The sequence below is a fragment of the Cupriavidus sp. SS-3 genome (assembly GCF_035818815.1).
GTDB classification, from domain to species: domain Bacteria; phylum Pseudomonadota; class Gammaproteobacteria; order Burkholderiales; family Burkholderiaceae; genus Cupriavidus; species Cupriavidus taiwanensis_C.
Genome location: NZ_JAYLVT010000003.1, coordinates 57016 through 113435, shown reverse-complemented (window position 1 = coordinate 113435; position 56420 = coordinate 57016). Strand labels below are relative to the sequence as shown.

Below are 56420 nucleotides of genomic sequence, written 5' to 3'. Positions count from 1 at the left end.
GGGCCCGGTGCCGCCGCCGATCATGGTGGTGACGCCGCTCATCAGCGCCTCGTCGATCTGCTGCGGGCAGATAAAGTGGATATGGCTGTCGATGCCGCCGGCGGTGACGATCATGCCCTCGGCCGCGATCACCTCGGTACCGGGCCCGACCACGATGGTGACGCCGGGCTGGATGTCGGGATTGCCGGCCTTGCCGATCGCCGCGATGCGCCCGTGCTTGAGCCCGATATCGGCCTTGACGATGCCCCAGTGGTCGACGATCAGCGCATTGGTGATCACGGTGTCCACGCAGTCCCCGGCCATGCGCTGGCTCTGCCCCATGCCGTCGCGGATCACCTTGCCGCCGCCGAACTTCACTTCCTCGCCATAGACGGTGAAGTCCTTCTCGACTTCGATGATCAGGCCGGTATCGGCCAGCCGCAGGCGGTCGCCGGTGGTGGGGCCGAACATCTCGGCATAGGCCTGCCTGGAGATCGATGCCATCACAGCGCTCCCATGATCTTGCCGTTGAAGCCGTAGACGATGCGGTCGCCCGTCAGCGCCACCAGTTCCACGGTGCGCGTCTGCCCGGGCTCGAACCGCACCGCGGTGCCCGCGGCGATGTTCAGGCGGAAGCCGCGCGCGGCCTCGCGCTCGAACGCGAGCGCGGCATTGGTTTCGTAGAAGTGGAAATGCGAGCCGACCTGGATCGGCCGGTCGCCGGTATTGGCCACCGTCACGCTCACGGTGGCGCGGCCGACGTTGAGTGCGATCTCGCCGTCGGCGGGCATCAGTTCACCGGGGATCATGGCGGTCCTCCTCAGGCCACCAGCAGGCCGGCGCCGTACAGCGCCACGCCGGCTCCGGCTGCGCGCGCCAGCCAACCGGCGCGGCGGCGCAGCAGCGTGCCGGCGCCGAGGCCCAGCAGGTGCAGCGCCATGGTGGCCGCGGCAAACCCGCCCACATAGGCCAGCACCGCCGGCAGCGCGCCGGCGCTGGCGGGCAATTCCGCCCCATGCGCATAGCCGTGGAACACGGCAAAGCCGCCCACCAGCAGCGTGCCGGCCCACGCCGGCAGACTGGCGCGCAGCGCCAGCAGCAGCCCGATCACCAGCAGCGAAGCCGCGATCATCGGCTCCACCGCGGGCAGTGCCATGCCGCCGAGCCCGAGCGCGGCGCCCACCAGCATCAAGCCCACGAAGGCCAGCGGCAGACGCAGCGTATCGGCGGCGGAGCGCGCCACCAGTGCGCTCCATACGCCCACCGCGGCCATCGCCAGCAGGTGGTCGGCCCCGGTGAACGGATGCGCCAGGCCGGCCCACAGGCTGGCGCCGACGGTGGCGGCATCGTGGCCGGGGTGCGCCAGCGCGGCGGTGGCGGCAACGGTCAGGGTGGCGCCAAGGGCAAGGCGCAGGCAGGCGATACGGGTCATGTCGGCTCTCGGTTGCATAAGTTGTTCGAAGCGTTGGTCGCGGCGAAGGCTCAGACGATGGGATGGTGCACGGTCACCAGCTTGGTGCCGTCGGGAAACGTCGCTTCCACCTGGATTTCCGGGATCATCTCGGCGATACCGTCCATCACGTCGTCGCGCGTCAGTACCGTAGTGCCTTCGTGCATCAACTCCGCCACGGTGCGGCCGTCGCGCGCGCCTTCCATGATGGCGGCGGTGATCAGCGCCACCGCTTCCGGGTAGTTCAGCTTCAGGCCGCGGGCCTTGCGCCGCTCGGCCAGCAGCGCGGCGGTGAAGATCAGCAGCTTGTCTTTCTCGCGCGGCGTCAGTTCCATCTCTCGTTCCTGTTTCGTGTTCGATTGCGTGCTGGCCGATTACGTCGCCCACAGCCGCAGCGGGCGCGCCGCGACGCCATGGATCGGCAGGCGCAGCGCCTGCCAGGCCTCGGTCATGACGTGGCGCACCGCTTCCATGTGCCGCCCCAGCACGCGCAGCAGCAGCATCGACTGGCCGTTGGCGGCGAGGCAGGTCACGCCGGCGCGCACCGCCGGCGTATAAGGCAGCCGCTCGGCCAGCGTTTCGGCAAGGTCTTGCGTGGCGCCTGCCCCAACGGCCCACAGCGTGCCCAGCACGTTCAGCCCGTCCAGCGCGGGCACCGCCTGGCGCAGTGGCGATGCCGCCTCGATCTGCGATTGTTCGATCCACAACGCACGCTCGCCGGCGCCGATGCGGGTATCCAGCCACAGCGCGCCGCGCGCCCACTGCTCGCCCGATGCTTGCCTGCCGAGCACCACGGCATCCCAGCCGATCGCGCTGCCGCCCGGCGCGACGTCAAGCACGGTGGATATCCGCGCGCGCGCGTCGTCGAAGACGATGTTCTCCTGCGGCAGCCAGTCCAGCCGCGCGCCCTCGCCCACCGCCAGCCGCACCCGCTGGGCCGCGTCGCGGCCGAGCGACTTGTACCACTTGGTGGCGCCCGGCGTGGCCAGCACCGCATGCGCGCCAGCCTCCACCGCCACGTCGATCTCCAGGCTGTCGCCGCCGGCCACGCCGGCCGGGGGATGCAGGATCACCGCGTGGCAGATGCCCCCTTCCGGGTACAGCGCCTTCTGCACCAGCAGCGGGCCGCGGTGCCGCCGCCCGGTCAGCACGGTGCGCTCGCCGCGCCGCGCAAAGCGCAGCTGCAGCGTGGCCTGCCAGGCCGCCGGCATGGCGAGGGACGAAGGGAAATCGGGGTGGCGCATCGCGGGCGAATGACCTGGCAAACTTGCGCGCGCCCTACACGGCGATCAGCTCGCGCACGCCGTCGCGCTCCATGCTGGCGCCGGCGCCGCGTGCCACCACTTCGCCGCGGCTCATCACCACATAGTGGTCGGCAAGGTGCCGCGCGAACTCGTAGTACTGCTCGACCAGCAGCACCGTCATGCCGAATTCGTCGACCAGCAGCCGCAGCGCGCGGCCGATGTCCTGGATGATCGATGGCTGGATGCCTTCGGTCGGTTCGTCCAGGATCAGCAGGCCCGGCTCGCTCATCAGCGCGCGACCGATCGCCAGTTGCTGCTGCTGCCCGCCGGACAAGTCGCCGCCGCGGCGCAGGCGCATGGTGCGCAGCACCGGAAACAACTGGTAGATGCGCTCCGGCACGCCCGCCGGCCGCGCGCGGCTGGCGGCGCCGATCAGCAGGTTCTCTTCGACCGTCAGCCGCGGGAAGATCTCGCGCCCCTGCGGCACATAGGCCAGGCCGGCGGCGACGCGCTCGTACGGCGCCTTCTTTTCCAGCGCCTTGCCGTCCCACTGGATGCTGCCGCTGCGCGTCGGCACCACGCCCATCAGGCATTTCAGCAGCGTGCTCTTGCCGACGCCGTTGCGGCCGAGCAGCGTGGTCAGCTTGCCCGCCGGCACCTCGAAGGAAACGTTGCGCAGGATATGGCTGCCGCCGTAGAACTGGTTCAGTGCGTTGACCTGCAGCATGCCTATCTCCCCAGGTAGGATTCGATCACGCGTTCGTCGCGCTTGACGCTGTCGAGCGTGCCTTCGGCCAGTACGCTGCCCTCGGCCAGCACCGTGACCTTGCCGGCGGCGCCCGCCAGCGCGGCGACGAACTCCATGTCGTGCTCCACCACCATCATCGAGCAGCTGCCGCGCAGGCCGTTGAGCAGGCTGGCGAGCTGCATGGTTTCTTCATCGGTCATGCCGGCCACGGGTTCGTCGAGCAGCAACAGCTGCGGCTGCTGCATCAGCAGCATGCCGATCTCCAGCCGCTGCTTCTGCCCGTGCGACAGCAGGCCCGCGGGCCGGTACGCCTCGTCCTCCAGGCCGGTCAGCGCAAGCGTCTCCTCGATGCGGCGATGCCCCTCGCCGGTCAGCCGCGCTCGCAGCGACGACCACCACCGCTTGTCGGCCTTCATCGCCAGTTCCAGGTTCTCCCACACCGCGTGCTGTTCGAACACGGTCGGCTTCTGGAACTTGCGGCCGATGCCGACCTGCGCGATGCGCGGCTCGGTCATGCGCATCAGGTCGATGGTCTGCCCGAGGAACACGCGCCCGCTGACATTGGCGTTGCGCGGCCCGGTCTTGCCGGTGATGACATCCATCATCGTGGTCTTGCCCGCGCCGTTGGGGCCGATCACGCAGCGCAGTTCGCCATGGTCGATCGACAGGTTCAGCTGGTTGAGGGCGCGGAAGCCGTCGAACCGCACGGTGACGTCTTCCAGGTACAGGATCGGCCCGTGCGACACATCGATGGTGCCTGGCTCCAGCACACGGCCGAGCCCGGTGGCATCGCCGCTTTCGGCCTGGCCGTGTCCGAGTGCGGCGTTCATGCTTCACCTCCGGTGCGGCCCGCTACCGCGGGCGTGGAAACGGGTTCCGGCGCGGTCGGCGCCACTGCCGGCGTACGGCGCTCGCGCAGGCGCTTCCACAAGCCGGTCACGCCATCAGGCAGGTACAGCGTCACCAGCACGAACATCGCGCCCAGCAGGAACAGCCAGTATTCGGCGAAGTGCGCGGTGAACAGCGTCTTGGCGCCATTGACCAGGAACGCGCCGATCACCGGCCCGACCAGCGTGCCGCGCCCGCCCACGGCAACCCACACCGCCATTTCGATCGAGTTGCCGGGCGACATCTCGCCCGGGTTGATGATGCCGACCTGCGGCACGTACAGCGCGCCGGCGATGCCGCACAGCACCGCCGAGAAGGTCCACACGAACAGCTTGTAGCCGAGCGGGTTGTAGCCGGAGAACATCACGCGCATCTCGGCATCGCGCACCGCCGTGACCACGCGGCCGAGCTTGGACGTGACGATGTAGCGGCAGGCGATGAAGCCGGCCAGCAACGCCAGGAAGGTCAGCACGAACAACGCGGTGCGCGTCTGCGGCGCGGCGATGGCAAAGCCGGCGATGCGCTTGAAGTCGGTGAAGCCGTTGTTGCCGCCAAAGCCGGTCTCGTTGCGGAAGAACAGCAGCATCGCCGCATATGTCATCGCCTGCGTGATGATGGACAGGTACACGCCCTTGATGCGCGAGCGGAAGGCAAAGAAGCCGAACAGCCACGCCAGCACGCCCGGCACCAGCACCACCAGCAGCAGCGCATAGCCTAGGTGGTCGGTGCCGTGCCAGAACCACGGCAGTTCCTTCCAGTCGAGGAACACCATGAAGTCCGGCAGGTCGCTCTGGTACACGCCTTCGCGCCCGATCGAACGCATCAGGTACATGCCCATGGCATAGCCGCCCAGCGCGAAGAACAGGCCATGGCCGAGACTGAGGATGCCGCAGTAGCCCCACACCAGGTCGAGCGCGATCGCCGCCAGCGCAAAGCACATGATCTTGCCGACCAGCGTCAGCGCATACGCCGACAGGTGCAGCGGGTGGCCCTCCGGCACGAGCAGCGCGCACACCGGCACGCCGATGCCGACGATCACGGTCAGCGCCGCCAGCGCCATCCAGCCGCGCGGCGAGAACAGCGACTGGCGTTCCGGCACGGCCAGCCGGAACGGTGCGGCGGAAGAATCAGGTTGGTATCGCTGCATCATGCCTCCGCGCTGCGCCCCTTGAGCGCGAACAGTCCCTGCGGCCGCTTCTGGATAAACAGCACGATCAGCACCAGGACCAGGATCTTGGCCAGTACCGCGCCATAGAAGGGTTCGATGAACTTGTTGAGGATGCCCAGCCCGAAGGCGCCGACGATGGTGCCGGCCAGCTGCCCCACGCCGCCCAGCACCACCACCATGAACGAATCGATGATGTAGGCCTGGCCCAGGTCTGGACCGACATTGCCGATCTGCGACAGCGCGCAGCCGCCCAGCCCGGCAATGCCGGCGCCGAAGGCAAAGGCGTAGCTGTCGACCTTCCAGGTGCGCACGCCGACGCACGCGGCCATGGTCCGGTTCTGCGTGGTGGCGCGCACGAACAGCCCCAGCCGCGTGCGGTTGAGCACCGCCCACGCCACCGCCACCACCGCCAGCGCGAACAGGATGATGACCACGCGGTTGTACGGGATCACCAGCCCCGGCAGCCATTCGAAGCCGCCGCTCATCCAGGCGGGATTGGACACTTCGACGTTCTGCGCGCCGAACAGCGTGCGCACCGCCTGCATCAGCAGCAGGCTCACGCCGAAGGTGGCCAGCAGCGTTTCCAGCGGGCGCCCGTACAGGTGGCGCAGCACCAGCCGTTCCAGCACGAAGCCCACCACCGCGGCTGCCAGGAACGAAGCCGGCAGCGCCGCGGGCAGATACCAGTCCAGCGCGCCCGGCGCGTAGGCGCGGAACAGCGACTGCACCACATAGGTGGCATAGGCGCCGATCATCAGGAATTCGCCGTGCGCCATGTTGATCACGCCGATCAGGCCATAGGTGATGGCCAGGCCAAGCGCGGCCAGCAGCAGCACGCTGCCCAGGCTCAGGCCGGCGAACAGGTTGCCGATCACTTCGGCGCGGCGCTGGTCGCCCTGCAGCGTGTCCAGCGCCTGCTGCGCGGCCAGCCGCACGCCGCCGTCGGGCTCGCGGTAGCGGCCGGCGCTGTCGCGTTCCACCAGCGGCGCCAGCTTCTGGCGGCTCTGCGGGTTGCTGTCGCGGCCCAGGATGCGGATGGCTTCGAGGCGCGCGTCGCGCGCGGCGGGCCCGGGCGTGGCGGCCATCACCAGGTTGGCCCAGATCACGTCCAGGCTGGCGCGCAGGCCGGCATCGGCCTCGGTCTTGCGCGCGGCTTCGACCGCCGCCAGCGACGCGCTTTCCGGCTGGTCACGCAGGGTGGCCACCGCCTGGGCGCGCACGGCAATGTCCGGCGACTGCAGCAGCAGGCTGCTGGCGGCGCTGTCGACCAGTGCGCGCAGGCTGTTGTTCAGCGTCAGCGACTCGAGCTCGTCGGCCTTGACCGTGACCGGCTTGCCGGTGATCGCATCGACCAGCTTGTCGCCATCCTGGCGCACCATGCCGGCCGACGGCGCGTATTGCAGGGCGTCGTCCTGCAAGGCCTTCAAAATCGGTCCGGCCTCATCGGGCGATGCGTTGGCCAGCGCGGACAGCGCGGCGGTCTTGGCGTCGAAGTCGTCTTCGGCCAGCGGCTTCAGGTCGGCCTGCGTCAGCGCGGCGGCCCACGGTGCCGAGGCCAGCAGCAGCGCTGCCAGCAGGGCGCGCAGCCACGGCTTGGCGGGAAAGGATATCGAATGGCACATGAGGGCTGGCAAGTGACGATGGTGGATAACCAGGCTGGGGGTGCGCTCCCCTCTCCCGCAAGCGGGAGAGGGGAGCAAACCAGCGGTAGGCGACCGCTCCTTACATCACCTTGTCCGGCTTGCCTTCATTGCCCGCGATGAACGGGCTCCACGGCTGCGCGCGCACCGCCTTCGGCGTCTTCCACACCACCGCGAACTGGCCGTCGCCCTTGACCTCGCCGATCATCACCGGCTTGTACAGGTGGTGGTTCTCGCCCATGGTCAGGGTGAAGCCGTCCGGCGCCTTGAAGGTCTGGCCGTACATCGCGGCGCGCACCTTGTTGGTGTCGGTGCTGCCGGCCTTCTTCACCGCCTGCGCCCACATGTGGATGCCCACGTAGGTGGCTTCCATCGGGTCGTTGGTCACGCGCTTGTCGCCGCCGGGCAGGTTGTTGGCCTTGACCCAGGCGGCCCACTGCTTGCGGAAGGCGTCGTTCTCGGGGTTCTTGACCGACATGAAGTAGTTCCACGCGGCCAGGTGGCCCACCAGCGGCTTGGTGTCGATGCCGCGCAGTTCCTCTTCGCCGACCGAGAACGCCACCACCGGCACGTCCTTGGCCTTGAGCCCGGCGTTGCCCAGCTCCTTGTAGAACGGCACGTTGGAATCGCCGTTGATGGTGGAGATCACCGCGGTCTTGCCGCCCTGCGAGAACTTCTTGATATTGGCGACGATGGTCTGGTAGTCGCTGTGGCCGAACGGGGTGTAGACCTCTTCGATGTCCTTGTCGGCCACGCCCTTGCTCTTCAGGAAGGCGCGCAGGATCTTGTTGGTGGTGCGCGGGTAGACATAGTCGGTGCCGAGCAGGAAGAACCGTTTGGCGCCGCCGCCCTCCTTGCTCATCAGGTATTCCACCGCGGGAATGGCCTGCTGGTTGGGCGCCGCGCCGGTGTAGAAGACGTTCTTCGACATCTCTTCGCCTTCATACTGCACCGGGTAGAACAGCAGGGAGTTGAGCTCTTCGTAGACCGGCAGCACCGACTTGCGCGACACCGAGGTCCAGCAGCCGAAGGTCACCGCGACCTTGTCCTTGCTGACCAGCTGGCGCGCCTTCTCGGCGAACAGCGGCCAGTTGGAGGCCGGGTCCACCACCACCGGTTCCAGCTTGCGCCCGAGCACGCCGCCGCTCTTGTTGATCTCGTCGATGGTCATCAGCGCCACGTCCTTCAGCGACGTTTCGGAGATCGCCATGGTGCCGGACAGCGAATGCAGGATGCCGACCTTGATCGGCTCCTTGGACTGCGCCAGCGCCAGCGGGCTGGTACCGATCATCGCCGCGGCGGCTATCGCCGACAGCTTCAGCATGTCACGTCGTTGCATTTGCAGCTCCCGTTTGTGGTGTTGGTCAGGGACTACGCTCCCCGGGGTGATGCATCTGCAACTAGCGTGCCACGGCGATATCGCCCGCGCGGCGCGGCCACAGGCGGTGCGGGGGCCCAGGCACCGCCCGCCTGGCGCGTCCGCACCATCACCGTGCAGCGAATCAGCGCACTGCGACAGTGCGTGCCGGCCGGCGCGGCCGATCCCGGTGCATGGCGCACATTGCCGGAACCGGCTTGCGCCACCGTGGCGCCATTGGCAAGGGCCGGCGTGCCAGCGCACTCGCCGGCGTCGATTAAGCGGGCGCTTAAACCCGGATTCGAATGCATGTAAATCCGTACATTCAATGATTAAGGCCGGCGCGCCGCGGCACTACGGTGAAAGATGGCCGCGGTCCCGCCTGACGACCCGGCCGTGGCATTTCCCGGACCCACATAAAAGGAAGGAGAAACCATGCCGTACGCTGCCGACCCCCACGCATCCCCCGCCGAGCCGCAGCCGCAGCCGCGCGCCACCCCGTACTGGCGCCCGCGTCGCGGCAAGCTGGCCCTGGCGGCGCTGGCGCTGACCCTGGGCGCCTGCGGCGGCGGCGACGATCCCCCGCCTCCGCCCCCGCCACCGCCGGTCACGCCCACTGCCGGCTGCGAACTCGATGGCAGTACCGGCGGCCAGGCGGTAGTGCTGCCGGGCGACCCCAACGCGCCGGAGCAGGCGACCGGCTATGCGCCCAAGGTCACGGTCTACAGCAAGACCTATATGGCGGTGACCAACAACCCGGTCTCGACCAAGGCGGCGTGCGACGTGCTGAAGGCCGGCGGCACCGCGATCGACGCCGCGGTGGCGGCGCAGATGGTGCTGAACCTGGTCGAGCCGCAATCGTCCGGCATCGGCGGCGGTGCCTTCATCCTGCATTACGACGCGACGACCCGGCAGCTCACCGCCTACGACGGCCGCGAGACCGCGCCGGCCGCCGCCGACGAGAACTACCTGCGCTGGAAGTCCGCGGCCGACCCGACCACGCCCCTGCCCAATGCCCAGCGCAGCGGCCGCTCGATCGGCACCCCGGGCACGCTGCGCGTGCTCGAGCTGGCCCACCGCGACTACGGCAAGACTGCCTGGAAGGAACTGTTCGCGCCGGCGATCAAGCTGGCCACCGACGGTTTCGCGATCCCGCCGCGCATGGCCGCCGCGATCTCCGACAGCGCCACCGTCGCCAATATCAAGCGCGATCCGGAGATGGCTGCCTACTTCCTGAATCCCGACGGCACCCCGCGCGCGGTCAACACCGTGCTGCGCAACCCCGCGCTGGCGGCGGTCTTCAGCGCCGTCGCCGCGGACGGCGCCGACGCCTTCTACAAGAACGGGCCGATCGCGCAGGCCATCGTCGCCAAGATCCAGACCACCTACGACGGCAACACCACGCCGGGCGTTACCACGCTGGACGACCTGGCCAACTACCAGGCCAAGAAGCGCACGCCGGTGTGCACCACCTACCGCCAGTACGAGGTATGCGGCATGCCGCCGCCGTCGTCGGGCGGGATCGCGGTGGCGCAGATCCTGGGCATCGTCGAGAACTTCGACATGGCGGCGCACAAGCCCACGCTGGTCGACCAGAACGGCGGCCGGCCCAGCGTGCTGGGCGCCCACCTGATGGGCGAAGCCGGCCACCTGGCCTATGCCGACCGCAACAAGTACGTGGCCGACACCGACTTCATCCCGTTGCCCGGCGGCACCCCGGACACCATGCTGAACAAGCCCTACCTGAGCCAGCGCGCCAGCCTGATCAGCACCACCGGCTCGATGGTCACGCCGGTGGCGGCGGGCAACCTCGGCGACGTGCCGCTGGCGCCGTCGATGGTGGAGGAGCGCGGCACCACGCACCTGTCGCTGCATGACAAGTACGGCAACGTGGTGGCGATGACCACCACCATCGAGGCCGGCCTGGGCTCGTACCACATGACCAACGGCTTCCTGCTCAACAACGAGCTGACCGACTTCAATGCCGATCCGGCGCCGGGGGGCGTGCGGGTGGCCAACCGGCTGCAGCCCGGCAAGCGCCCGCGCAGCTCGATGGCGCCCACGGTGGTGTTCCAGCGCAACAGCGACGGCTCGCGCGGCGACTTCTACATGACCACCGGCTCGCCGGGCGGCGCCACCATCATTCAGTTCGTGGCCAAGACCCTGGTGGCTTCGCTGGACTGGGGGCTGGATGCGCAGCAGGCGGTGTCGATGATCGACTTCGGCGGCAATAACGCGAGCGCGGGCTCGCCCATGATCGTCGGCGGCGAGCATCCCAACGTCGACACCAGCACGCCGGCCGGCGGCCTGCCGGGCGACAACGACCCGCTGGTCAGGGGCCTGCGCAACCTGGGCCACACCGTCAATACGGCGGCGCAGTCCAGCGGGCTGAGCGCCATCATCCGCACCACCATCGGCGGCTCGGCGGTGCTGGTCGGCGGCGCCGACCCGCGGCGCGAGGGCGTGGTGCTGGGGGACACGTTCAAGCCCTGACGAAGCCGCGACCAAAGAAAAAGGGGCCCCGCGGGGCCCCTTTTTTTCGATGCCAGGACGCCGGTCCTTACATCACCATCATGTTGGCGTTCAGGTTGTGCATGATCCACAGCGAACCCGCCACCACGATCACCAGGATCAGCGCCGTGAACAGCAGCGCGATCACGTTGCTGCGCTGCTCGGACGACGAGTCCAGGTGCAGGAAATACTTCAGGTGCACGATCATCTGGACCACGGCCATGCCCAGGATGGTCCACAGGATGGTGCCCTTGTCCATGGTGCCGTCCATCACGATCTTGAACGGGATCACCGTCAGGATCACGGCGAGGATGAAGCCGATTGCGTAGCCCTTGAAGCTGGCGTGGCCGCCAGCGTGGCTGTCATGCGCGTGTGAGTCGTGGGCGCCGTGCGCCGCCGGTGCGTTGTGTTGTGCCATCACAGATGTCCCATCAGGTAGACCACGGTAAACACGCCGATCCAGACCACGTCCAGGAAGTGCCAGAACAGCGACAGGCACATCAGGCGCTTGCTCAGCGTCGGGGTGATGCCCTTCTTGCCCAGCTGCCACATCAGCACGATCATCCACAGCATGCCGCTGGCGACGTGCAGACCGTGGGTGCCGACCAGCGTGAAGAACGACGACAGGAACGCGCTGCGGCCGGGGCCCGCGCCTTCGGCGATCAGGTGGTGGAATTCGTTGATTTCCATCGCCATGAACGCCAGCCCCAGCAGGAAGGTGATGCCAAGCCAGGTCTGCACGTGCTTGAGGCTGCGGTTCTGCAGCGAGATCATCGCCATGCCGTACGTGATCGAGGAGAACAGCAGGATGAAGGTCTCCACCAGCACGTAGTTGAGCTCGAACAGCTCCTTCGCCGACGGGCCGCCTGCCAGTTCGCCGCGCAGCACGGCGAAGGCCGCGAACAGTCCGGCGAAGATGATGCAGTCGCTCATCAGGTAGATCCAGAAGCCATACACCGTATTGGCACTGGTATCGTGGTGCGCATGGTCATGGCCATGCGCGTCGGCTTTGGCCGGTGCGCCGGCCTGCGCGGGGATGCGGTCTAGGACTTGAGTCGACATGGTTCTCAGGCTTGCGAAGCAATGCGCTGCAGATGGCGCGTTTCGATCTGCTCGACCTCGGTGGCCGGCACGTAGTAGTCGATATGGTCGTCGTTGCTGCGGTGGATGAACGCCCACACCATGCCCACCAGGCCAACGATGGCCATCCACCAGATATGCCAGGTCAGGGCAAAGCCGAACACCAGGCTGAAGGCACCGATGATGAAGCCCGCGCCCGTGTTCTTGGGCATGTGGATCTTCTCGTAGCCTTCGGTCGGCAGGGTCTCGCCACGCGCCTTCATGTCGGCGAACGCGTCCAGGTCACGCACCACCGGGGTGTGCGCGAAGTTGTAGAACGGCGGCGGCGACGAGGTGGCCCACTCGAGCGTGCGGCCGCCCCACGGGTCGCCGGTCACGTCGGCCAGCTTCTTGCGGTCGCGGATCGACACCACGATCTGCAGCACCTGGAAGAAGATGCCCAGCGCGACGAACACCACGCCCACCACGGCCAGGTACAGCCACGGCGTCCAGGCCGGGTTGTCGGTATGGTTCAGGCGGCGGGTCATGCCCATCAGGCCCAGCACGTACAGCGGCATGAAGGCGAAGTAGAAGCCCACCAGCCAGCACCAGAACGAAGCCTTGCCCAGGCGCTCGTTCAGCTTGAAGCCGAACGCCTTCGGCCACCAGTAGGTGATGCCGGCCAGGTAGCCGAACAGCACGCCGCCGATGATCACGTTGTGGAAGTGGGCGATCAGGAACAGGCTGTTGTGCAGCACGAAGTCGGCCGCCGGCACGGCCATCAGCACGCCGGTCATGCCACCGATCACGAAGGTGATCATGAAGCCCAGCGTCCACAGCACCGGCGAGGTCATCTGCACGCGGCCGCGGTACATGGTGAACAGCCAGTTGAAGATCTTCACCCCGGTCGGGATGGAGATGATCATGGTGGTGATGCCGAAGAACGCGTTGACGTTGGCGCCCGAGCCCATCGTGAAGAAGTGGTGCAGCCACACGATGAACGACAGCACCATGATCGCGGCGGTCGCGTACACCATGCCCTTGTAGCCGAACAGCTTCTTGCCCGAGAACGTGGCGATGACTTCAGAGAAGATGCCGAACGCCGGCAGGATCAGGATGTACACCTCGGGGTGGCCCCAGATCCAGATCAGGTTCACGTACATCATGGCGTTGCCGCCACCGTCGTTCGTGAAGAAATGCATGCCGAGGTAGCGGTCCAGGCCCAGCAGCGCCAGGGTCACGGTCAGCACCGGGAAGGCGGCAACGATCAGCACGTTGGTGCACAGCGCGGTCCAGGTGAACACCGGCATGCGCATCAGCGTCATGCCAGGCGCGCGCATGCGCAGGATCGTCACCAGGAAGTTCACGCCGGTCAGCAAGGTGCCCAGGCCTGAGATCTGCAAGCTCCAGAGGTAATAGTCCACCCCTACGCCCGGGCTGTAGTCCAGCCCCGACAGCGGCGGATAGGCCAGCCAGCCGGTCTTGGCGAATTCACCGACGCCCAGCGAGATGTTGACCAGCATGGCGCCCGCCACGAACAGCCAGAACGACAGCGTGTTCAGGAACGGGAAGGCCACGTCGCGCGCGCCGATCTGCAGCGGCACGACCAGGTTCATCAGGCCGGTCATCAGCGGCATGGCCACGAAGAAGATCATGATCACGCCATGGGCGGTGAAGATCTGGTCGTAGTGCTCGGGCGGCAGCACGCCGGTGGCGCCATTGGTGGCCAGCGCCAGCTGGGTGCGCATCATGACCGCGTCGGCAAAGCCGCGCAGCAGCATGATCAGCGCCACCAGGCAGTACATCACGCCGATCTTCTTGTGATCGACCGAGGTGAACCACTCGTTCCAGAGATAGCCCCACTTCTTGAAATAGGTGATCGCGCCCAGCAGCGCGGCACCGCCCAGGGCGACACCGGCCAGCACGACCATGATGATCGGCTCATGAAACGGAATCGCCGACAAACTCAACTTGCCAAACATCATTGCTCCCAGGATTACGCGCCCGCCGGCAGCGCAGCCGGCGTGGTCAAGGACAGCTGCTCTTCACCGAGGGTGTTGCGCGACGTGCAGATCGGGCCGCCCTTGAACCCGTCGGCGGCCAGTGCGGCGCCGCCGTGGCCCATGTACTTGTGCAGGATGTTGTGGAAGAGCTGGTCTTCCACCTTGCCGTAGTACGTGACCGGCTCCTTCTCGCTGGGTTGTGCCAGCGTCTTGTAGCCTTCGACGCCCAGTTCGGTCGACGAAGCGCGAACCTTGGCCACCCACTGGTCGAACTCGTAGTTCGACATGGCGTCGGCCTTGAACTTCATGCCCGAGAAGCCGCCGCCGCTGTAGTTGGCGGACACGCCGTCATACGAGCCGGCATGGTTGGCGATCAGGTGCAGCTTGGTCTCCATCCCCGCCATGGCGTACACCTGGCTGCCCAGTTGCGGGATGAAGAACGAATTCATGATCGAATCCGAGGTGATCTTGAAGTTCACCGGGGTGTCGACCGGGAACGCGATCTGGTTGACGGTGGCGATCTTCAGTTCCGGATAAATGAACAGCCACTTCCAGTTCAGCGCGACCACCTCGATGGTGACCGGCTTCTTGTTCGATTCCAGCGGCTTGTACGGGTCCAGGTCGTGCGAGGACTTCCAGGTGATGATGCCCAGCGCGATGATGATCAGGCACGGGATCAGCCACACCACCACTTCGATCGCGGTCGAGTGCGACCAGTCCGGCTCGTAGCGCGCCTTGGTATTGGACGCGCGGTACTTCCAGGCGAACACCAGCGTGAGCACGATCACCGGCACCACCACCAGCAGCATGAGCCAGGTGGCGATCAGGATGATGTTCTTGATGTCGACGCCGACCTGCCCTTTCGGGTCGAGCAGCGTCATGTTGCAGCCGGCCAGCAGGAGCAGGCCGAGGCAGGGCAGGAACCGCGTCCAACGCGGCAGTATGGGTTTCTTCATGTCACGACTGGTTTGGTTACACCGCGCTTTGGGCAAAAGCGTGGCTAAACCGCCTGATGCTCGCGCAAGAGGCGTGGGGCTATGGGAAAACCGGAAGGACGTGTCCTTAGCTGGCGTTGCGGTCGGGCGGCGGATCTAACGCCGGAGGACCATGCGGCCTTGCAACGCCATGAACACGGAAGGACAACTGACTGCGCGCGCTGCAGGCCCTGTGGGACCTTGCCGGCGCTGCGGCACCTGGTGGCCGAAACCGCGAACGGTCCCGGCTCAGTACAGCGGCCGGGTAGCGTTGGAATACGAGGCTTTTGCGCCTCCCGACGGACCTGCCGTCAGGGCAGGCGCGGTTTTCGGCCGGGGGGCGCAACACGTAAAACATCGTGGGCGCGACTGTACCGCAACGCAACATTGAGGGTAAACCCAACGCCACAGAACACACTGTTCATTAAAACGGACAATCTGCACATTGGTGCACCGCGTTGTCCTTGATCCACGTCAACACCACAAAAACGCAGGTAAATATGCAGAAAGCCGCGCTTCAGGCGGCTCTCCGGGATGCGACACTGCGCTGTGGCATATTGTCGCAGTGCCGCATGCGACGCCGCGGCTCAGCCGTAGCGGCGCGTGATGGACTCGGCGATGCACACCGGCCGCTCGCTGCCTTCGCGCTCCACGGTGACCTCCCAGGTGGATTGGGCGCCGACCAGTTCCGGCGACTTGGGCAGGGGGTCCAGGCGCTCGACCTTCAGCAGCTTGATGCGCGCGCGCAGCTTGCTGCCGACCGGCACCGGTGCGGTAAAGCGCACCCTGTTCAGCCCGTAGTTGACGCCGATCTTGGACGGCATGCTGAGCGCGTTGTGCATGAACCTGGGCAGCAGCGACAGCGTCAGGAAGCCGTGCGCGATCGGGCCGCCATAGGGCGATTCCTTTTTCGCGCGCTCCACGTCGATGTGGATCCACTGGTGGTCGCCGGTGGCCTCGGCAAACTGGTTGACCTGTTGCTGGGTTACCTCGATCCAGTCGCTGACCGCGACTTCCTGGCCCTGCAGCCCTTCCAGTTCTTCCAGCGTTGCGATGGTACGCATGTCGATCGTCTCCTCGTGACGGTTAAGTGTGGTTAGGCGGGCCGGCGGCCGTACATGCCCATGCCCTTGACGGTGCACACCAGCTCGCCGCGCTGGTTGGTGGCCTCCCACTGGGTATGGACCACGCCGCGGTCCGGCTTGGACTGCGACGGCCGGCTGTCCAGCACGTTCAGCACCACCGTCAGCGTGTCGCCGGCATAGACCGGCTTGAGCCAGCGGATCTCGTCGACGCCGGGCGAGCCCATGCTGGCCGACTTGCCGGTGGTGCTCAGCACCAGCAGGCGCATCATGATCGAGCACGTCATCCAGCCGCTCGAGATCAGCCCGCCGTAGATGCTGTTGGCGGCGGCTTCCTTGTCGATATGGAACGGCTGCGGATCGTACTGGCGCGCGAAGTTCAGGATCTCTTCCTCGGTGACGAGGTAGGAGCCCAGCTCGCGGCGGCTGCCGACTTCAAAATCCTCGAAATACAGCATGGGGTGTCTCCGTTGTGAATGCGGTTGACTTGTCCGCACGATGATCGCATGGCAGGCCGGCGCGCGCGTCCGTATTTGCCGAACCCGCCCCTAACAGCGCGCAAAGAAAAAAACCGCGCCTGGACTGCAGCGCGGTTTTGACTGGGCCGACGGGATCAGGCAGCTTCCTGGAACCCCGGCTGGGCGGCAAACCTGCCCAGGTGATGATCCACGTCGCCGAAGGTGGTGTTGATCATGGTCAGCCGCTTGAACATGTGCGCGGCCGGCAGTTCGTTGGTCACGCCCATGCCGCCGTGGATCTGCACCGCCTCCTGGCCCACCGTGCGGGCGGCCTGCCCCACGCGCGCCTTGGCGGCGGACACGTAGCGGCGGCGCTGTTCCGGCGTCGCCTCCTCGAAGCGCGCCGCGGCCAGCAGCGTGATCGAGCGCGACTGCTCGGCGTGGATGAACATCTCGACCATGCGGTGCTGCAGCGCCTGGAAGCGCGCGATCGGCTGGCCGAACTGCTGGCGCGTCTTGGCGTATTCCAGCGTCGCGGCGTTGAGCGTGTCCATCACGCCTACTGCCTCGGCGCACAGCAGCACTGCGGCGTAGTCGGCCACCTGCTCGACCAGCGCGAAGCCCTTGCCGGCTTCGCCCAGCAATTGCGCGGGCGCATCCTGGAAGGTGATATCGGCGGCGCGCAGGTTGTCGATGGTGCGGTAGTCCCGGATGCTGACGCCCGCGCCCTTCGCATCGACCAGGAACAGCGAGATGCCATCCTGGTCGGCCTCGGCGCCGCTGCTGCGCGCCGACACGACCAGCCGGTCGGCCTGGCCGCCGTGCACCACCACGGTCTTGCGGCCGTTGAGCTTGCCGTCGCGGGCGGTGACGCGCACGTGGTTCAGCTCATAGCGCGCCTGCGGCTCGTTGAACGCCACCGCCAGCTTCAGCTCGCCGCCCGCCACCTGCTCCAGCAGCGCGTCCTGGCCGCCGGCCAGGCCCAGCGCGTAGGCGCCCGCCACGGTCGCCAGGTAGGGCTCGACGATCAGGCCGCGGCCCAGTTCCTGCTGCACCACCATCATGTCCAGGGCCTTGCCGGCAAAGCCGCCCTGCGCTTCCGGCACCGGCAGCGCGGTCAGGCCCAGTTCGGCCAGCGCGCCCCATGCGGTCTCGCCGTAGCCGGCGGTGCTCTCATAGTGCTTCTTGCGCTCTTCGAAACCGTAGTCCTTGTCGATGAAACGGCGCACGGCGTCGGCCAGCTGCTTCTGTTCGTCGCTGAGATTGAAGTTCATGATGCGTGTCTCCTCACAGCCCCAGAATCATCTGGCTGATGATGTTCTTCTGAATTTCGTTGGACCCGCCGTAGATGGAGGTCTTGCGATAGTTGAAGTAGTACGCGGCCAGCGGCGCGGCGTCGTCGTAGCCGGTCACGGCGTGCTCGGTCTCGCACTCCAGGTAGGCGGTGTCGAACGGCTGCGCGTACGGGCCGACGGCCTCGACCATCAGCTCGGTCAGCAACTGCTGGATCTCGGTGCCCTTGATCTTCAGCATCGAGGCCTCGGGGCCGGGGCCCTTGCCCGCGGCTTCGCTCGACACCACGCGCAGCACGGTGATCTCCAGTGCCATCAGCTCGATCTCGAGCGCGGCGACCTTGGCGCCGAACACCGGATCTTCCAGCAGCGGCTTGCCGTTCTTCTGCTGCTGGCGCGCCACGCGCTTCAGGAAGCCCAGCTCGCGCTTGGAATTGCCGACGCGGGCGATGCCGGTGCGCTCATGGCCGAGCAGGTACTTGGCGTAGGTCCAGCCCTTGTTTTCTTCGCCGACGCGGTTCTCGACCGGCACCTTGACGTTGTCGAAGAAGACTTCGTTCACCTCGTGCTCTTCGTCGAGCATGATGATCGGGCGCACGGTGATGCCCGGGGTCTTCATGTCGATCAGCAGGAACGAGATGCCCTCCTGCTTCTTGGCCTCGGGATCGGTGCGGACCAGGCAGAAGATCATGTCGGCGTGCTGGCCGAGCGTGGTCCAGGTCTTCTGGCCGTTGACGATGTAGTGCTTGCCGTCGGACGTCAGTTCCGCGCGGGTCTTCAGCGAGGCCAGGTCCGAACCCGAGCCCGGCTCCGAATAGCCCTGGCACCACCAGTCGGTGCAGTCCAGGATGCGCGGCAGGTAGTACGACTTCTGCTGCTCGTTGCCGTACTTCATGATCACCGGCGCGACCATGGCCACGCCGAACGGCAGCACGCCGGGCGCACCGACGCGGGCATTCTCCTCGTCCCAGATATGGCGCTGGGTGGCGTTCCAGCCGGTGCCGCCGTACTGCACCGGCCAGTGCGGCGCCGACCAGCCCTTGCCGGCGAGCAGCTTGTGCCAGCGCACCAGGTCATCGCGGTTCGGACGGCGGTGGTTGAGAATCTTGCTGCGGATGTCCGCCGGCAAGTTGGCTTCGAGCCAGCTACGCACTTCCTCGCGGAAGGCATCGTCGGACGCCGAGTAGTTGAGATCCATGCCCGTCTCCAGTGGTGCCGGCATGGCGCGGGCCGCCGGCGGTTTGTTCTGCCTGCGCGTCATGCGCCGACAGCAACGGGCACAGGACGCAATTCAGTGAGCCGTCTGCTTCAGCGCATCCGGCACCACGAGCGGAAAAGTCTCGATGCCCTCGTCGGCCAGCGCCTGCACCTCCTCCGGCGAGGCCGAACCGCGGATGCCGCGTTCCGGCGCCTCGTCATAGTGCATGCGCCTTGCCTCCTCGGCAAAGCGATCGCCAACGTCCTCGGTCTGCGCCAGCACCTGCTTCACTGCCTTCATATAGAGCGCTTGCAGTGTCACCGGTGCGGCAGCCGGCGGCGCCGGCCTGGCCTTGCCCTCGCGCGCGGTCGCGCCCGACAGGTTCAGGCGCGGCGCGCTGGGCAGCCGGGTCACGGCGTGGTCGCCACAGACCGGGCATTGGACGAGGTCACGCGAAATTTGCGACTGCGCCTCTTCCTCCGAGGCAAACCAGCCCTCGAAACGATGGTCATGCGCGCAGCGCAGGTCGAGCACCTTCATGATCTTTCCAGCCCGTCAAAAGCTATATTATCCGCGAATCCAAATTTTGTGAACGGTCGTGCTAAATTTTTTAGAACGACCGTTCGGAACTACGCTGCGGCGCCTCGCCGCGCCGGTCACCGTTGTGCCGAGCCGTACACCGGCATGGGCTGTTCGCCTGGCTGCCACGCGCCAGAGATCACTTTTTCGAGCCAGAACGCCCCGATGATGGTCTTTACGTCGGTGATGCGGCCGCTGCGCACCCAGTCTATAACCTGGCTGGCAGGCGCGATGAAGGTTTCCAGGAATTCGCCGTCATCGAGTTGCGCCTCGCCATGCGTCAGGTCGCGCGCGAGCAGGATGTCGATGAACTCGGTCGAATACGAAATGACGGGATGGATGCGCGTCAGGTAGTCCCAGCGCGCGGCGCGATAGCCGGTTTCCTCCAGCAGTTCGCGTTCGCCGCAGCGCTGCGCGCCCTCTTCGGGGTCGAGCTTGCCCGCGGGAAATTCCAGCATCACCTCGCCCACCGGGTAGCGGAACTGGCGTTCCATCAGCACGCTGCCGTCATCGAACAGCGGGATCATCATGACCGCGCCGGGATGGACCACGTACTCGCGCCCGGTCTGCTTGCCGTCGGGCAGCCTGACGATGTCCTGCTTGAGGGTAAGGAACTTGCCGCGATGGACCGTGGCCGACGCCACGCACACTTCCTTCAGTGCGTCGTCGCTCTCGTGGTTCGCGGACAGGCCGGCGGGAAGTGGGGTGCCGCGTTGGATCTTGTCGGTCATGGACGCTCCGGATCAGGCAGGGCCCGGCGCCGACAAGACCGGCTTCAGGCCGTGCGGTGTTTGACGAGGTATTGCCAGGTGAAGCCCGGGAAGGCAAACACCAGCATCATGCAGGCGGTGACGGCGTAGAACTGCCAGCCCTGCGTAAAAGTGCCGCCGAGGTTGGCTTCCACCGCGAAGCCGGCGGCACCCGCCACCCCGAACCAGACAATCAGTTCCAGCAGGCGCAGCCACAGCGGCTTGCGCGCCTGCCGCAGCGGGATCACCACGAACAGGCGCTGGTTCACGAACGGCAGGTTCGCACAGACCAGTGCCAGCAGGATGACAAACCAGCCGCTTGCGGAGGCGCTCATGTTGCGTGGCGGGTCAGGAGCCCAGGGTCGAGCGGATGGCCTGGTAGCACAGGTTCATCAGCGCGGCCGGGAACAGGCCCAGCAGGATCACCGCGGCGCCATTCACGCTCAGCATCGAGCGCAGGCCAAAGGTGGCTTCCAGTTGCTCTTCGCCGGCAGGGGCATCGAAGTACATCAGCTTGACGATGCGCAGGTAGTAGAACGCGCCGATCAGCGAGAACAGCACCGCCACCACCGCCAGCCAGGTCATGCCGGCCTTGACCACCGCGTCGAGCACGGCCAGCTTGGCATAGAAGCCCACCGTCGGCGGGATGCCCGCCAGCGAGAACATCATCACCAGCATCAGGAAGGCAAACCACGGGTTGCGGCGCGACATGCCCTTCAGGTCTTCCAGCGTCTCGGCCTCGAAGCCCTTGCTGGTGCGCAGCAGGATGATGCCGAAGGTGCCCAGCGTGGTCAGCAGGTAGGTCACCGAGTAGAACATGGCCGAGCTGTAGGCATCGGCGGCACCGTCGGCCTTGTTGGCGACCACGCCCGAGAGCAGGCCGAGCAGCACGAAGCCCATGTGCGAGATGGTCGAGTACGCCAGCATCCGCTTCAGGTTGCTCTGCACGATCGCGGTCAGGTTGCCGATCGCCAGCGAGATGATCGACAGCACCACCAGCATCATCTGCCAGTCGCTGGCCAGCGGCAGCAGGCCTTCCACCAGCACGCGGATGAACAGCGCGAACGCCGCCACCTTCGGGCCGCCGGCGATCAGCAGCGTCACCGCGGTCGGCGAGCCCTGGTAGATGTCCGGAATCCACATGTGGAACGGCGCGGCGCCCAGCTTGAACGACAGGCCGGCGACGATGAAGACCACGCCGAAGGCCAGCATGGTGGTGTTGATGCGGCCGGACTCGACCGCGCGGAACACCTCGCCCAGGTTCAGCGAACCGGTGGCGCCGTACATCATCGAGATGCCATACAGCAGGAAGCCCGAAGCCAGCGCGCCCAGCACGAAGTACTTCATGGCGGACTCGGAGGTCACGCGCGACTCGCGGCGCAGGGCCACCAGCGCGTACGACGACAGCGACAGCAGCTCCAGGCCCAGGTACAGGGTCAGGAAGTTGTTGCCGGTGATCATCACGATCTGGCCGCCCAGCGTGAACAGCGCCAGCATGTAGAACTCGCCGGCGAACATGTCGCGCTCGGCCAGGTAGCGGCGCGTATAGACCAGCGTGACGAACAGGCCGGCGGCGCAGAACGCCGACAGCACGTTGGCCATCGGGTCGATCACGACCAGGTTGGCGAACGCATAGTGCGTCTCGCCGGTGGCGGCGTTCATGCCGAACCAGGCGGTCAGCACCAGCGTGGTCAGCAGCGACAGCGGATAGGCCACGCTCTGCTTGCCCTTGCCGCGGGCCAGGTCGATCCAGTTGATCGCGGCGATGGCGATCGCCAGGAAGATGATCGGCGCCACGGGGGCGAGTGTCGAGGACGGTTGCATGTTGATATCTCTCCCCGATTACAGCTTCGACTGCGCCGCGTGCTGCAGCAGGTTGACCACGGACGGGTGCATCACGTCGGTAAAGGGCTTCGGGTGCAGGCCCATGTACAGCGTCATGATGGCCAGCAGGCCGAGCATGACGAACTCACGCTTGTTCAGGTCGACCAGCTCGCGCACGTGCTGGTGCACGACGTCGCCGAAGATCACGCGCTTGACCATCCACAGCGAATAGGCAGCGCCGAAGATCAGGGCGGTAGCAGCCAGCAGGCCGATCCAGAAGTTGAACTTGACGGCACCCAGGATCACCATGAATTCACCGACGAAGCCCGAGGTGGCCGGCAGGCCGCAGTTGGCCATCGCGAAGAACACCGACAGCGCGGCGAACTTGGGCATGGTGTTGACCACGCCGCCGTAGTCGGCGATCTGGCGCGAGTGCACGCGGTCATACAGCACGCCGATGCAAAGGAACATGGCGCCCGAGATAAAGCCGTGCGAGATCATCTGGATGATGCCGCCTTCGACGCCGATGTCGCTGAAGATGAAGAAGCCCAGCGTGACGAAGCCCATGTGGGCGATCGACGAGTACGCCACCAGCTTCTTCATGTCGGCCTGCACCAGCGCCACCAGGCCGATGTAGATCACCGCGATCAGCGAGATCGTGATGATAAACGGGGCCAGGTAGTGGCTCGCGTCAGGCGCGATCGGCAGCGAGAAGCGCAGGAAGCCGTAGGCACCCAGCTTCAGCATGATGGCGGCCAGCACCACCGACCCGCCGGTCGGCGCTTCCACGTGGGCGTCGGGCAGCCAGGTATGCACCGGCCACATCGGCACCTTGACCGCAAAGGCGACGAAGAAGGCAATGAAGATCGCGATCTGCTCGTTCATCGACAACTTGGCCTGGTGCCACTGCAGGATGTCGAACGTGCCGGTCTTGTTGTACAGGTACAGCAGCGCGACCAGCGTCAGCAGCGAGCCCAGCAGCGTGTACAGGAAGAACTTGAAGGCCGCATACACACGGTTCGGACCGCCCCAGACGCCGATGATGATGTACATCGGGATCAGCGTGGCTTCGAAGAACACGTAGAACAGCATGCCGTCGAGCGCGCAGAACACGCCGACCATCAGGCCCGACAGGATCAGGAACGAGGCCATGTACTCGGCGACCCGCTCGGTGATCACTTCCCAGGCGGAGATCACCACGATCACCGTGATGAAGGCGGTCAGCACCACGAACCACATCGACAGGCCGTCGACGCCCAGCAGGTAGTGGATGTTGAAGCGTTCGATCCAGCTCGCCTTTTCGACGAACTGCATCGCCGCGGTGGCGCGGTCGAAGTTGAACACCAGCGGCAGCGTGACGACGAAGCTGGCGATCGAGCCGAACAGCGACATCCACCGCACGAAGCCGGGGCTGCGGTCCGAGCCGAAGGCGAGGATCAGCAGGCCGAAAAAGACAGGCAGCCAGATTGAGAAAGACAGAACCATTTCTATGTTTTCCTTACTTGGTGCCTATCACTTGGTGCCGATCACGCCCGTGATCGTCAGCGTCAGCAGCACCAGCATGCCGACGATCATCGCAAATGCGTAGTGGTAGATATAGCCCGACTGCAGGTAGCGGCTGGCCGAAGCAAACGATGCCACCACGCGCGCCGCGCCGTTGACGAACAGGCCGTCGATCAGGCTCTGGTCGCCGCCCTTCCACAGGCCGGTACCAAGCAGGCGTGCGCCGCGGGCGAATACGGCCTGGTTGATGGCGTCCATGTAGTACTTGTTGTCCAGCAGCTTGTACAGGCCCGAGAAGCGATTGGCGATGGCTTCGGGAATATCCGGGCGCTTCATGTAGAAGAACCAGGACAGCACCACGCCGGCGATGGCCAGCCACAGCACGGGCGTGGTCAGCGAGTGCTGCGCCATCGCCACCCAGCCGTGGAACGCTTCCTTCAGCTCGGCCATGGCGTGGTGGTTCTCGCCGACGAAGATCACTTCCTTGAAGGCGATGCCGTTCTTGAAGAAGTTGCCGAACAGCATCGGCTCGATCGCGATGGCGCCGATGATCACCGACGGGATCGCCAGCAGCACCAGCGGCAGCGTCACCACCCACGGCGACTCGTGCGGTTTCTCGCCGGCAGCCAGGCCATGGTGATGGTCGTGCGAGACTTCCTCGTCCTCGTGGTCGCCCTCATGGTGCTGGTGCGCATGGTTCTGGCCCCAGCGCTCCTTGCCGTGGAAGACCAGGAAGTACATGCGGAACGAGTAGAACGCGGTCACGAACACGCCGGCCAGCACGGCGAAGTAGGCAAAGCCCGAACCGGCGATGTGCGACTCGGCCACGGCCTCGATGATCGAGTCCTTGGAGTAGAAGCCCGCGAAGAACGGCGTGCCGATCAGCGCCAGCGAACCCACCAGCGAGGTGATCCAGGTGATCGGCATGTACTTGCGCAGGCCGCCCATGTTGCGGATGTCCTGGTCGTGGTGCATGCCGATGATGACCGAGCCCGCGCCCAGGAACAGCAGTGCCTTGAAGAAGGCGTGCGTCATCAGGTGGAACACCGCCACCGAGTAGGCCGAGGCGCCCAGCGCGACGGTCATGTAGCCCAGCTGCGACAGCGTCGAGTACGCGACCACGCGCTTGATGTCGTTCTGGATGATGCCCAGGAAGCCCATGAACAGCGCGGTGATGGCGCCAATCACCAGCACGAACGACAGCGCGGCGTCCGACAGCTCGAACAGCGGCGACATGCGCGCGACCATGAAGATGCCGGCCGTCACCATCGTTGCCGCGTGGATCAGTGCAGAAATCGGGGTCGGGCCTTCCATCGAATCAGGCAGCCAGACGTGCAGCGGGAACTGCGCCGACTTGCCCATCGCGCCGATGAACAGGCAGATGCACGCGACCGTGATCATCATCCAGTCGGTGCCCGGGAAAACCACGGTAGCCAGCTGGTCGCGCGCGGCGAATACTTCGGTGTAGTTCATGCTGCCGCTGTAGGCCAGCAGCAGGCCGATGCCCAGGATAAAGCCGAAGTCACCGACACGGTTGACCAGGAACGCCTTCAGGTTGGCGAAGATCGCGGTCGGGCGCGTGTACCAGAAGCCGATCAGCAGGTACGACACCAGGCCCACCGCTTCCCAGCCGAAGAACAGCTGCAGGAAGTTGTTGCTCATCACCAGCATCAGCATCGAGAAGGTGAACAGCGAGATGTAGGCAAAGAAGCGGTTGTAGCCGGGATCCCCGTCCATGTAGCCGACGGTGTAGATATGCACCATCAGCGAGACGAAGGTCACCACGACCATCATCATCGCGGTCAGCGAGTCGACCAGGAAGCCGACCTCCATCTTCAGGTCGCCGATGGCCATCCACTCGTACACGGTGCCGTTGTAGCCGGCGCCGTTCATCACGTCGAGCAGCACCATCACCGACAGCCCGAAGGAAATGGCCACGCCCAGGATGGTCGAGGTGTGGGCCACGATCCGGCCGCCGCGCGACTCCGAGGAAAACAGGCCAAAAAACTTGGTACCGAACAGGCCGGCGATCGCTGAGCCGGCTAGCGGCGCCAGCGCAATCGCGAGCAGCAGGTTGGGGTTGAGCGTGGTTGCCATAGGACGCTTAGTGGTGTGCGGTCGGAGAGTCTTGGTTATCTGCGTAGTACGGCACGGATCAGTACTTCAGGGTGTCCATGTCGTCCACGTTGATCGTATCCAGGTTGCGGAACAGCACCACCAGGATTGCCAGACCGATTGCCGACTCGGCGGCGGCCACCGTAAGGATGAAGAAAACGAAAACCTGACCAGCCAGGTCGCCCAGGTAATGCGAGAAGGCGACGAAGTTGATGTTCACCGCGAGCAGCATCAGTTCGATCGCCATCAGCAGCACGATCACGTTCTTGCGGTTCAGGAAGATGCCGACGATGCTGATCGCAAACAGGATCGCACCGAGCACGAGGAAGTGGGCGAGAGAGAGCACAGCGTTTCTCCGGGCTTTAGTTCTTATTGGCGGCAGCCGCGGCTTCCGTCTGCGGGTTCTGGGCTTCGGCCTGCATCGGCACCAGGCGCACGCGTTCGTCGCGGCGCGTACGCAGCTGCGCCGACACGTCCTGGGCCTTGGTGTCCTTGCGGCGGCGCAGGGTCAGCGCGACCGCGGCGATGATCGCCACCAGCAGGATGATGCCGGCCACTTCAAAGGCGTAGATGTAGTCGGTGTAGATCAGCTTGCCGAGCGCGGCGGTGTTCGAGTACCCCGGTTCCTGCGAACCGCTGGCCACCACCGGCGCGGTGGTGCCGATGAAGTTGCGCACCAGCACGATCGCCATCTCGGCGATGATCAGCGCACCCACGATCGAGGCCATCGGCACGTAGGTCCAGAAGTCGCGGCGCAGGTGCTCGATGTCGATATCGATCATCATCACCACGAACAGGAACAGCACCATCACCGCGCCGACATAGACCAGCACCAGCAGGATGGCGAGGAATTCCGCCTTGAGCAGCATCCAGATCGCGGCGGCCGTGAAGAACGACAGCACGAGGAACAGTGCGGAATGCACCGGGTTCTTCGCAGTGATGACTTTCAGTGCGGAGAGCACCAGCACCAGCGCAAAGACATAGAAGATGGTGGTCGTGAGTTCCATGGTTCCTATCGGATCCTCTCAGGGCCGTCCGGCACAGGCCTTCCCCTTCGGGTGGCCCGCTCCCGCGGCATCCTTGCTTTGGCCCCTCGCATTGAAGGGACCGTATTCAAATTCGGTGGCAGAAGCGGCCAGGTGAGTTACGGGTGGCCGCCCTGCCGTTTGGCGCGTGCGCCGGTCAGCGATACTTGGCGTCGGCAGCCTTGGCCGCCGCGATCTGCGGCTCGTAGCGGTCGCCCACTGCCAGCAGCATGTCCTTGGTGAAGTACAGGTCGCCGCGCTTCTCGCCGTGGTATTCCAGGATCTGCGTTTCCACGATGGCGTCGACCGGGCAGGCCTCTTCGCAGAAACCGCAGAAGATGCACTTGGTCAGGTCGATGTCGTAGCGGGTGGTACGGCGCGTGCCGTCGTTGCGCACGTCCGACTCGATGGTGATGGCCAGCGCCGGGCACACCGCCTCGCACAGCTTGCAGGCAATGCAGCGCTCTTCGCCATTCGGATAGCGGCGCAGCGCGTGCAGGCCACGGAAGCGCGGCGAGATCGGCGTTTTCTCTTCCGGGAACTGGACGGTGACCTTGCGCGCGAAGAGATAGCGGCCGGTCAGCGCCATGCCCTTGAAGAGTTCCTTCAGGAGCAGGCTGTTGAAGAAGTCCTTGATGGCGAGCAGCATGACGATTGCTTCCTAGTATTTCCGCGCGGTGCGCGCTGCCGCATTGCAGCGCCGCACCGTCGCTTGGCTGTTCAGTGCCAGATGTTCCACGGCGACTTGATCCAGATCGCCACGATGATCAGCCACACCACGGTCAGCGGAATGAACACCTTCCAGCCCAGGCGCATGATCTGGTCATAGCGGTAGCGCGGGAACGAGGCACGGATCCAGATAAAGACCGACAGCAGCAGGAAAACCTTGACCAGCAGCCAGAAGAAGCCGGGGACCGCGTTGGTGACCACGCTCGAGAACGGAGGCGCCCAGCCGCCCAGGAACATCAGCGCGGTCATGGCCGAGATGATGATCATGTTGATGTACTCGGCCAGGAAGAACAGCGCGAAGCCCATGCCCGAATACTCGATCATGTGGCCGGCCACGATTTCCGATTCGCCTTCCACCACGTCGAACGGGTGGCGGTTGGTTTCGGCCACGCCCGAGATGAAGTAGACGCCGAACATCGGCAGCAGCGGCAGCCAGTTCCACGACAGGATGTTGATGCCCATGTCGGCGAAGTAGCCCGTGTTCTGGCCGTTGACGATGGCCGACAGGTTCAGGCTGCCGGCAACCATCAGCACCGTCACCAGCGCAAAGCCCATGGCGATTTCATACGACACCATCTGTGCCGCGGCACGCATGGCGCCGATAAAGGCGTACTTGGAGTTCGAGGCCCAGCCGGCCAGGATCACGCCGTAGACGCCGACCGAGCTGATCGCCATCACGTACAGCAGGCCGGCGTTGACGTCCGCCATCACCACTTCGGCCTGGAACGGAATCACGGCCCAGACCGCAACGGCAGGCATCAGCACCATCAGCGGCGCGATCAGGTACATGCCGCGGCTGACCTGCGTCGGCATCATGACTTCCTTGAGCAGCAGCTTCAGCACGTCGGCGATCGGCTGCAGCAGGCCCAGCGGGCCGACGCGGTTCGGGCCCAGACGCACGTGCATCCAGCCGATCAGCTTGCGCTCCCACAGGATCAGGTAAGCCACGCACAGCAGCAGCGGCACCACGATCAGCACGGCGCGGATCAGGATCCACAGCGGCGTCCAGTACGCGCCCAGTACGCCCTGCCCTTGCGAGGTAATCCAGTCAATCATGTCTTCTTCTCGCTCTTGTTCTTACGCCGTGACGGCGGCGCCGGTGTTGGCCGGAGCCAGGTCGATGGCCTTCTCTACGGTGACCGTGCCGAACATGCCGCCCAGGCCGATGGCCGCCGGCGTTGCCGCCGGCACGCGCACGGTGTTGGCCGGCAGCGTGGCTTCGAGCACGGCCGGCAGCACCACGCTGCCCTGCCCTTGCGTGACGCGGACCGGGTCGCCCGACTGGATGCCCAAGCGGGCAAACAGCTCGGCCGGCAGCGCGATCTGCATGGCGCGGCGCGCGGCGGCGGTCAGCTGCAGCGAGTCGGCGCGGCGCACGATCGGGTCGGCGTGGTAGATCGGCACGTCGGCGATGCGTTCGATGCCGTTGGCGGCAGCGGCGGCAACGCGGATAGGCGCCTCGGTGGCGTTATCCAGCTGTCCCTCGACCGGGGCCGACAGCGCTTCGGCACGGACCGACTCGGCGGTTTCGTAGTCGAATCCGGCGACGTCCAGCAGGTTGCCCAGCACGCGCAGCACCTTCCAGCCCGGGCGCGACTCACCCAGTGCGCGAACCACGCCGTTGAAGCTCTGTGCCTTGCCTTCGCAGTTGACGAAGGTGCCCGAAGTTTCGGTGAACGGCGCTACCGGCAGGATCACGTCGGCGTACTGCATGGCAGCTTCCGAACGGAACGGCGACAGCACCACCACCGTGTTGGCCTGCGACAGCGCAGCCAGGGCCTTGCCCGGATCGGCGGTGTCGAATTCCGGCTCGGTGTTCAGCAGGATGTAGGCCTTGCGCGGCGTGTCCAGCATTGCCTGCGCGTTGGCGCCGCCTTGCTTCGGCAGCGCGCCGGCGATGTAGCCGCCGACGGTGTTGGCCGCTTCGGTCAGGAAGCCCAGCGTCGCGCCGGTCTCGGTGGCGATCCACTGTGCCAGCGCATGCAGCGCCGAGAACTGCGGATGACGCACCGCCTCGTTGCCGAGGAACACGGCACGGCGCTCGCCTTGCAGCAGCGCTTCTGCCGTCTTGGCGGCAACCTCGCCACCATCGAAGCCATCGGTGCCGGCCGGCGCGGCAATGCCCTTGGCGGCGGCCACGGCACGGGCCACGCCGGCGAGTGCGGCGGTCCAGCCGGACGGCGCCACGTCGATGCGGGTCGCGGGCATCAGCAGGTCTTCACCGCCAGCACCCAGCACGGCCACGCGGGCGCCCTTCTTGGTCGCCTGGCGCAGGCGCGAGGCCAGCAGCGGATGGTCCTTGCGCAGCGACGAGCCGATCACCAGCACGCGCTGCAGCGCGGTGACGTCGGCCACCGGCAGGCCCAGCCACGGCGCGCCCTTCAGCGCGCCCGAGAAGTCTGACTGGCGCAGGCGGAAGTCGACGTTGTCGCTGCCCAGGCCGCGCACCAGCTTGCCCAGCAGGAACAGTTCTTCCAGCGTGCTGTGCGGGCTGGCCAGCGCGGCGATCTGGTCGGCGCCATGCTCGCGCTTGATGCCGGCCAGGCCATTGGCCACGTATTCCAGCGCGGTCTGCCAGTCGGTTTCCATCCATTCGCCGCCTTGCTTGAGCAACGGGCGGGTCAGGCGGTCGGCGCTGTTCAGGCCTTCATACGAGAAGCGGTCCTTGTCGGAGATCCAGCACTCGTTGATGTCTTCGTTTTCCAGCGGCAGCACGCGCATCACGCGCTGGTTCTTGGTCTGGACCACCAGGTTCGCGCCCAGGCCGTCGTGCGGCGACACCGACTTGCGGCGGGCCAGTTCCCAGGTCCGGGCCGAGTAGCGGAACGGCTTGCTGGTCAGCGCCCCGACCGGACACAGGTCGATCATGTTGCCCGACAGTTCCGAGTCGACGGTCTTGCCAACGAAGGTGGTGATTTCCGAGTGCTCGCCGCGGCCCAGCATGCCCAGCTCCATCACGCCGGCCACTTCCTGGCCGAAGCGCACGCAGCGGGTGCAATGGATGCAACGGGTCATCTCCTCCATGGAGATCAGCGGGCCCACGTTCTTGTGGAACACCACGCGCTTCTCTTCCTTGTAGCGCGACTCCGAGGCACCGTAGCCCACGGCCAGGTCCTGCAGCTGGCACTCGCCGCCCTGATCGCAGATCGGGCAATCCAGCGGGTGGTTGATCAGCAGGAATTCCATCACGGACTTCTGCGCCTTGACCGCCTTCTCCGAATTGGTGAAGACCTTCATGCCGGGGGTCACCGGCGTGGCGCAGGCAGGCAGCGCCTTCGGGGCCTTCTCGACCTCGACCAGGCACATGCGGCAGTTGGCCGCGATGGACAATTTGCGGTGGTAGCAGAAGTGCGGGATGTAGGTGCCCAGCTTGCGGGCCGCTTCCATCACCAGGCTGCCCTCAGCAACCTCAACCTTCTTGCCGTCGATCTCTAGTTCAACCATGTTCTGCCACGCTTAGATGTAGGCCGGAACCATGCACTGCTTGTGTTCGACGTGATATTCGAACTCTTTCCAGTAGTGCTTGAGCATGCCGCGGACCGGCATCGCCGCGGCATCGCCGAGCGCGCAGATGGTGCGGCCCATGATGTTTTCCGCGACGTTGTTGAGCAGGTCCAGGTCTTCCTGGCGCCCTTCTCCGTGTTCGATGCGATTGACCATGCGGTACAGCCAGCCGGTGCCTTCGCGGCACGGCGTGCACTGCCCGCACGATTCCTCAAAGTAGAAGTACGACAGGCGCAGCAGCGAGCGGACCATGCAGCGCGTCTCGTCCATCACGATCACCGCGCCCGAGCCCAGCATCGAGCCGGCCTTGGCGATCGAGTCGTAGTCCATGTCGGATGCCATCATCAGGTCGCCCGGCACCACCGGCGCGGACGACCCCCCCGGGATCACCGCCTTGATGCGCTTGCCGCCGCGCATGCCGCCAGCCAGTTCCAGCAGCTTGGCGAACGGCGTGCCCAGCGGGATCTCGTAGTTGCCGGGGCGCTCGACGTCGCCCGAGATCGAGAAGATCTTGGTGCCGCCGTTGTTCGGCTTGCCCATCTTCAGATAGTTCTCGGGGCCGACGGCCAGCAGGAACGGCACCGCGGCGAAGGTCTCGGTGTTGTTGATGGTGGTCGGCTTGCCGTACAGGCCGAAGCTGGCCGGGAACGGCGGCTTGAAGCGCGGCTGGCCCTTCTTGCCTTCCAGCGATTCCAGCAGCGCGGTTTCCTCGCCGCAGATGTAGGCGCCGTAGCCGTGGTGGGCGTGCAGCTGGAAGCTGAAGCCCGAGCCCAGGATGTTGTCGCCCAGGAAGCCGGCCGCACGCGCCTCTTCGAGGGCTTCCTCGAAGATCTTGTACTCGTTCCAGATCTCGCCGTGGATGTAGTTGTAGCCCACGGTGATGCCCATCGCGTACGCGCCGATGGCCATGCCCTCGATCAGCGAATGCGGGTTGTAGCGAATGATGTCGCGGTCCTTGAACGTGCCGGGCTCGCCTTCATCGGTATTGCAGACCAGGTATTTCTGACCCGGGAACGTGCGCGGCATGAAGCTCCACTTCAGGCCGGTCGGGAAGCCCGCGCCGCCGCGGCCACGCAGGCCCGAGGCCTTGACGTCGGCGATCACCTGCTCGGGCGGGATCTTCTCGGTCAGGATGCGCTTCAGTTGCTGGTAGCCGCCACGCTTGACGTAGTCTTCCAGGTGCCAATTCTTGCCGTCCAGGCCGGCCAGGATCAGCGGCTGGATATGGCGGTCGTGCAGACTGGTCATGTTACTTGCCCCCCTTGGCCGCTTCGCTCTTGAGCTCGTCGACAAGCGCGTCGAGCTTGTCGTCGCTCATGAAGCTGCACATGCGGGTGTTGTTGACGATCATCACCGGCGCATCGCCGCAAGCGCCCATGCACTCGCCCTCTTTCAGGGTGAAGCAGCCGTCAGCGGTGGTCTCGTTGTAGTCGATCCCGAGCTTGCGCTTCAGGTACTCGCCAGCCCGCTCGCCGCCCGACAGGGCGCACGGCAGGTTGGTGCAGACGGCGAGCTTGAATTTGCCCACCGGCTTGGTGTCGTACATGTTGTAGAAGGTCGCCACCTCTTCCACCCACACGGGCGGCATCTCGAGGTAGCTGGCGACGAACTGCATGACTTCGGGGGAAACCCAGCCCACCTCGCCCTGTGCCACGGCAAGCGCCGCCATCACGGCCGACTGCTTCTGGTCGGCCGGATACTTCGCGATCGCGCGATCGATTTCCTTGAGAGCTTCTGCTGATAGCATGGTCATTGCAGTAAAACGGCGGAGGCAGCGCCACTGGGCGTCCATCCGCAGGTTTGCAGCCGTCGCTGCCGTTCCGCCGGCGGGCCTTAGGCCTTGCCGGTCCGCCGCGGGTCTTCCGGGCCGCTCCGCTCGGCAGAGCACCTCGGAAAGCGCCCGGATCGTCGTCCGGGCCGGCGGTCCGTGATTAGCGGTCGATCTCGCCGAAGACGATGTCTTGCGTGCCGATGATCGTTACCGCGTCAGCAATCATGTGTCCCTTGGCCATTTCGTCCAGCGCGGCCAGGTGCGGGAAGCCAGGCGCACGGATCTTCAGGCGGTACGGCTTGTTCGCGCCGTCCGAGATCGCGTAGATGCCAAACTCGCCCTTCGGGTGTTCCACCGCTGCATACGCTTCGCCTTCGGGCACGTGCATGCCTTCGGTGAACAGCTTGAAGTGGTGGATCAGTTCTTCCATGTTGGACTTCATGTCCACGCGCGAGGGCGGCGCCACCTTGTGGTTATCGGTGATCACCGGGCCCGGATTGCGGCGCAGCCATTCGATGCACTGCCTGATGATGCGGTTGGACTGGCGCATCTCTTCCACGCGCACCAGGTAACGCGCGTAGCAATCGCCGCCCACGCCCACCGGGATGTCGAAGTCCAGCTTGTCGTACACCTCGTACGGCTGCTTCTTGCGCAAGTCCCACTCGATGCCCGAGCCGCGCAGCATCGGGCCGGTAAAGCCCATCTGCAGCGCGCGTTCCGGACTGACCACGCCGATGTCCACCAGGCGCTGCTTCCAGATCCGATTGTCGGTCAGCAGCGTCTCGTACTCGTCGACGTACTTCGGGAAGCGGTTGGTGAAGTCCTCGATGAAGTCCAGCAGCGAGCCCGAACGCGCTTCGTTCATGGCCTTGATGGCACGCTCGTTGTGGATCTTCGAGGCGCGATATTGCGGCATCGTGTCAGGCAGGTCGCGGTAGACGCCGCCCGGACGATAGTAGGCCGCGTGCATGCGCGCGCCCGACACCGCCTCGTACATGTCGAACAGGTCTTCGCGCTCGCGGAAGGCGTACAGGAACACCGCCATCGCGCCCACGTCGAGAGCGTGCGCACCGATCCACATCAGGTGGTTCATGATGCGGGTGATCTCGTCGAACATCACGCGGATGTACTGCGCGCGGACCGGCACTTCGACGTCCAGCAGGCGCTCGATCGCCATCACGTAGGCGTGCTCGTTGACCATCATCGACACGTAGTCGAGACGGTCCATGTAGGGCACGCTCTGGATCCAGGACTTCTGTTCGGCCAGCTTCTCGGTGGCACGGTGCAGCAGGCCGATATGCGGGTCGGCGCGCTGGATGACTTCGCCGTCCAGTTCCAGCACCAGGCGCAGCACGCCGTGCGCGGCCGGATGCTGCGGGCCGAAGTTCAGGGTGTAATTCTTGATGTCTGCCATGGCGCGTTCTCAGTGCTCCAAACCGCCGTACTTGTCCTCGCGGATCACGCGCGGCGTGATTTCGCGCGGCTCGATCGTGACCGGCTGGTAGATGACCCGCTTCTGTTCGGGGTCGTAGCGCATCTCGACGTAGCCGGAGACCGGGAAATCCTTGCGGAACGGATGGCCGACGAAACCGTAGTCGGTCAGGATGCGGCGCAGGTCCGGATGGCCGTCAAACACGATGCCGTAGAAATCGAAGGCTTCGCGCTCGAACCAGTTCACCGAGTTCCACACGTCGATCAGGCTGGCCACCACCGGGAAATCATCTTCCGGAGCGAACACGCGCAGGCGCAGGCGCCAGTTGTGGGTAACCGACAGCAGATGCGAGACGGCGGCAAAGCGCGGGCCGTCCCAGGCGCCGTCGCCGAATTCGGAATAGTCGACGCCGCACAGGTCGATCAGCTGCTCGAAGCGCAGCGAGGGATCGTCGCGCAGGATTCGGGCGGCTTCCAGGTAGTCGCCGGCCTTGACGATCAGCGTCAGTTCGCCGGTCGCCTCGATCAGTTTCTGCACGCGCTTGCCGAGAGCCTTCTCGAGCGCGGCCTTCAGGATGTCGAGCTTCGCCATTTCAGCCCTTGCGCGCGATGGTGTTGGTACGCTTGATCTTGTTCTGCAGCTGGATCACGCCGTAGATCAGCGCCTCGGCCGTCGGCGGGCAGCCCGGCACGTAGATATCCACCGGCACGATACGGTCGCAGCCACGCACCACCGAGTACGAATAGTGGTAGTAGCCGCCACCGTTGGCGCACGAGCCCATCGAGATCACCCAGCGCGGTTCCGCCATCTGGTCGTAGACCTTGCGCAGCGCGGGGGCCATCTTGTTGCACAGCGTGCCGGCCACGATCATCACGTCCGACTGGCGCGGCGACGGGCGGAACACCACGCCGAAGCGGTCCAGGTCGTAGCGCGCGGCGCCGGCATGCATCATTTCCACGGCACAGCAGGCCAGGCCGAAGGTCATCGGCCACAGCGACCCGGTGCGGGTCCAATTGATCAGCTTGTCAGCGGTAGTCGTGACGAAGCCTTCGTTGAGAACGCCTTCGATTGCCATTTCACATCACTCCCAATCGAGCGCGCCCTTTTTCCAGATGTAGACGAAGCCCACGATGAATTCCAGCAGAAACACGCCCATGGCGATGAAACCCGGCCAGCCGATATCCCTCAGGGCAACACCCCACGGAAACAGGAAGGCGGTTTCGAGATCGAACAGGATAAACAGGATGGCGATGAGGTAGTAGCGCACGTCGAACTTCATGCGCGCGTCCTCGAACGCTTCGAAGCCGCACTCGTACGGAGACAGCTTCGCGGGATCGGGCTTGTTCGGACCGAGGATCCGACCGATCGACATCAGTGCCACGCCAAGCACGACACCGAAGATGATGAAGATGAGAACGGGGAAGTAGGCTTCGAGATTCAAGGTACGGCCAGCCTTATCTGGAATGTTGTCAACAGCACCAGCTGAAGCGGCGTCCTGTTGCCCACCCCAGGCGCTAAGCCATGAGAATCACGGCGCGCCGCCTTGCGGACTGCCGGAGCCCCATGCGCGGGTGCATTGCCCGGCCAGGGACTCCGATCAAGTTGTTTGGTGCCGACGGCGAGACTCGAACTCGCACAGCTTTCGCCACTACCCCCTCAAGATAGCGTGTCTACCAATTTCACCACGTCGGCTGGGGGAGAAACAATATTGCCTGGCGCCGGGTTTTGAGGCCCTTCAGGTCCGTTACAAAGGCTTTCGTCTTTGCGCGGAACCCATCGCTGGGGAATCGTTTCAAGCCTTGCATTCTAACCCAAATTTCTTGCTTTGTTCAACGCACAACTGCAAAAAAACTCAGGAATCCGCCGCAAGGCAAACGGATTATTTCGGTACAGCGGGGGCTGCGGGCGCAGAAGCGTCTGCAGCAGCAGCCGGGGCTGCGGCCGGGGCCGATGCGCCTGCCGTGGCGGGCGCCGAGGCCGGGGCGGCGCCCATCACACCCAGCGACGCAGCGGGCTTGTAGTTGCCCAGCAGCGTCAGCGCCAGCGTGCAGACGAAGAACAGCGTGGCCAGCACGGCGGTGGTGCGCGACAGGAAGTTTGCCGAGCCGGTGGCGCCGAACAGGCTGCCGGAGGCGCCCGAGCCGAAGGCCGCGCCCACATCGGCGCCCTTGCCATGCTGGATCAGCACCAGGCCGATTACGCCCAGCGCCGACAACACCTGCAGCACCACCAACAAAGTCTTGAAGATTGCCATTTGATTTAAATAAGCTTACTTGCCTGATCGGTCGATCGGAACGGCCGGCATTCAGGCGTTGCCGATCGCGAGAAAATCTTCCGACTTGAGCGAGGCGCCGCCGATCAGGCCCCCGTCGATATCGGTCATCGAAAACAGTTCGGCCGCATTGTCGGGCTTGACGCTGCCGCCGTACAAGATTGCCATGCGCCCGGCCACGCCCGCATCGCGCGCGGCAACCTGGCCGCGCAGGAAGGCATGCACCGCCTGCGCCTGCGCGCTGGTGGCGGTCTTGCCGGTGCCGATGGCCCACACCGGCTCATAGGCCAGCACCACGCGGCCCAGCTGTTCCACAGTCAGCGCTTCGAGCACCGCCTGCAGCTGCCGGCCGACCACGGCCTCGGTCTCGCCCGCTTCGCGCTGTGCCAGGGTCTCGCCCACGCAAACCACCGGGACGATGCCGAACTCGAGCGCCCGCAGCGCCTTGGCCGCGACGGCCTGGTCGGTCTCGCCATGGTAGGTGCGGCGCTCGGAGTGACCCACCAGCACGTAGCTGCAGCCGAACTCGCCCAGCATGGACGCCGCCACTTCGCCGGTGAAGGCGCCGCGCGCCTCCGCCGACACGTCCTGTGCACCCCAGGCCACCTTGGAGCCATTCAGCAACGCCTGGCATTGTGCAAGATAGGGGAACGGCGCGCAGACCGCCAGCGTCGCGCCGGTCACACCAGCGCCAGCCTGGATGGCTTCCAGCAGTGCCGCGTTGGCAGCCAGGCTGCCGTGCATCTTCCAATTGCCGATGACGAGCTTTTGTCTCACGAGGTGCCCCTCCCAAATCAAACCCGCTATTGTAGCGTGTGGCAGGGGCAAGGCGCTATGCCCGCCGATTTACCAGGTCAGCACGATCTTGCCGATATGTTCGCTCGACTCCATCAGGCGGTGCGCGTCGGCGGCTTGCGCGGCCGGGAACACCTGGTGGATCACCGGCTTGATCTTGCCGCCGGCCAGCAGCGGCCACACCTGCTCGTGCAGTGCTGCGGCGATCTTGCCCTTGAACGACGCCGGGCGCGGACGCAGCGTCGAGCCAGTCACGGTGATGCGCCGGCGCAAGATGTCGCCCAGCGGAATCTCGGCCTTGGCGCCGCCCAGCAGCGCGATGATGACGATGCGGCCGTCGTCGGCAATGCACTTGAGCTCGCGCGCCAGGTAGGGGCCGGCAACCATGTCGAGGATCACGTCGACGCCCTTGCCGCCGGTCAGCGCGGCCACCTCGGCAACAAAGTCCTGGGTCTTGTAGTTGATGGCGCGATCGGCGCCGAGGTCTTCGCAGGCCTTGCACTTTTCGTCGGTGCCGGCGGTGACGAATACCTTGAAGCCCAGCGCCTTGGCGATCTGGATCGCGGTGGTGCCGATGCCGCTGGAGCCGCCCTGGATCAGCAGCGTTTCATCCTTGCCGCGCGGACCCTGGCCCAGGTAGCCGCGATCGAACACATTGCTCCACACCGTGAAGAAGGTTTCCGGCAGCGCCGCAGCCTCGATGTCGCTCAGGCCATCCGGGGCCGGCAAGACCTGCGCCAGCGGCGCGGTGCACAGCTGTGCGTAGCCGCCGCCCTGCACCAGCGCGCAGACGCGGTCGCCCAGCTTGAGGCCGAAGCGGTTGTCGGCATGCGCCAGGTCGCCGCCGACCACCACGCCCGCCACTTCCAGGCCGGGCAGGTCCGAGGCACCCGGCGGCACCGGATAGTTGCCGGTGCGCTGGAATACATCCGGGCGATTCACGCCGGCGGCCGCCACGCGGATCAACACCTCGCCCGCGGCGGGCACCGGATCGGGCCGCTCGGTCAGCTGGAGGACTTCGGGGGCACCGTATTCGCGGATCTCGATGGCTTGCATGCTGCTTTGCTCCTTGTCATTTGCTCGGTGTGAGCCTTGGCTCGATGGGTTGCCGCAGTGTAAACAAAAAAACGGCCGGGCATCGCCCGGCCGTTTTTGCGCGCCGCCGCCTTCCGGCAGCGCCGCCGGGACACGCTGTCCCGCTTATTGCTGCTGCTCCGAGCCACCGGCCGGTGCCGCCGGGGCAGCGCCTTCGCCAGCGTTGATCGGGCTGATGCTGCTACCCTCTTCCGCCAGCGCGGCCTTCAGCGACAGGCGCAGGCGGCCCTTCTCGTCGGCCTGGATCAGCTTGACGCGGACCTGCTGGCCTTCCTTCAGCCAGTCCTTGATGTCCTTCACACGCTCGTTGACGATTTCCGAGATGTGCAGCAGGCCATCCTTGCCCGGCAGGATGTTGACGATGGCGCCGAAGTCCAGCAGCTTCAGCACGGTGCCGGCGTAGATCTTGCCCACTTCGGCTTCCGCGGTGATGCCCTCGATGCGGCGCTTGGCTTCGGCCATGCCTTCGGTCGAGGTCGAGGCGATGGTGATGGTGCCGTCTTCCTGGATGTCGATGGTGGTGCCGGTTTCCTTGGTCAGCGCCTGGATGGTCGAGCCGCCCTTGCCGATTACTTCGCGGATCTTGTCCGGATGGATCTTCATGGTGATCATGCGCGGGGCGTGCGCCGACAGCTCGGTGCGGGCGTGGCCCATGGCTTCCTGCATGTTCGACAGGATATGCAGGCGGCCTTCCTTGGCCTGCGCCAGCGCGACCTGCATGATCTCCTTGGTGATGCCCTGGACCTTGATGTCCATCTGCAGCGCGGTGATGCCGTTGTCGGTACCCGCCACCTTGAAGTCCATGTCGCCCAGGTGATCTTCATCGCCCAGGATGTCGGTCAGCACGGCGAACTTGTTGCCTTCCAGGATCAGGCCCATGGCCACGCCGGCCACGTGCGCCTTGACCGGAACGCCGGCGTCCATCAGCGCCAGGCAGCCGCCGCAGACCGAAGCCATCGACGACGAACCATTGGATTCGGTGATTTCCGACACCAGGCGGATGGTGTACGCGAACTCATCGTCCTTCGGCAGCACCGGGATCAGTGCGCGCTTGGCCAGGCGGCCATGGCCGATTTCGCGGCGCTTGGGGCTGCCCACGCGGCCGGTTTCACCGGTGGCGAACGGGGGCATGTTGTAGTGGAGCATGAAGCGGTCGCGGTACTCGCCGGCGAGCGCGTCGATGATCTGCTCGTCGCTCTTGGTGCCCAGCGTGGCCACCACCAGCGCCTGGGTCTCGCCGCGGGTGAACAGCGCCGAGCCGTGCGCGCGCGGCAGCACCGACGAACGGATCTCGATCGGGCGCACGGTGCGGGTGTCGCGGCCGTCGATGCGCGGCTCGCCGTTCAGGATCTGGCCGCGCACGATCTTGGCTTCCAGGTCGAACATGATGTTGCCGACTTCCACCTTGTCGGCTTCGACGCCGGCCTCGGCCAGCGCGGCGGCCACGTTGGCCGACACTTCCTTCAGCTTCTGGCTGCGGGCCGACTTCTGGCGCAGCTGGTAGGCTTCCTGCAGCAGCGGCAGCGCGACTTCGGTGACCTTGGCGATCAGCGGCTCGTTCTTGGCCGCCGGGGCCCAGTCCCACTCGGGCTTGCCGCCTTCGCGCACCAGTTCATGGATGGCGTTGATGGCGGTCTGCATCTGCTCGTGGCCATAGACCACGGCGCCCAGCATCACGTCTTCGGACAGCTGGTTGGCTTCCGATTCGACCATCAGCACGGCGCGCTCGGTACCGGCGACCACCAGGTCCAGGTCCGAGGTGGCGATCTGCGAGCGGGTCGGGTTCAGCAGGTACTGGCCATCCTTGTAGCCCACGCGCGCGGCGCCCACCGGGCCGCTGAACGGGATGCCCGACACGGCCAGCGCAGCCGACGCGCCGATCAGCGCGGGGATGTCGGCCGGCACTTCCGGGTTCAGCGACACCACGTGCACCACCACCTGCACTTCGTTGTAGAAGCCTTCGGGGAACAGCGGACGCAGCGGACGATCGATCAGGCGCGAGGTCAGGGTCTCGTTTTCCGACGGACGGCCTTCACGCTTGAAGAAGCCGCCGGGGATCTTGCCGGCGGCGTAGGTCTTCTCGATGTAGTCAACGGTCAGCGGGAAGAAGTCCTGGCCCGGCTTCGGGTTCTTGGCGGCGACCACGGTCGCCAGCACCACGGTGTCTTCCACATCGACCAGCACGGCACCGCCGGCCTGGCGGGCGATTTCGCCGGTTTCCATGCGGACCGTGTGCTGGCCCCACTGGAATTCCTTGACGACCTTGTTGAACATGGACATATGCATTCCTTGACTTGCGTGCTGGCCGCGCGATCTACGCAATGACACGCGCGCGGCCGGCGACGCCTGCGTTCTCAGCCGCAGGCAAACTGCCGGGTTGCCGGTCGCGGTCGCAGGGAAGTGCTATGCCATTCCAGCGCGGCACCAGCGTTGCCGATGCCGTGCTGGAATGACACAAAGCCCTGTTTCCTTGCCCGATCCGGGTGTTGGATAAAAAGAACAACTTACTCCGTTGCGCGGCTTGCCGCAACGGCGCCCGCGCCATCGACATGGCCGGACGGCGTGAAGCGAAAATCACTCCATTCACAGCCTGCACTCCGGCGGCACGGATTTGCCCCGCCAGAAATGCAAAATGCCTGCTCAGCAATGCTGAAGCAGGCATCGAGGCCTCACGCGAAACCGTGCAAACCCTGGAATCGCGCTGCCATCGGACGCAACCTTACTTGCGCAGACCCAGCTTTTCGATCAGGGCGCGGTAACGGTCGGCGTCGTTGGACTTGAGGTAGTCCAGCAGGCGGCGACGGCGGCTCACCATGCGCAGCAGGCCGCGGCGGCTGTGGTGGTCCTTCATGTTGGCCTTGAAGTGCGGGGTCAGTTCGTTGATGCGGGTGGTCAGCAGGGCCACTTGCACTTCGGGGCTGCCAGTGTCGTTGGCGCCACGGGCGAACTGCTTGATGACTTCGGACTTGTTGATATCGGCGACTGCCATGATGATTTCCTTTCACTTGCGAACGCTACAGCGCGGGATGCGCCGCATGCGTCGTGCCATACATTTGACTGGCTGCTGCCGCCACCGGACCGGGGCCAGGTAACGACAGCCGCGGATTATAGCCGAAAAGCCGGCGCAGGAGTACCCGGCGCCCCGCCGCTCACGGCCGCTCCATCCTGCAGGTGGTCGGCAGCGTGGTCTGCGCGGCCTTGAGCTTGCGCACGGTGCGGAAGCCATAGCCCGAGCCCTCGTTGTCGAAGCGCACCGCTCCGCCCTGGCGCTCCATCACCGACACGTACAGCGGCTGCAGCACCTGGTGGTCGTCGGCCCGCACCGTGGCCTCGTGGAAGTCGTTGACGTAGCGCATGTGCTCGAGCGCGCGCGCCACCTTGACCGCGTCGGTGGAGCCGGCCTGCGCGATCGCGCGCGCCAGCATCTCGACCATCATCTGCATGCGCAGGTGGACGTAGTCGTCCTTCGGTTCCGGATAGCGCGCGCGGAATTCCTGGTAGAACGCGTCGGACGCCGCCCCGCCCACGTTGGGATGCCACTCCGCCACCGCCAGCACGCGCCCCACCCCGGCATCGCCCATGGCCGCCGGCGCGCCCAGTCCGTTGCCGTAGAAGGTATAGAACTTGGCCCGCAGCCCGCCCTCGCGCGCGGCCTTGACCATCAGCGTCAGGTCGTTGCCCCAGTTGCCGGTAATGACGGCGTCCGCTCCGCTGGCCTTGATCTTGGCGATATAGGGCGCGAAATCCTTGATCTTGCCGATCGGGTGGAACTCGTCGCCGACGATCTGGATATCGGGCCGGCGCGCCGCCAGCATTTCGCGCGCCGAACGCGCCACCTGATGGCCGAAGCTATAGTCCTGGTCGATCAGGTACACGCGGCGCACCGCCTGGTCCTGGCGGATGACCTCGGTCAGTGCCTGCATGCGCATGTCGGCACTGGCATCGAAGCGAAAATGCCAGAAGCTGCAGTTCTCGTTGGTCAGGCTGGGATCGACCGCCGAATAGTTCAGGAACAGCACGCGCGCGTCGGGCTGGCGCGCGTTATGGCGGTTGATGGCCGACACCAGCGCCCCCGCCACCGCCGAGCTGTTGCCCTGCAGCACGAACGGGATGCGCTTGTCGGTCAGCGCGCGCAGCTGGATCAGGCTTTCATCGACATTGCCCTTGCTGTCGAAGGTGACCAGCTCGAGCGGCCGCACGCCCTCTGCGGTCTTGACGCCGCCACGCGCGTTGATGCGCTCGATCGCCAGGCGCAGGTTGCGCGCCACCGCTTCGCCGGCATTGGCGAACGGGCCGGACAGTCCATCGATCATCCCCAGCCGGATCGGCTCCTGCGCCGAGGCGCCCGCCGCTGCCGCCAGCAACAACCCGCCCAGCCATCCCCGCCACCGCGCCGCAACCGTCATTCGTCTCTCCTGGAAAGCGCAGGATAGTAAGGCAGCGTCCGGTTGCGGGCAAATACCGGCGCGGACCGCACCCACACCGCCAGTTCCATGGTGAACCGGCCGCGTTATCGGCTGATCCGCACAAAAGCAGCGCCGAACGCACACACTGGGCGCCGCCGCACTACACTGGCGGTATCCACACCCCATACATCGATCGAGGTCCAGCCATGCATTCCATCATCGCCAAGGGTGGGCGCCGTCTCGTGCTGGCGCTGGGCGTCGCCATGCTGTCGGCCTGTGCCACGCTGATGCCGGTGCAGGAAGGCAGCCGGCTGGTGGGCCAGCCCCAGGCTGCGGTGCAGGCCATGTTCGGGCCGCCCACCGATGTGTTCCCGCTGCACGACGGCACCACGCGCTGGATCTACTCGAAGCAGCCGATGGGCCAGTATGCCTACGGCGCCGACTTCGACCGCAACGGCAACCTGACCGTGTTCCGCAACATGCTGTCGACGCCCGAGCTGTACAAGGCGCAGGTCAACACCTGGACCAAGCGCGACGTGGCCGAGCACTTTGGCGTGACGCGGCTGCCGGTCAGCTACTACCCGCGCATGCGCAACGAGGTCTGGTCCTACCGCTTCCTCCACGAAGACGTCTGGCCGTCGCTGTTCCACTTCTATTTCGACGATGCCGGCGTGCTGCGCCGGACCCAGATCACGCCCGATCCGCTCTACGACCCCGACGAGCGCCGCTTTTTCTGATGCGCACGCGGGGTAGCCCGCTGCGTGCCCATGAAAAAGCCCGCCGTCCCCGGGTCGGGAATGGCGGGCCTGGTCCGTACGTTCAGGCCGGGTAGGCCTTCCGCCGTCTGCGCAGGAGTCAGGGTCAGATCTGCGGGTTGATCTTCTGCACGGCCTTGTCGTGCAGCTTGTTCAGTGCGGCCAGGTAGGCCTTGGCCGAGGCCGCGACGATATCCGGGTCGGTACCCACGCCGTTGACGATGCGGCCGGCCTTGGACAGGCGCACCGTGACTTCGCCCTGGGCCTCGGTGCCGCCGGTGATGGCGTTCACCGAATACAGCACCATCTCGGCGCCGCTGGCCACGCGCGATTCGATCGCATGCAGGGTGGCGTCGACCGGGCCGTTGCCCTCGCCTTCTCCGCTCTGCTCCTGGCCGTCCATGCTGAACACCACGCGCGCATGCGGACGCTCGCCGGTCTCGGAGCGCTGCGACAGCGAGATAAAGCGGAAGTGTTCGTTGGCGTCATGCTGGGCCTCGTTCGAGACGATGGCGACGATGTCCTCGTCGAAGATCTCGGCCTTCTGGTCGGCCAGCTCCTTGAAACGCGTGAAGGCGGCATTGACCTCGCTCTCGCTGTCGAGCTCGATGCCCAGTTCCTGCAGGCGCTGCTTGAAGGCATTGCGGCCCGACAGCTTGCCCAGCACGATCTTGTTGGCGGTCCAGCCCACGTCTTCGGCGCGCATGATCTCGTAGGTGTCGCGCGCCTTGAGCACGCCGTCCTGGTGGATGCCCGAGGCATGCGCGAAGGCGTTGGCGCCGACCACGGCCTTGTTCGGCTGCACCGCGAAGCCGGTGATCTGCGACACCAGCTTGGACGCCGGCACGATCTGCGTGGTGTCGATGCCGAGGTCCAGGTTGAAGTAGTCGCGGCGCGTCTTCACCGCCATCACCACTTCTTCCAGGCTAGTGTTGCCGGCGCGCTCGCCGAGGCCGTTGATGGTGCATTCGATCTGGCGCGCGCCGGCCATCTTGACCGCCGCCAGCGAATTGGCCACGGCCATGCCGAGGTCGTTATGGCAGTGCACCGACCACACCGCCTTGTCCGAGTTGGGAATGCGCTCGCGCACCGAGCGGATCAGCCCGGCATAGCCTTCCGGCACGGCGTAGCCCACCGTATCGGGCAGGTTGATGGTGGTGGCGCCCTCGGCGATCACGCCTTCGAGCACGCGGCAAAGGAAATCCATGTCCGAGCGGCTGCCGTCTTCCGGCGAGAACTCGATATCGTCGGTGAACTGGCGCGCAAAGCGCACCGCCAGGCGCGCCTGCTCGTACACCTGGTCCGGCGTCATGCGCAGCTTCTTCTCCATGTGCAGCGCGGAGGTGGCGATGAAGGTGTGGATACGGAACGAGTTGGCCGGCTTCAGCGCCTCGGCGGCACGGGCGATGTCCTTGTCGTTGGCGCGGGCCAGCGAGCAGATGGTGGAGTCCTTGACCACCTGCGCGATCGAGCGGATCGCCTCGAAGTCGCCGTTGGAGCTCGCGGCGAAACCGGCCTCGATCACATCGACCTTCAGGCGCTCCAGCTGGCGCGCGATGCGGATCTTTTCCTCGCGCGTCATCGATGCGCCGGGCGACTGCTCGCCGTCACGCAAGGTGGTGTCGAAAATGATGAGTTTGTCAGACATGGTGTGGAGCTCCTGATTGCTTATGGTGTGCTGTCCCCGGCATGCTGCGTCCGGGGCTTTACCGCCTGTTCCGCGCTCCACGGCTGTGGAATGCAAAACGCCCCGGCGTGCATGGAGCAGGCCGGGGCGTTGGAAAATTCCTTGCGGATTCCGCGCTAAGGGGTAAGTCCGTCCTTAGCGCGCGCGCGTCCCGACCTGATGGCCTAGTAGGCCACCTAGGGTGGTGCGGGCGATTAGGACTTGGCGCGAAATCATGGCAGCGACTATAGCCGACTTGGCGCGCACGCGCAACACAGGGTTTTGCCGCACGCGCCGCCGGCGACGGCTTCAGCCCTTGGGCGGGATGCGCAGCTTCTGGCCCGGATAGATCTTGTCCGGGTGGCTCAGCATCGGCTTGTTGGCCTCGAAGATCTTGTTGTACTCGGCGCCGTTGCCGTAGGCGGCCTGCGCGATCGCCCACAGCGTGTCGCCCTTGACCACGGTATGCCATTGCGACTCGGCCGACTCGACGTTGACCGACATCTTGTCCTCGACCTTGTCGACGCCCTCGACATTGCCGGCGCACAGGATGATCTTCTCGCGCGTGGCCTGGTCGGGCGCCACGCCGAACACCGTGACGAGACCCTGCGAGCCGTCGACCTGCACCATCAGCCCGGTCGCGTCCAGCCCCATCTTCCTGATATAGGCCTCGATCGCGTCGCCCGCGGCGCGATTGGCGGCGTCGACCTTCCCCGCCGATGCATCCGCCGCGGCCGCTGCCTGCGCGGCCTTGGCCTCGCCGGTGCCGAACAGCTTTTCTCCCGCTTCCTTGATGAAGTCGAACATGCCCATGACATCCTCCTGACGGTGGGTGGAAAACACTGCAGAGTGCCACGCCCGGATGGCCGCGGCATGAAAACAATTGTGAATCCCGCAAAGCATGAAGGGCGCCTGAGCGCCCTTCTGCGATTTATTCCCGCGGCTTCTTCTCGATCGCCGGCTTGCCATGCATGGCCCGCCAGGCCCACAGCACATAGCCCGAAATCGCGTAGGCCACGAACAGCCCGAACAGCGCCACCGGCGGATCGGTCGAGACCACCACGAACAGCACCAGGACCAGCACCATCATGCCGAACGGCACGCGGTAGCGCACGTCGAGGGCCTTGCCGCTGTAGAACGGCGCGTTGGACACCATCGACAGCCCCGCGTACAGCGTGATGCCGAACGCCACCCACGGCATCCACAGCTCCTTGACCGGCAGCTTGTTGTCGATCACCAGCCAGACGAAGCCGGCCACCAGCGCCGCCGCGGCCGGGCTCGGCAAACCCTGGAAGAAGCGCTTGTCGATGACGCCGATATTGGCATTGAAACGCGCCAGGCGCAGTGCCGCACAGGTGCAGTAGACAAAGGCTGCTATCCAGCCCCACTTGCCCAGGTCATGCAGGATCCATTCGTACATCACCAGCGCCGGCGCGACGCCGAACGAGGTCATGTCCGAGAGCGAGTCATACTGCTCGCCGAACGCGCTTTGCGTATTGGTGATGCGCGCCACGCGCCCGTCCATGCCATCGAGTACCATGGCCGCGAAGATGGCGATGGCGGCAGCGTCGAAGCGCATGTTCATCGCCTGCACGATGGCGAAGAAGCCGGCGAACAGCGCCGCCGTGGTGAAGGCGTTGGGCAGCAGGTAGATGCCGCGCCGGCGCGGGCGCTGGTAGGCGATATCGTGGTCGTCGACGGCTTCGTCGTCGAAGTCGTCGTCGGCGCCGCGCAGCTGGTTGTGGCGGAACGGCCGCAGGTGGGTCACGTTGCCGCTGCCGCTGCGCTTGTTACGTCGATGGAAGGCAACCATCACTGTCCTCCGGTCAGGCCGCCGCTCACTGCACGTCGAGTTCGGCAAGGATGGTCGACGAGGCCGACACCTTCTCGCCGATGGTCACGCGCGGGCGTGCGTCGAGCGGCAGGTACACGTCGACGCGCGAGCCGAAGCGGATAAAGCCGTAGCGCTGGCCGCGCGAGAGGTTGTCGCCGGCCTTGGTGTAGCACAGGATGCGGCGCGCCACCAGGCCCGCCACCTGCACCAGCGTCACCAGCTGGCCGTCGGCCGCGCGCCGGATCAGCACCGCGTTGCGTTCATTTTCGGTCGAGGCCTTGTCGAGGTCGGCATTGACGAACTTGCCGGGAAAGTACTCGACCTTCTCCACCGCGCCGTCGACCGAGACGCGGTTCGAGTGCACGTTGAAGACGTTCATGAAGACGCTGATCTTCAGCGCCTCGCGCTTGGCGTACGGGTCCATGGCCTTTTCGACCACGACGATGCGGCCGTCGGCCGGGGCCAGCACGGCGTTGGGCTGCGACGGGATCGGACGCGGCGGGTCGCGGAAGAACTGCAGCACGAACACCGTGATGATCCACAGCGGCAGCGCCCACCAGAAGCCCGCGCTGGCATGTACCAGCAGCGAGATGACAAAGGCGCCGGCCAGGAATGGCCAGCCTTCACGGGCGATCAGCGGATGAGGATAGTTCATGCAGTACGTGTTTCGGTGGATACAGGCCAGAGCAAGGCGGCCTGGCCGCGGCACGCACGTGCCGCGCCCCCTGCCGGCCGCCGCGGGGAGCAGCATCCGGCACGCCTTGCCCGAAAAGTTCGACAAGGATAACAAAAAGCCGTTCAGGTCCCGGCAATCCCCTTCCGATGATAGAAGGGCAAGGCACGGAACGCTGAACGGCTTCGGCCCGCCGCCGTGCGGCGCGGGCCATCAGGCAGCGCTGGCGATCAGTTCTTCGACTGGTCGACCATCTTGTTCTTGGCGATCCACGGCATCATCGCGCGCAGCTTCTCGCCCACCACTTCGATTTCGTGCTCGGCGTTCAGGCGGCGGCGCGAGATCAGCGTCGGCGCGCCGGCCTTGTTCTCCAGCAGGAAGCTCTTGGCGTATTCGCCGGTCTGGATGTCCTTCAGGCACTGCTTCATCGCCTTCTTGGTCTCCTCGGTCACCACGCGCGGACCGGTGACGTATTCACCATATTCGGCGTTGTTGGAGATCGAGTAGTTCATGTTGGCGATGCCGCCTTCGTAGATCAGGTCGACGATCAGCTTCAGTTCGTGCAGGCACTCGAAGTAGGCCATTTCCGGCGCGTAGCCGGCTTCCACCAGGGTCTCGAAGCCAGCCTTGATCAGCTCGACGGTGCCGCCGCACAGCACGGCCTGCTCGCCGAACAGGTCGGTTTCGGTTTCTTCGCGGAAGTTGGTCTCGATGATGCCGGCACGGCCGCCGCCGTTGGCGGTGGCGTACGACAGCGCGATGTCACGGGCGGCGCCGGACTTGTTCTGGTGCACGGCGATCAGGTGCGGCACGCCGCCGCCTTGCGTGTACGTGGCGCGCACGGTGTGGCCCGGGGCCTTCGGCGCGATCATGATCACGTCCAGGTCGGCGCGCGGGATCACGGCACCGTAGTGCACGTTGAAGCCATGGGCGAAGGCCAGCGCGGCGCCTTCCTTGATGTTGTCGTGCACTTCATTCTTGTACACGTCGGCGATCTGCTCGTCCGGCAGCAGGATCATGACCACGTCGGCGTTCTTGACGGCCTCGGCCACTTCCTTGACCTGCAGGCCGGCGTTGGCGGCCTTGTTCCACGACGCGCCGCTCTTGCGCAGGCCGACGGTCACGTTGACGCCGGAATCCTTCAGGTTCAGCGCGTGGGCATGGCCCTGCGAGCCGTAGCCGATGACGGTGACGTTCTTGCCCTTGATCAGCGAGAGGTCGGCGTCCTTGTCGTAAAACACTTTCATGATAAATCCTTCAATCTCTGTCTTTTATATGAGGGGGGCGGCATCCTCGCGCGCATTGTGTGCGCACGGATCGCGCCGCCCGGGGATACTGCTTGAACCTGTGCGCTCGGCGCCGGATCAGACCTTCAGGATGCGCTCGCCGCGGCCGATGCCCGAGCCGCCGGTGCGGACGGTCTCGAGGATGGCGGTACGGTCGATCGCGTCCAGGAACGCATCGAGCTTGACGCCGTTGCCGGTCAGCTCGATGGTGTAGGTCTTCTCGGTAACATCGATGATGCGGCCGCGGAATATGTCGGCGGTGCGCTTCATTTCCTCGCGCTCCTTGCCGACCGCGCGCACCTTGACGAGCATCAGCTCGCGCTCGATGTGCGCGCCTTCGGTCAGGTCGACCACCTTGACCACTTCGACCAGGCGGTTCAGGTGCTTGGTGATCTGCTCGATCACGTCATCCGAACCAGTGGTGACGATGGTCATGCGCGACAGCGAGGAGTCCTCGGTCGGCGCCACGGTCAGCGTCTCGATGTTGTAGCCGCGGGCCGAGAACAGGCCCACCACGCGCGACAGCGCACCAGCTTCGTTTTCCAGCAGGACCGAAATGATGTGTCGCATTTACAGGTCCTCCGCGCCGAGCAGCATTTCGGAAATGCCCTTGCCGGCCTGGACCATCGGCCAGACGTTTTCGGTGGGATCGGTCTGGAAGTCCAGGAACACGGTACGGTCCTTCAGGCGGAACGCCTCGCGCAGCGCCGGCTCGACGTCGGAGCTCTTTTCGACGCGCATGCCGACGTGGCCATAGGCCTCGGCCAGCTTGACGAAATCAGGCAGCGCATCCATGTAGGAATGCGAGTAGCGGTTGTCGTACTCGATCTCCTGCCACTGGCGCACCATGCCGAGGTAGCCGTTGTTGAGCGAGCAGATCTTCACCGGGGTGTCGTACTGCAGGCAGGTCGACAGTTCCTGGATGCACATCTGGATCGAGCCTTCACCGGTGATGGTGACGACTTCCTTCTCCGGGAACGCCTTCTTGATGCCCATCGCGTACGGCAGGCCCACGCCCATCGTGCCCAGGCCGCCGGAGTTGATCCAGCGGCGCGGCTCGTTGAACTTGTAGAACTGCGCCGCCCACATCTGGTGCTGGCCGACATCGGAGCAGATGAAGGCGTCGCCGTGGGTCAGTTCCCAGATCTTTTCCACCACGTATTGCGGCTTGATGATCTCGGAGCTGCGGTCGTACTTCAGGCAGTCGACCGAGCGCCATTGCTCGATCTGCTCCCACCACCTGGCGAGCGCCTCGCGCTTGGGCTTGACGTCGCTGGCCTTGATCTGGGCGATCAGTTCCTGCAGCACGTCCTTGACGTTGCCGACGATGGGGATATCGACCTTGACGCGCTTGGAAATCGACGACGGATCGATGTCGATATGGATGATCTTGCGCGCCTGCGAGGTGAAGTGCGAAGGATTGCCGATCACGCGGTCGTCGAAGCGGGCCCCGATGGCGATCAGCACGTCGCAGTTCTGCATGGCCATGTTGGCTTCATACGTGCCGTGCATGCCGAGCATGCCGACGAACTGCTTGTGGGTGCCGGGGAACGCGCCCAGGCCCATCAGCGTGTTGGTCACCGGGTGGCCGGTCAGCGCCGCGAGCTGGCGCAGCTCGTCGCTGGCATTGGCCAGCACCACGCCGCCACCGCTGTAGATGTACGGACGCTCGGCGTTCTGCAGCAGCGCCACGGCCTTGCGGATCTGGCCCGAGTGACCCTTGTTGACGGGGTTGTACGAGCGCATGTCGATCGACTTCGGGTACTCGTACTTGCAGGCATTGCGCGAGACATCCTTGGGGATGTCGACCACCACCGGGCCGGGACGGCCGGTCGAGGCAATGAAGAACGCCTTCTTGATGGTCGCGGCGAGGTCGCGCACGTCCTTCACCAGGAAGTTGTGCTTGACGATCGGACGGGTGATGCCGACGGTGTCGCACTCCTGGAAGGCGTCCTGGCCGATGGCGTGGGTCGGCACGTTGCCGGTGATCACCACCATCGGGATCGAATCGAGGTACGCGGTGGCGATGCCGGTGACGGCATTGGTCACGCCGGGACCGGAGGTCACCAGGGCGACGCCCACCTTGCCGGTTGCGCGTGCGTAGCCATCCGCGGCATGGACCGCGGCCTGCTCGTGGCGCACCAGGATGTGCTCGAACTTGGTTTGCTTGTGGAGCTCGTCGTAGATATACAGCACTGCGCCGCCGGGGTAGCCCCAGACGTACTCGACGCCTTCTTCGGCAAGTGCGTGAACGAGGATTTCCGCCCCGATCATTTCGGGTGCGGCAGATGAATTGCTATCGGCGTGGGAGAATTCCGCGCTGGGCATGTTCATTTCAGTCCTTTGCAATTTTCGGCAAAAAATTGTTTGGATGCTCTCTGCCGAACTTGTGGCTCGGGTTCAAGCGGTGCGCGTCTGCATGGAAGACCGCCTCATAAGCGGCCGGATGAGACAACCACTGATGTCGTGTGAACCGTCGATGATACTGCAATGCACCAGCGCGGTCTACGGTTGTTTACACCGCCGCATCGGCAAGTTCCCCGGATTTGCAAAAACTTTTGACCAGCGCCATGTCTGCCCCGCCATACAAAACGGTACAGCGCGGCCAAATTTTGCTAGCATCCCAGCACCTCGGGGCGCTGCGCGCCCTCGGCAGCACATTCACCAGAACCGGGCCCGGGTCCCGGCGCAACAAGCCCCAACCGCCTGAATGGCCACCGACCAGGAACTGTCCGCCTTTCTTGCCAGCGTCGAGCGGCGCGCCTTCAAGCAGGCCGTATTCGCCGTCCGCGACGACGAGGCGGCGCTGGACATCGTCCAGGACGCCATGATCAAGCTGGCCGAAAAATATGGCGACAAGAGCGCCGCGGAACTCGCACCGCTGTTCCAGCGCATCCTGCAGAACACCATCCATGACTGGTTCCGGCGCCAGAAGGTGCGCAATACCTGGGTCTCGCTGTTTTCCAGCCTGCGCGACGACCGCGACGGCGGCGACGACAGCGACCTGCTGGAGACGCTCGAGGCGCAGGTCGGCTCGGAATCGGCCGAAAGCAGCGCCGACAAGGTCGAGCGCGCCCAGGTCATGCACATCATCGAGCAGGAGATCCAGCGCCTGCCCACGCGTCAACGCCAGGCATTCCTGATGCGTTACTGGGAAGATATGGACGTCGCCGAAACCGCGGCCGTGATGGGCTGTTCCGAAGGCAGCGTCAAGACGCACTGTTCCCGTGCCACGCATACACTTGCGCAGGCCCTGCGCGCACGGGGGGTCCGACTATGAGCAGAAACGACAAAGAAATCCGCGAGCGCCGGTTTGCGCATGAGGTTCGCGCGGCACTCGACGCCGGCGCCGACGCCTTGCCGGCCGACATTTCCGAACGGCTCGCCGCCGCGCGCCGGATGGCGGTCGCCCGCAAAAAGGCCGAGGCGCCCGTGCTGGTGCCGCAGCTTGCCATGCCGGGCGCGCACGCGCCGCTGTTCGACGACGACGCCTCGCCGCTGCATCGCGCCGGCGCCTGGCTGCGCCGGCTGGGGCTGGTCTGGACGCTGGTCGCGCTGGGCGCCGGCCTGGTGGGCATCTACCACTGGCAGGAGCAGAAGCGCATCGAGGAACTGGCCGATATCGACGCCGCCATGCTGCTCGACGACCTGCCGCCCACGGCCTATGCCGACGAGGGCTTCCACGTGTTCCTGAAGCACGGGCAATAGCATGGCGCCCCCGCTTCCCCGCCCCGACGCCCTGCGCCGCCGGCTGGCCGCCCTGCTGGCCGGCGCCGGCGCGGCCGCGTGTTGGGGGCTGCTTCCCGCGCCGGCCCAGGCACAGGGCGCTTCCGCGGCAGTCGGAGCCACCGCCCCCCACCCGGCCCAGCCGGTCGGCGCCAAGCCCGCCTGGGCCGACCTGAGCCCCGTCAACCAGCGCATCCTGGCGCCGCTGCAGCCGCTGTGGGACAGCCTGCCGGAGCTGAACCGCCACAAGTGGCTGCGCATCGCCGCGCGCTATCCGAAATATTCGCCGGCCGAGCAGGCCCGGCTGCAGGCGCGCATGGCGGAGTGGGTCAGGATGACTCCGCAGCAACGCCGGCTGGCGCGCGAAAACTACCAGATCACCCGCTCGCTGCCGACCGAGAAGAAGGCCGAGGCCTGGGACAAGTACCAGCAGTTGCCTGAAGAGCAGAAGAAGAAGCTGGCCGCCGCCGACCACGTGCCGCGCCGCCCCGGCGCCGTCAGCGCGCTGCCCAGCGGCAAGCGCCTGCCCAGCGACACCAGCCGCCAGCTGCGCCATGAACACAAGGCGGGGGCGGGCCACGCTGCCCACCCGGCCAGCGAGGGTGCGGCGCTGCCCGCAGCCGCGGCAACTGCCGTGGCCGCGGCGTCCGCCCCCGCCGCTGCCACTCCGGCAACGCCCGCAAGCGCCGCGCTTCCCGCGGCCAGCGCGCCGGCCACCGCGGCAGTCCAGGCCACCACCGAAGCGACGGCCGCGGCGTCCGACGCGACCGTGCGCCAGTAATTCGCAGGCCATTTGGCATAATGGCCGTTTGAGGCCGGCCAGCGCACGCGGGCCAGCTTCGCCAGGCCCGCACCGGCACCCGCTTGCCGCGCGCCAGCGCCCTGTTCAGACCGCCACCGATGCCCGCTGCCACCCTCGACCCCGTCCCCCCCGCCGCGTCCGCGCCGGCCGCTCCGCCGCTGCGCCGCCGCATCGCCTGCATGCTTTATGAAGGCGCGCTGCTGTTCGGCGTGCTGAGCGCCTCGACCGCCGCCTACCTGCTGGTACGGCCGCTGCTGCAGAAGCTGGGCGCGGACGGGCCGCTGGTGATCCAGCTGTGGAGCTTCCTGGTGATGGGGCTGTATTTCACCTGGTTCTGGCAGCGCAACGGCCAGACCCTGGCGATGCAGACCTGGCGCATGCGCGTCGAAAACGCCGCCGGGTCGCCGCCGCGCTGGCCGCAGGCGGCGCTGCGCTACGTGCTGGCGTGGCTGTGGCTGCCGCCGTCGGCTGCCGTCGGCCATCTGCTCGGGCTGGTCAAGGGCCCGTTCGTCGGCGTGCTGTGCGCCGGCCTGCTGGTCTGGATCCTGCTGGCCTGGCTGGATCCGCGCCGCCAGTTCCTGCACGACCGCCTGGCCGGCACGCGCCTGACCGACCTGCGCACCAGGCCATGAGCCTCGGCGCCGCCGGCATCCGCCGCGTCGCCGTGACCGCGCAGGCGGCCGCGGCGCTGGGCATTGCCGCGGCGCTGGTTCGCACCGCCGCCTGGCCGTGGCCCGGTGCGCTCGCCGCCGGCGCGGGGCTGATCCTGGGCGGCTTCGCCTCCGGCATTGCCATCGCCTTCGCGCTGAGCGGGCGCGGCCTGTGGGTCGCACGCGGCGACCACCCGCCCGCGCCGCCCGCCGAACTTGCCGCCACCCGCCGGCCGCTGCGGCCGGCGGAGGCGTTGCGCTGCTACGCAACCGAATGCCTGGCGGTGCTGCGCATGTTCGACTGGCTGCAGCCCTTCCGCGCACGGGCACCGTTTGCGCCGGCCGATCCTGCCCGGCCCGGCCGCGATGCCCCGCCGGTGCTGCTGGTCCACGGCTACGCCTGCGGCCAGGCGATCTGGCTCGACATGCAGCCGGCGCTGGCCGCCGCCGGCTACCGCTGCCATGGGATCGACCTGGAACCCGTGTTCGGCGACATCGACGACTACGCACGCGCGCTGCTGGCCGCGATGCGGCGCATCCGCGCCGAAAGCGGGCGCGCGCCGCTGCTGCTCTGCCACAGCATGGGCGGGCTGGCCGCGCGCGCCGCGCTGCAACTGGCCGGCGACGAGGACCTCTGCGCCGGCATCGTGACGCTGGGCAGCCCGCACCACGGCAGCGCGCTGGCGCGCTTTGGCGGCGGCCACAATGCGCGCCAGATGCGCTGCGGCAGCCCCTGGCTGCGCGCGCTCGCGGCCGCCGAAACGCCGCGGCTGCGCGCGCGCATGATCTCGATCTTCAGCTGGCATGATTCGATCGCGGGCCCGCCCTGCACCGGCTGGCTCGACGGCGCCGGCCATATCCCGCTGTCCGGCATCGGCCATGTGTCGCTGCTGCGCCATCCCGCCGCCGTGCGTGCCGTGCTCGACGCACTGGCCGAGCTGTCCGCGCGCGGCCGCTGAGCCGGCCGCGAGTCGGCCCATGCAGCGGCTGTCCCGCAGCCGCAACGATTCACATGTCAGTCATGTTTTCGTCACCGTCGCGTCATTGCTGAATGGCTGAATGCAGCCATCGCCGCAACCGGGACTGGCATGGTGCAAGCAATCCGATCTGCCCGCGGGTATCTGTCGAAGGCCTCGCAACTGGCGCCATGGCTGCGCCGCAGCGCTGACAGCGGCCCCGCCGCGCCGGTGAGCGCCTTCATGGCGCCGGCACTCGATGGCGCCGCGCTGGCGCCGCCGCGCGAAGCGCAGGAAACCTATCCCCCCGAGCCGCACCCGATCCAGCGCTACCGCGCCATCTGGCTGTCGGACATCCACCTGGGGACGCCCGGCTGCCAGGCCGACTACCTGCTGGATTTCCTCAAGCACAACGAATCCGACCAGCTCTACCTGGTCGGCGACATCATCGACGGCTGGCAGCTGCGCCGCGGCTGGTACTGGCCGCAAAGCCACAACGACGTGGTGCAGAAGCTGCTGCGCAAGGCGCGCAAGGGCACCGAGGTGATCTACGTGCCCGGCAACCACGACGAGGCCGCGCGCCAGTTCGACGGCATGGCCTTCGGCGACATCACCGTGCGCGAGGAGGCGATCCACGTGACCGCCACCGGGCGCCGCCTGTGGGTGGTGCACGGCGACCTGTTCGACGGCGTGGTGCAGCACGCGCGCTGGCTGGCCTACCTGGGCGATTCGCTCTACACCATGATCCTGGCGCTCAACCGGCACTTCAACCGGCTGCGCGCGCGCCTGGGCTTTCCGTACTGGTCGCTGTCGCAGTACCTGAAGCACCAGGTCAAGAACGCAGTCAACTACATCGGCGCGTTCGAAAGCGCGATGGTCGACGAGGCGCGCCGCCGCGGCTGCGACGGCGTGGTCTGCGGCCATATCCACAAGGCCGAGATCCGCGAGGTCAACGGCCAGCTCTACTGCAACGACGGCGACTGGGTCGAAAGCCTGTCGGCACTGGTCGAAACCCTCGAAGGCGAACTGAAGATCGTCTACTGGACCAGGCTGCTCGACGCGCCCGCGCCCGCCATGCGCCGCCGGCGCCGCGCTGCCGTGGCCGGCTGAGCCGCGCCGGTAACGTTTTTCCGCGTGGCGCCATCTGCCCGGCGCCATCCGCATTGCTCTTCCACCGCGCCCAAGGAGGCTGCATGAAGATCCTGATCGTCACCGATGCCTG

The 56420-nt window shown here is 66.0% G+C and carries 57 protein-coding genes and 1 tRNA gene (2 of these 58 only partly in view); 9 read left to right on the top strand and 49 right to left on the bottom strand.

The features are described from left to right. The 10 genes from ureC to urtA all read right to left on the bottom strand — a co-directional run. Window positions 1-483, bottom strand: partial view of an urease subunit alpha gene (gene ureC / locus U9J39_RS06440; RefSeq protein ID WP_442784886.1) — the 5' end (the start) only. It extends 1233 nt beyond the left edge of the window; only the first 483 of its 1716 coding nucleotides appear in the window; its start codon is at window positions 481-483; its stop codon lies off the left edge, out of view. Beyond that, the gene (locus U9J39_RS06435) at window positions 483-788 is read right to left on the bottom strand and encodes an urease subunit beta (RefSeq protein ID WP_326346772.1); all 306 of its coding nucleotides are present in this window, start codon (window positions 786-788) and stop codon (window positions 483-485) included. Before U9J39_RS06435 ends, ureC begins: the two co-directional genes overlap by 1 nt. Before the next feature lie 11 nt (window positions 789-799). Beyond that, a complete protein-coding gene (locus tag U9J39_RS06430; RefSeq protein ID WP_116312333.1) occupies window positions 800-1411 on the bottom strand; it encodes a HupE/UreJ family protein in 612 nt (203 codons plus the stop codon). A 50-nt stretch (window positions 1412-1461) separates the two neighbouring features. Then, the gene (locus U9J39_RS06425; protein ID WP_018005472.1) at window positions 1462-1764 is read right to left on the bottom strand and encodes an urease subunit gamma; all 303 of its coding nucleotides are present in this window, start codon (window positions 1762-1764) and stop codon (window positions 1462-1464) included. A 39-nt stretch (window positions 1765-1803) separates the two neighbouring features. Beyond that, window positions 1804-2673, bottom strand: a complete 870-nt coding sequence (locus U9J39_RS06420; protein WP_116312332.1) for an urease accessory protein UreD — start codon at window positions 2671-2673, stop codon at window positions 1804-1806. 34 nt (window positions 2674-2707) lie between these two features. Continuing rightward, on the bottom strand, window positions 2708-3400 hold the full coding sequence (gene urtE / locus U9J39_RS06415; RefSeq protein ID WP_240073974.1) for an urea ABC transporter ATP-binding subunit UrtE: 693 nt from the start codon (window positions 3398-3400) through the stop codon (window positions 2708-2710). Between the two features lie 2 nt (window positions 3401-3402). Beyond that, a complete protein-coding gene (urtD, locus tag U9J39_RS06410; RefSeq protein ID WP_115708801.1) occupies window positions 3403-4251 on the bottom strand; it encodes an urea ABC transporter ATP-binding protein UrtD in 849 nt (282 codons plus the stop codon). After that, on the bottom strand, window positions 4248-5456 hold the full coding sequence (urtC, locus tag U9J39_RS06405) for an urea ABC transporter permease subunit UrtC (protein ID WP_326346860.1): 1209 nt from the start codon (window positions 5454-5456) through the stop codon (window positions 4248-4250). The genes urtD and urtC overlap by 4 nt, the downstream gene beginning before the upstream one ends. Then, the gene (gene urtB, locus U9J39_RS06400) at window positions 5456-7099 is read right to left on the bottom strand and encodes an urea ABC transporter permease subunit UrtB (RefSeq protein WP_326346771.1); all 1644 of its coding nucleotides are present in this window, start codon (window positions 7097-7099) and stop codon (window positions 5456-5458) included. Before urtB ends, urtC begins: the two co-directional genes overlap by 1 nt. Window positions 7100-7199: 100 nt before the next feature. Further along, a complete protein-coding gene (urtA, locus tag U9J39_RS06395) occupies window positions 7200-8456 on the bottom strand; it encodes an urea ABC transporter substrate-binding protein (protein WP_115679837.1) in 1257 nt (418 codons plus the stop codon). A 453-nt stretch (window positions 8457-8909) separates the two neighbouring features. Between urtA and U9J39_RS06390 the strand changes: the two genes are divergently transcribed. Further along, window positions 8910-10967 (top strand): gamma-glutamyltransferase family protein, encoded by a 2058-nt coding sequence (locus tag U9J39_RS06390; RefSeq protein WP_326346770.1) that lies wholly within the window; start codon window positions 8910-8912, stop codon window positions 10965-10967. A 67-nt stretch (window positions 10968-11034) separates the two neighbouring features. On the opposite strand, the gene cyoD is transcribed toward U9J39_RS06390, so the two are convergent. The 32 genes from cyoD to U9J39_RS06230 form a co-directional block, all read right to left on the bottom strand. Further along, a complete protein-coding gene (cyoD, locus tag U9J39_RS06385; protein ID WP_012352352.1) occupies window positions 11035-11403 on the bottom strand; it encodes a cytochrome o ubiquinol oxidase subunit IV in 369 nt (122 codons plus the stop codon). Next, a complete protein-coding gene (gene cyoC, locus U9J39_RS06380; RefSeq protein WP_115708793.1) occupies window positions 11403-12047 on the bottom strand; it encodes a cytochrome o ubiquinol oxidase subunit III in 645 nt (214 codons plus the stop codon). Before cyoC ends, cyoD begins: the two co-directional genes overlap by 1 nt. 5 nt (window positions 12048-12052) lie before the next feature. Further along, window positions 12053-14026 carry a cytochrome o ubiquinol oxidase subunit I gene (gene cyoB / locus U9J39_RS06375; RefSeq protein WP_116313250.1) on the bottom strand — a complete coding sequence of 658 codons (1974 nt, stop codon included), beginning with the start codon at window positions 14024-14026 and terminating at the stop codon, window positions 12053-12055. Window positions 14027-14040: 14 nt separating this feature from the next. Then, window positions 14041-15003, bottom strand: coding sequence for a ubiquinol oxidase subunit II (cyoA, locus tag U9J39_RS06370; RefSeq protein ID WP_025582408.1), 963 nt, complete (start codon window positions 15001-15003; stop codon window positions 14041-14043). Between the two features lie 605 nt (window positions 15004-15608). Next, complete coding sequence (locus U9J39_RS06365) at window positions 15609-16085, bottom strand: MaoC family dehydratase (protein WP_115708790.1); 477 nt, start codon at window positions 16083-16085, stop codon at window positions 15609-15611. Between the two features lie 32 nt (window positions 16086-16117). Next, window positions 16118-16561, bottom strand: a complete 444-nt coding sequence (locus tag U9J39_RS06360) for a MaoC family dehydratase (RefSeq protein WP_012352347.1) — start codon at window positions 16559-16561, stop codon at window positions 16118-16120. 155 nt (window positions 16562-16716) lie between these two features. After that, a complete protein-coding gene (locus U9J39_RS06355; RefSeq protein WP_115708786.1) occupies window positions 16717-17835 on the bottom strand; it encodes an acyl-CoA dehydrogenase family protein in 1119 nt (372 codons plus the stop codon). Between the two features lie 13 nt (window positions 17836-17848). Next, window positions 17849-19051, bottom strand: a complete 1203-nt coding sequence (locus tag U9J39_RS06350) for an acyl-CoA dehydrogenase family protein (RefSeq protein ID WP_092314032.1) — start codon at window positions 19049-19051, stop codon at window positions 17849-17851. A 93-nt stretch (window positions 19052-19144) separates the two neighbouring features. Continuing rightward, window positions 19145-19591 (bottom strand): DUF1178 family protein, encoded by a 447-nt coding sequence (locus U9J39_RS06345; RefSeq protein ID WP_115708784.1) that lies wholly within the window; start codon window positions 19589-19591, stop codon window positions 19145-19147. A 116-nt stretch (window positions 19592-19707) separates the two neighbouring features. Then, window positions 19708-20361 carry an NUDIX hydrolase gene (locus U9J39_RS06340; protein ID WP_326346769.1) on the bottom strand — a complete coding sequence of 218 codons (654 nt, stop codon included), beginning with the start codon at window positions 20359-20361 and terminating at the stop codon, window positions 19708-19710. A gap of 44 nt (window positions 20362-20405) precedes the next feature. Next, a complete protein-coding gene (locus U9J39_RS06335; protein WP_326346768.1) occupies window positions 20406-20714 on the bottom strand; it encodes a DUF2818 family protein in 309 nt (102 codons plus the stop codon). Between the two features lie 13 nt (window positions 20715-20727). After that, window positions 20728-22203, bottom strand: a complete 1476-nt coding sequence (nuoN, locus tag U9J39_RS06330; protein WP_018005453.1) for an NADH-quinone oxidoreductase subunit NuoN — start codon at window positions 22201-22203, stop codon at window positions 20728-20730. An 18-nt stretch (window positions 22204-22221) separates the two neighbouring features. Then, window positions 22222-23688 (bottom strand): NADH-quinone oxidoreductase subunit M, encoded by a 1467-nt coding sequence (locus U9J39_RS06325; protein WP_115708782.1) that lies wholly within the window; start codon window positions 23686-23688, stop codon window positions 22222-22224. Between the two features lie 27 nt (window positions 23689-23715). Then, complete coding sequence (gene nuoL / locus U9J39_RS06320; protein WP_115708780.1) at window positions 23716-25803, bottom strand: NADH-quinone oxidoreductase subunit L; 2088 nt, start codon at window positions 25801-25803, stop codon at window positions 23716-23718. Window positions 25804-25861: 58 nt separating this feature from the next. After that, the gene (nuoK, locus tag U9J39_RS06315) at window positions 25862-26167 is read right to left on the bottom strand and encodes an NADH-quinone oxidoreductase subunit NuoK (protein WP_029044763.1); all 306 of its coding nucleotides are present in this window, start codon (window positions 26165-26167) and stop codon (window positions 25862-25864) included. A gap of 16 nt (window positions 26168-26183) precedes the next feature. Further along, window positions 26184-26828 carry an NADH-quinone oxidoreductase subunit J gene (locus tag U9J39_RS06310; RefSeq protein ID WP_115706417.1) on the bottom strand — a complete coding sequence of 215 codons (645 nt, stop codon included), beginning with the start codon at window positions 26826-26828 and terminating at the stop codon, window positions 26184-26186. Window positions 26829-27003: 175 nt separating this feature from the next. After that, a complete protein-coding gene (gene nuoI / locus U9J39_RS06305; RefSeq protein ID WP_022534067.1) occupies window positions 27004-27495 on the bottom strand; it encodes an NADH-quinone oxidoreductase subunit NuoI in 492 nt (163 codons plus the stop codon). A gap of 71 nt (window positions 27496-27566) precedes the next feature. Then, entirely contained in the window at window positions 27567-28631 is a 1065-nt protein-coding gene (gene nuoH / locus U9J39_RS06300; protein WP_115679827.1) for an NADH-quinone oxidoreductase subunit NuoH, read from the bottom strand. Between the two features lie 21 nt (window positions 28632-28652). Continuing rightward, the gene (gene nuoG, locus U9J39_RS06295; RefSeq protein ID WP_326346767.1) at window positions 28653-31019 is read right to left on the bottom strand and encodes an NADH-quinone oxidoreductase subunit NuoG; all 2367 of its coding nucleotides are present in this window, start codon (window positions 31017-31019) and stop codon (window positions 28653-28655) included. A gap of 12 nt (window positions 31020-31031) precedes the next feature. Next, window positions 31032-32327: an NADH-quinone oxidoreductase subunit NuoF gene (gene nuoF, locus U9J39_RS06290; protein WP_115708776.1), complete on the bottom strand. Its 1296-nt coding sequence runs from the start codon at window positions 32325-32327 to the stop codon at window positions 31032-31034. A 1-nt stretch (window position 32328) separates the two neighbouring features. Beyond that, complete coding sequence (gene nuoE / locus U9J39_RS06285; RefSeq protein WP_115681423.1) at window positions 32329-32826, bottom strand: NADH-quinone oxidoreductase subunit NuoE; 498 nt, start codon at window positions 32824-32826, stop codon at window positions 32329-32331. Between the two features lie 184 nt (window positions 32827-33010). After that, on the bottom strand, window positions 33011-34264 hold the full coding sequence (locus U9J39_RS06280) for an NADH-quinone oxidoreductase subunit D (protein ID WP_115706415.1): 1254 nt from the start codon (window positions 34262-34264) through the stop codon (window positions 33011-33013). Between the two features lie 9 nt (window positions 34265-34273). Next, on the bottom strand, window positions 34274-34873 hold the full coding sequence (locus U9J39_RS06275) for an NADH-quinone oxidoreductase subunit C (RefSeq protein WP_115708774.1): 600 nt from the start codon (window positions 34871-34873) through the stop codon (window positions 34274-34276). Between the two features lies 1 nt (window position 34874). Continuing rightward, window positions 34875-35357, bottom strand: coding sequence for a NuoB/complex I 20 kDa subunit family protein (locus U9J39_RS06270; RefSeq protein ID WP_011297145.1), 483 nt, complete (start codon window positions 35355-35357; stop codon window positions 34875-34877). Between the two features lie 6 nt (window positions 35358-35363). Beyond that, window positions 35364-35723, bottom strand: coding sequence for an NADH-quinone oxidoreductase subunit A (locus U9J39_RS06265; protein WP_010809131.1), 360 nt, complete (start codon window positions 35721-35723; stop codon window positions 35364-35366). 166 nt (window positions 35724-35889) lie between these two features. Then, window positions 35890-35974 (bottom strand) — tRNA-Leu (locus tag U9J39_RS06260). 187 nt (window positions 35975-36161) lie between these two features. Then, complete coding sequence (gene secG, locus U9J39_RS06255) at window positions 36162-36536, bottom strand: preprotein translocase subunit SecG (RefSeq protein WP_111519561.1); 375 nt, start codon at window positions 36534-36536, stop codon at window positions 36162-36164. Window positions 36537-36587: 51 nt separating this feature from the next. Next, window positions 36588-37331, bottom strand: a complete 744-nt coding sequence (gene tpiA / locus U9J39_RS06250) for a triose-phosphate isomerase (RefSeq protein WP_115708772.1) — start codon at window positions 37329-37331, stop codon at window positions 36588-36590. A gap of 69 nt (window positions 37332-37400) precedes the next feature. After that, window positions 37401-38405, bottom strand: coding sequence for an NAD(P)H-quinone oxidoreductase (locus tag U9J39_RS06245; RefSeq protein ID WP_326346766.1), 1005 nt, complete (start codon window positions 38403-38405; stop codon window positions 37401-37403). Between the two features lie 144 nt (window positions 38406-38549). Beyond that, window positions 38550-40724, bottom strand: a complete 2175-nt coding sequence (gene pnp, locus U9J39_RS06240; protein WP_326346765.1) for a polyribonucleotide nucleotidyltransferase — start codon at window positions 40722-40724, stop codon at window positions 38550-38552. 439 nt (window positions 40725-41163) lie between these two features. Further along, window positions 41164-41433, bottom strand: a complete 270-nt coding sequence (rpsO, locus tag U9J39_RS06235) for a 30S ribosomal protein S15 (protein WP_010809136.1) — start codon at window positions 41431-41433, stop codon at window positions 41164-41166. A gap of 160 nt (window positions 41434-41593) precedes the next feature. Continuing rightward, complete coding sequence (locus U9J39_RS06230; RefSeq protein WP_326346764.1) at window positions 41594-42850, bottom strand: branched-chain amino acid ABC transporter substrate-binding protein; 1257 nt, start codon at window positions 42848-42850, stop codon at window positions 41594-41596. 206 nt (window positions 42851-43056) lie between these two features. Here U9J39_RS06230 and U9J39_RS06225 point away from each other — a divergent pair, with 206 nt between their 5' ends. After that, entirely contained in the window at window positions 43057-43587 is a 531-nt protein-coding gene (locus U9J39_RS06225) for a hypothetical protein (RefSeq protein WP_326346763.1), read from the top strand. Window positions 43588-43711: 124 nt separating this feature from the next. Here the strand turns inward: U9J39_RS06225 and U9J39_RS06220 are convergent, their stop codons facing one another. The 7 genes from U9J39_RS06220 to U9J39_RS06190 form a co-directional block, all read right to left on the bottom strand. Continuing rightward, a complete protein-coding gene (locus tag U9J39_RS06220; RefSeq protein WP_115708764.1) occupies window positions 43712-45253 on the bottom strand; it encodes a 2-isopropylmalate synthase in 1542 nt (513 codons plus the stop codon). A gap of 327 nt (window positions 45254-45580) precedes the next feature. After that, window positions 45581-46084 (bottom strand): peptidoglycan-binding protein LysM, encoded by a 504-nt coding sequence (lysM, locus tag U9J39_RS06215; RefSeq protein ID WP_326346762.1) that lies wholly within the window; start codon window positions 46082-46084, stop codon window positions 45581-45583. Window positions 46085-46202: 118 nt separating this feature from the next. Then, window positions 46203-47084 carry a CDP-diacylglycerol--serine O-phosphatidyltransferase gene (pssA, locus tag U9J39_RS06210; protein ID WP_115708762.1) on the bottom strand — a complete coding sequence of 294 codons (882 nt, stop codon included), beginning with the start codon at window positions 47082-47084 and terminating at the stop codon, window positions 46203-46205. 25 nt (window positions 47085-47109) lie between these two features. Next, complete coding sequence (locus tag U9J39_RS06205) at window positions 47110-47760, bottom strand: phosphatidylserine decarboxylase (protein ID WP_115708761.1); 651 nt, start codon at window positions 47758-47760, stop codon at window positions 47110-47112. Between the two features lie 248 nt (window positions 47761-48008). After that, window positions 48009-49025: a ketol-acid reductoisomerase gene (ilvC, locus tag U9J39_RS06200; protein ID WP_326346761.1), complete on the bottom strand. Its 1017-nt coding sequence runs from the start codon at window positions 49023-49025 to the stop codon at window positions 48009-48011. A 117-nt stretch (window positions 49026-49142) separates the two neighbouring features. Next, the gene (ilvN, locus tag U9J39_RS06195) at window positions 49143-49634 is read right to left on the bottom strand and encodes an acetolactate synthase small subunit (protein ID WP_012352317.1); all 492 of its coding nucleotides are present in this window, start codon (window positions 49632-49634) and stop codon (window positions 49143-49145) included. Further along, on the bottom strand, window positions 49635-51398 hold the full coding sequence (locus tag U9J39_RS06190; RefSeq protein WP_111519551.1) for an acetolactate synthase 3 catalytic subunit: 1764 nt from the start codon (window positions 51396-51398) through the stop codon (window positions 49635-49637). Between the two features lie 376 nt (window positions 51399-51774). Between U9J39_RS06190 and U9J39_RS06185 the strand changes: the two genes are divergently transcribed. The 7 genes from U9J39_RS06185 to U9J39_RS06155 all read left to right on the top strand — a co-directional run. After that, window positions 51775-52344 carry an RNA polymerase sigma factor gene (locus U9J39_RS06185; RefSeq protein WP_115708758.1) on the top strand — a complete coding sequence of 190 codons (570 nt, stop codon included), beginning with the start codon at window positions 51775-51777 and terminating at the stop codon, window positions 52342-52344. After that, entirely contained in the window at window positions 52341-52772 is a 432-nt protein-coding gene (locus tag U9J39_RS06180) for a DUF3619 family protein (RefSeq protein WP_062797732.1), read from the top strand. Before U9J39_RS06185 ends, U9J39_RS06180 begins: the two co-directional genes overlap by 4 nt. A gap of 1 nt (window position 52773) precedes the next feature. Further along, window positions 52774-53571, top strand: a complete 798-nt coding sequence (locus U9J39_RS06175; RefSeq protein WP_116312323.1) for a DUF3106 domain-containing protein — start codon at window positions 52774-52776, stop codon at window positions 53569-53571. A 119-nt stretch (window positions 53572-53690) separates the two neighbouring features. Then, window positions 53691-54224, top strand: coding sequence for an RDD family protein (locus tag U9J39_RS06170; RefSeq protein WP_116313248.1), 534 nt, complete (start codon window positions 53691-53693; stop codon window positions 54222-54224). Further along, the gene (locus U9J39_RS06165; protein WP_326346760.1) at window positions 54221-55201 is read left to right on the top strand and encodes an esterase/lipase family protein; all 981 of its coding nucleotides are present in this window, start codon (window positions 54221-54223) and stop codon (window positions 55199-55201) included. Before U9J39_RS06170 ends, U9J39_RS06165 begins: the two co-directional genes overlap by 4 nt. 129 nt (window positions 55202-55330) lie before the next feature. Further along, window positions 55331-56308 carry a UDP-2,3-diacylglucosamine diphosphatase gene (locus tag U9J39_RS06160; protein ID WP_115679811.1) on the top strand — a complete coding sequence of 326 codons (978 nt, stop codon included), beginning with the start codon at window positions 55331-55333 and terminating at the stop codon, window positions 56306-56308. An 83-nt stretch (window positions 56309-56391) separates the two neighbouring features. Next, window positions 56392-56420 carry the 5' end (the start) of a glycosyltransferase family 4 protein gene (locus U9J39_RS06155; RefSeq protein WP_116312320.1) on the top strand. 1111 nt of this gene lie beyond the right edge of the window, so the window shows 29 of its 1140 coding nt (coding positions 1-29); it begins with the start codon at window positions 56392-56394; the stop codon falls past the right edge of the window.

Coding starts and splice junctions, on each gene's coding strand:
- U9J39_RS06420 (WP_116312332.1), bottom strand. CDS start 2,673: ATGCGCCACCCCGATTTCCCTTCGTCCCTCGCCATGCCGGCGGCCTGG.
- U9J39_RS06345 (WP_115708784.1), bottom strand. CDS start 19,591: ATGAAGGTGCTCGACCTGCGCTGCGCGCATGACCATCGTTTCGAGGGC.
- U9J39_RS06335 (WP_326346768.1), bottom strand. CDS start 20,714: ATGAGCGCCTCCGCAAGCGGCTGGTTTGTCATCCTGCTGGCACTGGTC.
- U9J39_RS06230 (WP_326346764.1), bottom strand. CDS start 42,850: ATGACGGTTGCGGCGCGGTGGCGGGGATGGCTGGGCGGGTTGTTGCTG.
- U9J39_RS06365 (WP_115708790.1), bottom strand. CDS start 16,085: ATGCGTACCATCGCAACGCTGGAAGAACTGGAAGGGCTGCAGGGCCAG.
- nuoH (WP_115679827.1), bottom strand. CDS start 28,631: ATGATTGACTGGATTACCTCGCAAGGGCAGGGCGTACTGGGCGCGTAC.
- pnp (WP_326346765.1), bottom strand. CDS start 40,724: ATGTCCATGTTCAACAAGGTCGTCAAGGAATTCCAGTGGGGCCAGCAC.
- nuoI (WP_022534067.1), bottom strand. CDS start 27,495: ATGCTGCTCGCCATCAAGGACTTCTTCAACAGCCTGCTCCTGAAGGAA.
- ilvN (WP_012352317.1), bottom strand. CDS start 49,634: ATGCGACACATCATTTCGGTCCTGCTGGAAAACGAAGCTGGTGCGCTG.
- U9J39_RS06435 (WP_326346772.1), bottom strand. CDS start 788: ATGATCCCCGGTGAACTGATGCCCGCCGACGGCGAGATCGCACTCAAC.
- U9J39_RS06350 (WP_092314032.1), bottom strand. CDS start 19,051: ATGGATCTCAACTACTCGGCGTCCGACGATGCCTTCCGCGAGGAAGTG.
- urtC (WP_326346860.1), bottom strand. CDS start 5,456: ATGCAGCGATACCAACCTGATTCTTCCGCCGCACCGTTCCGGCTGGCC.
- lysM (WP_326346762.1), bottom strand. CDS start 46,084: ATGGGCATGTTCGACTTCATCAAGGAAGCGGGAGAAAAGCTGTTCGGC.
- U9J39_RS06180 (WP_062797732.1), top strand. CDS start 52,341: ATGAGCAGAAACGACAAAGAAATCCGCGAGCGCCGGTTTGCGCATGAG.
- U9J39_RS06165 (WP_326346760.1), top strand. CDS start 54,221: ATGAGCCTCGGCGCCGCCGGCATCCGCCGCGTCGCCGTGACCGCGCAG.
- U9J39_RS06270 (WP_011297145.1), bottom strand. CDS start 35,357: ATGGCAATCGAAGGCGTTCTCAACGAAGGCTTCGTCACGACTACCGCT.
- U9J39_RS06220 (WP_115708764.1), bottom strand. CDS start 45,253: ATGTCTGACAAACTCATCATTTTCGACACCACCTTGCGTGACGGCGAG.
- urtA (WP_115679837.1), bottom strand. CDS start 8,456: ATGCAACGACGTGACATGCTGAAGCTGTCGGCGATAGCCGCCGCGGCG.
- U9J39_RS06160 (WP_115679811.1), top strand. CDS start 55,331: ATGGTGCAAGCAATCCGATCTGCCCGCGGGTATCTGTCGAAGGCCTCG.
- U9J39_RS06205 (WP_115708761.1), bottom strand. CDS start 47,760: ATGAACTATCCTCATCCGCTGATCGCCCGTGAAGGCTGGCCATTCCTG.
- cyoA (WP_025582408.1), bottom strand. CDS start 15,003: ATGAAGAAACCCATACTGCCGCGTTGGACGCGGTTCCTGCCCTGCCTC.
- U9J39_RS06355 (WP_115708786.1), bottom strand. CDS start 17,835: ATGAACTTCAATCTCAGCGACGAACAGAAGCAGCTGGCCGACGCCGTG.
- urtE (WP_240073974.1), bottom strand. CDS start 3,400: ATGCTGCAGGTCAACGCACTGAACCAGTTCTACGGCGGCAGCCATATC.
- U9J39_RS06430 (WP_116312333.1), bottom strand. CDS start 1,411: ATGACCCGTATCGCCTGCCTGCGCCTTGCCCTTGGCGCCACCCTGACC.
- U9J39_RS06225 (WP_326346763.1), top strand. CDS start 43,057: ATGCATTCCATCATCGCCAAGGGTGGGCGCCGTCTCGTGCTGGCGCTG.
- nuoG (WP_326346767.1), bottom strand. CDS start 31,019: ATGGTTGAACTAGAGATCGACGGCAAGAAGGTTGAGGTTGCTGAGGGC.
- pssA (WP_115708762.1), bottom strand. CDS start 47,084: ATGGTTGCCTTCCATCGACGTAACAAGCGCAGCGGCAGCGGCAACGTG.
- cyoC (WP_115708793.1), bottom strand. CDS start 12,047: ATGTCGACTCAAGTCCTAGACCGCATCCCCGCGCAGGCCGGCGCACCG.
- cyoB (WP_116313250.1), bottom strand. CDS start 14,026: ATGTTTGGCAAGTTGAGTTTGTCGGCGATTCCGTTTCATGAGCCGATC.
- U9J39_RS06390 (WP_326346770.1), top strand. CDS start 8,910: ATGCCGTACGCTGCCGACCCCCACGCATCCCCCGCCGAGCCGCAGCCG.
- secG (WP_111519561.1), bottom strand. CDS start 36,536: ATGGCAATCTTCAAGACTTTGTTGGTGGTGCTGCAGGTGTTGTCGGCG.
- nuoE (WP_115681423.1), bottom strand. CDS start 32,826: ATGCTATCAGCAGAAGCTCTCAAGGAAATCGATCGCGCGATCGCGAAG.
- nuoL (WP_115708780.1), bottom strand. CDS start 25,803: ATGGCAACCACGCTCAACCCCAACCTGCTGCTCGCGATTGCGCTGGCG.
- U9J39_RS06170 (WP_116313248.1), top strand. CDS start 53,691: ATGCCCGCTGCCACCCTCGACCCCGTCCCCCCCGCCGCGTCCGCGCCG.
- U9J39_RS06340 (WP_326346769.1), bottom strand. CDS start 20,361: ATGACCGACAAGATCCAACGCGGCACCCCACTTCCCGCCGGCCTGTCC.
- nuoF (WP_115708776.1), bottom strand. CDS start 32,327: ATGACCAGTCTGCACGACCGCCATATCCAGCCGCTGATCCTGGCCGGC.
- urtB (WP_326346771.1), bottom strand. CDS start 7,099: ATGTGCCATTCGATATCCTTTCCCGCCAAGCCGTGGCTGCGCGCCCTG.
- U9J39_RS06325 (WP_115708782.1), bottom strand. CDS start 23,688: ATGGTTCTGTCTTTCTCAATCTGGCTGCCTGTCTTTTTCGGCCTGCTG.
- cyoD (WP_012352352.1), bottom strand. CDS start 11,403: ATGGCACAACACAACGCACCGGCGGCGCACGGCGCCCACGACTCACAC.
- U9J39_RS06360 (WP_012352347.1), bottom strand. CDS start 16,561: ATGCTGTATTTCGAGGATTTTGAAGTCGGCAGCCGCCGCGAGCTGGGC.
- U9J39_RS06310 (WP_115706417.1), bottom strand. CDS start 26,828: ATGGAACTCACGACCACCATCTTCTATGTCTTTGCGCTGGTGCTGGTG.
- U9J39_RS06245 (WP_326346766.1), bottom strand. CDS start 38,405: ATGCAAGCCATCGAGATCCGCGAATACGGTGCCCCCGAAGTCCTCCAG.
- urtD (WP_115708801.1), bottom strand. CDS start 4,251: ATGAACGCCGCACTCGGACACGGCCAGGCCGAAAGCGGCGATGCCACC.
- rpsO (WP_010809136.1), bottom strand. CDS start 41,433: ATGGCAGTCGCCGATATCAACAAGTCCGAAGTCATCAAGCAGTTCGCC.
- U9J39_RS06275 (WP_115708774.1), bottom strand. CDS start 34,873: ATGGCGAAGCTCGACATCCTGAAGGCCGCGCTCGAGAAGGCTCTCGGC.
- nuoN (WP_018005453.1), bottom strand. CDS start 22,203: ATGCAACCGTCCTCGACACTCGCCCCCGTGGCGCCGATCATCTTCCTG.
- U9J39_RS06190 (WP_111519551.1), bottom strand. CDS start 51,398: ATGAACATGCCCAGCGCGGAATTCTCCCACGCCGATAGCAATTCATCT.
- U9J39_RS06425 (WP_018005472.1), bottom strand. CDS start 1,764: ATGGAACTGACGCCGCGCGAGAAAGACAAGCTGCTGATCTTCACCGCC.
- U9J39_RS06175 (WP_116312323.1), top strand. CDS start 52,774: ATGGCGCCCCCGCTTCCCCGCCCCGACGCCCTGCGCCGCCGGCTGGCC.
- ilvC (WP_326346761.1), bottom strand. CDS start 49,025: ATGAAAGTGTTTTACGACAAGGACGCCGACCTCTCGCTGATCAAGGGC.
- U9J39_RS06185 (WP_115708758.1), top strand. CDS start 51,775: ATGGCCACCGACCAGGAACTGTCCGCCTTTCTTGCCAGCGTCGAGCGG.
- U9J39_RS06280 (WP_115706415.1), bottom strand. CDS start 34,264: ATGGCAGACATCAAGAATTACACCCTGAACTTCGGCCCGCAGCATCCG.